The sequence below is a fragment of the Coprobacter tertius genome, assembly GCF_024330105.1.
Taxonomy (GTDB): Bacteria; Bacteroidota; Bacteroidia; order Bacteroidales; family Coprobacteraceae; genus Coprobacter; species Coprobacter tertius.
This window is the reverse complement of sequence record NZ_JANDHW010000006.1, coordinates 173,015-230,685: the sequence shown is the minus strand read 5'-3', so window position 1 is coordinate 230,685 and position 57,671 is coordinate 173,015. Positions and strand designations below refer to the sequence as shown.

Sequence of the window (57,671 nt, the reverse complement as noted above, 5' to 3'; positions counted from 1 at the left end):
CTACCGGAGTATCGGTTTTGACCGAAACCGGATCTTTTTTCATCACGTGTTTAATTTTGGAAACAGAAGGGTTGGTAATCATCTTTTTTAGTGGAAAAACACCCCGCAGGCGTTCGTCGTCATCAACTACATATACATAATATATTTCGTCCATGTCTTCGGCCTGCTGTCGCATTTCTTTCAGGCATTCCGGCATACTCCAGTTTTCGTTTACCACCACCATTTCGGTTCCCATCAGACCTCCGGCCGTATCTTCGTCGTATTTTAAAAGATCGACGATATCTCCGGCTTGTTCTACGTCGTCGATATGCGAAAGGATTTCCTCCTGGGCTTCTTCGTCGAGTTCACGTATAAGGTCTACTGCGTCGTCAGTATCGAGATGGTCGATAAATTGTTTTGCAATGGTCTCGTTAGGAAGATGTTTCAGCATTTTTTTACGATCGTCTTCGTCGAGTTCCATCAGTACGTCGGCAGCCTTTTCGCTGTCGAGCAAAAGGTATATGAACTCTGCTTCGTCGAGATCGAGAGAATGATATAATTCCGCTATATCGGCCGGGTGTAAAGGTTCGAGTAAAACGCGGGCTTTTTCTTCGTCTTTATTTTTTATAATCTGTTGAAAATCTTTAATGTATTCTTCTGTAAATTGTTCCATCAGAAGTGATATTTGAGGGCACCGGATCATTTTATTCCGGTAAATCCATTGTTTTTAAAGCAATAATATTTTTTCTATTTGGTTGGTAAGATCTACAAAGTTTCTTACCGATAGTTGTTCTGGTCGCAGGTCGAACACAGCATCGTTACAGAAATCGCTTTTATTTCCTAATAACGGTTTTAAAGAATTTCGCAATGTTTTTCTTCTTTGGTTGAAAGAAGTTTTTACGACTCGGCGAAACAATGTTTCGTTACATCCCAGATCGGTCGTAGAGTTACGGGTCATTTTAATAACTGCCGATTTTACTTTTGGCGGAGGATTGAACACATGTTCGGGAACGGTAAATAAATATTCTATATGGTACCAAGCCTGTAACAATACGCTAAGTATTCCGTAAGTTTTACTACCCGGAGGAGCTGCCATCCTTTCCGCTACTTCTTTTTGTATCATCCCGCTGCAACAAAGTATTTTATCTTTGTAATCGAGTACTTTAAAGAATATTTGGCTCGAAATATTGTAAGGATAATTACCTATTACACAAAATTCGCCAGAAAATAAAACCTTCAGATCGAGTTTTAGAAAATCTTCTTCGATAATGCGATCTTTTAATTGTGGAAAGTTTTGCTTCAGATAAGAAACCGATTCGTTATCGAGTTCTACGACCGTTAAATCGTGTTCTTCGTCAAGCAGAAATTGGGTAAGTACTCCCATTCCGGGGCCGATTTCAAGAACGGGCATTCCTTTATAACCCGACAATGTCCCGGATATTTTTCGGGCAATGTCGAGGTCTTTCAGGAAATGCTGTCCCAGCGATTTCTTAGGTCTTACGGTGTTCATCATCCTTTAATTTTCCGGTTGTTTTATGTTAATCAATGTGTAAACGTAAATACAAAATTAAATAAACACATTGAGCTATTACAAAGTTGTGGATAAAAATGTATCTTTGTGTGACACAAAGGTACAATAATATTTTTTAAATCGATAAAATTGAAAAAATTACTCCGAAATACACTTAAATTTATAGTGCCCTTATTTATTGGTATAGCTATATTCTGGCTTTTATACAGAAATCTGGATATGAAAAAGATTTGGGGTATATTACAATCGGGAATTAACTACTACTGGATCTTTCTATCGATGGTTATCGGTTTGTTCAGTCATATATTTAGGGCTTTACGGTGGAGGATACAGTTACGAACACTGGGGACCGATCCTTCGATGAGAACATTGACTAACGCTATTTTCGGCACTTATGCCATGAACCTCATTTTCCCTCGTTTGGGAGAGGTCTGGCGTTGCGGATATGTGGCACGTCGTGAAAAGATGTCGTTTACGCAGGCTTTGGGATCTGTTTTTTCCGACCGGCTTTGCGATACTTTGGCAGTTGTATTGCTTACTGTAGGAATTTTCTTTTTACAAATGCCGATTTTTAGGAGTTTTTTACGTAAATTTCCTACTATCGAAGAGGCTGCCTGGCACCTGATTACTTCTCCTTGGCTATATGTAGGATTGATTGTTATCATTATTGCATTAGTATGGTTGTTTTGTCGTAAGACCGAAAATAAATACGTACTTAAAGTAAAGTCGATGGTAAATAACCTTTGGTGCGGATTTAAAACCGTACTCGAAATGAAACAAAAATTCTTGTTTTTATTTTATACGGTAATGATTTGGTTCTGTTACTTTATGCAATTATATGTTTGCTTGTTTGCCTTTCAGGCGACACAGGACTTGGGTGTTTTAGCTGCGCTTACCCTTTTCATTATGGGAAGTATAAGTATGGGTATTCCGGTACAGGGAGGTTTGGGACCATGGCACTTGGCTATAATTGCAACGCTTTCTTTATATGGAGTAGAAGAAAACGCTGCAGGTGCATTTGCTTTGGTTGCTCACGGAGTACAAATGATCCTGATTATCATTTTGGGTATTTATACTGTTTTTTCTATCGCTCTCGAAAAAAAAAGCGATGTATCGGTTCCTTTGGTCGGGAAAACAATTGATGAAATTCCGGTAAGTAATTAACTTGATTTACTTAAATAATATTGCTATGAATAAAGAAATCGCCATGCTCGAACCGCAGGAATTGTGGTTGCGTTTTAGTGAAATTTGTGATATACCGCGTCCTTCAGGGCATCTCGATAAGATTACCGAATATATAATGAATTATGGTAAGAGTCTCGGACTTGATACCTCTATCGATGAAGCCGGGAATGTACTGATTCGTAAACCAGCTACCCCTGGGATGGAAGGTTATAAAACGGTTGTACTGCAAGGGCATCTCGATATGGTTCCGCAAAAAAATCAGTCGGTAACGCATAATTTCGAAAACGATCCTATCGATGTCTACATCGATGGTGATTGGGTTACGGCAAGGGATACGACATTGGGGGCTGATAATGGCATAGGAGTTGCTTCTATTTTAGCGATTTTAGGTTCGAATACTTTGAAACACGGCCCTTTGGAAGCATTATTTACTTATGATGAAGAAACGGGTATGTATGGAGCGATCGGTCTAAAATCCGATTTGTTGAAGGCAGATATTTTATTGAATACCGATTCGGAACAAGAGGGAGAGCTTTATGTAAGTTGTGCAGGAGGCTTGGATATAAATGCCTCATTCCAATATAAAGATATACCGTATGTTTTGTGTGAAGACGAAATAGCTGTGAAGTTGCATATTAAGGGACTGAAGGGAGGTCATTCGGGAGTAGATATCCATTTGGGCAGAGCAAATGCGAATAAATTGCTCTTCCGTTTTTTGAAGTATGCAGTTCAGGAATATGAAGCACGCCTTGCATGGGTAAGCGGAGGAACTTTGAGAAATGCTATTCCGCGTGAAGCGACGGCTGTTGTGATTATTCCTACCGAATGGAAAAATGATTTTTATGAGGAAGTAGCAGTTTTTGAATCGGTATTTAAGCATGAATACGAAACGATAGAAGATTCTATTATGTTTATGGCAGAAGATACTGATACTCCGAAAACACTTATTCCCGAACCGATACAAGATGATCTTATTAATGCAGTTGTCGCTTGTCGAAATGGAGTTTCACGTATGATTCCCGATGTTCCCGGTATTGTGGAGACTTCATCTAACCTTGCTATCGTTGAATCGTCGGAGGAACTGATCGAAATAAAAATATTGGTACGGAGTTCCAGCGAAACAATGAAATCGGAATTGGCATCGAGCCTTGAAAGTACTTTCTTGTTGGCGGGTGCGAAGGTAGAGGAAAGCGGAGGGTATCCGGGTTGGGAACCTAATATGAAATCCCCGATATTGAATATTGCGAAAAAGGTACATAAAGATGTTTTAGGTACAGAACCTGAAATAATGATTATACATGCTGGGCTTGAGTGTGGTATTATAGGATCGAAATATCCTAACCTCGATATGATTTCTTTCGGTCCTACCATTAAATATCCTCATTCTCCAGATGAGAAAGTCGATATTGCTTCGGTTGACCGTTATTGGAAATTTCTAACAAATTTACTTGAAAATATTCCCAGGCGTTAAACCATTGTTATTTTTATTTGTCTAATTACTGTCAGAAATGACAGTTTTTAATAAATCGGAGTGATCAGGAGAAAGGCAATTCTTAGTATGAGTCTGTTCGGATCACCCCGTTTGTTTTGAGAATTGTGCGGAGTTATAGAGAGAAGTGGATAGAGAATAGTTTTATCGAATATGCTTAAAAATAAGATTGCTAAGAGATTGCTTAAGATAGGTGTGCCGTTGCTTTTGGTAGGCGGACTTATATATTATAAAATAATTTATTACCCATCGCCCGATCAATCTGGATCCCCAAAAAAGTCAGGGGAAAAAAGTATACCTGTAAATGCTTATGTTATAAAGCCTCAGAAGCTCAATGACGGAATACAGGCTGTAGGTACCCTTATGCCGGCAGAAGAAGTAGACTTGGTTGCGGAAACATCCGGGAAAGTGACCGGAATTTTTTTTAAGGAAGGAACCCGGGTAGATAAGGGAACATTACTTGTAAAAGTGGATGATTCGGATCTACAGGCTCAGTTATTGAGAGCCCAATATCAGCATAAGCTTTTATCGGAACGGCTCGAACGTCAGCGTATTCTTTTCGAAAAGGATGCGGTGAGTCGCGAAGAATATGATCAAGTGCAGACTGATTATAACATGGTTGAAGCCGATATGGAATTGTTGAAGGTAAAAATTGCGAAAACTGAGTTAAGAGCTCCCTTTTCGGGTATTATAGGTTTTAGAAATGTTAGTTTGGGGGCTTATTTGCAAAACAATATTATCGTAAGTCATTTGGTGGATGACAGTCGTTTGAAAATCGATTTTTCGATTCCTGAAAAATATGCCTCCCGTGATTTGAATGGAGCTATGGTAAAATTCCGGACGGAATCCTCCGACAGAGAATTTTCTGCCCGTATATATGCGATCGATCCCCGGGTAGATACTAAAACAAGAACTATTCTATTGAGGGCTATTTGTGAAAATTTCGACAAAGCGCTATCTCCTGGTATGTTTGCCCGTATAAACCTTATAACGGGACGCACGAACAAAGCGATATTAATCCCTACACAATCGGTGGTTCCCGATATGGATGGAAAAAGTGTTTGGGTATTGCGTAACGGGAAAGCTTATAGTCAAAAAGTAGAAACCGGACAACGTACAGAAGACCGTATAGAAGTAATTTCAGGAGTTATGATGGGAGATACTATTTTGATTTCAGGTTTGATGCAAGTTAGAGAGGGTTCCTCTTTGAAACTGTCGAAAGTAGAATAGTAGAGTATGACAATATTATGAAAACACTAATTTTATGAGTTTATCTTCTGTCAGTATAAAGCGTCCGGTGTTGGCTACGGTCCTGAATGTTTTGTTCATTATTGTAGGGCTTATCGGTGTATCTTTTTTAGGTGTACGTGATTATCCGAGTGTTGATCCCCCTATTATTACAGTAAGTACGACTTTTACAGGTGCCAATGCCGATGTAATAGAGACACAAATAACCGAGCCGTTAGAGTCCGCAATAAATGGAATTCCCGGTATACGTACTTTGAAAAGCCAGAGTAGAGACGGAAGAAGTAATATTACGGTCGAATTCGAACTTGAAGTACCGCTCGAAACGGCAGCGAATGATGTTCGTGATAAAGTCTCGGGAGCCATGAGCAAGTTACCCAAAGATATAGATCCGCCGGTGGTTACAAAAGCCGATGCCGATGCGCAGCCGATTTTCGGAATTTATTTGAGTAGCGACAAGCGTTCGATTATTGATGTAAGTACTTATGCCGACTTACATGTTAAGGAACGGCTACAAACTATTTTTGGGGTGAGTAGCGTAGAAATATGGGGAGAAAAACGGCTGGCGGTACGTATGAAGATGGATCCTATGTTGCTTTCGGCTTACGGACTTACCCCCATGGATGTAAGCGATGCGGTGTCGAGGGAAAATGTAGAATTGCCTTCGGGGCGAGTAGAAGGAGATAATACCGAACTAACGGTACGAACATTAGGTCGCTTAATGTCTGTCGATGATTTTAATAATCTTATTATCAGCAAAAATAACGGACGTGTTGTACGGTTTAAAGATATTGGAAAAGCAACTATAGATGCTGAAAATACTCGTTCGATAATGAAAATGAACGGTAAGCCGATGGTTGGTTGTGTGATTATACCGCAGCCTGGGGCTAATTATGTAGATATTGTCGATCGTGCATATAAAGTACTTGAGGATATAAAAAGTGATTTGCCGGAAGATATTAGCTGTGGAATTTATATGGATGATACTATTTTTATCCGTAATTCGATCAAAGAAGTTGAAAGTACGATAGTCGAGGCATTCGTGCTGGTCGTGCTTATTATATTTCTTTTCCTGCGAAATTGGCGTACGACCCTCATTCCCGTTCTTACCATACCTATATCGCTTATCGGTACGTTTTTCGTTATGTATTTAGCCGGTTTTACGATCAATATACTAACTCTGCTCGCTATAGTTTTGTCGATAGGCCTTGTAGTAGATGATGCGATCGTGGTAATGGAGAATATATATAATAAAGTTGAGAGAGGGATGTCTCCACTCGAAGCCGGATATAAAGGTTCGGAGGAGATATTTTTTGCCGTTATCGCGACAACGATTTCATTAGTAGCTGTTTTTGTTCCTATTGTGTTTTTACAGGGAACCACTGGAAGGCTTTTTCGTGAATTCAGTGTAGTAATAGCTGGAGCTGTACTTATTTCGGCGTTTGTAGCATTGTCTTTTACCCCGATGATTTCTACTAAATTACTTACGAAAAATGCAACCGATAATTGGTTTTATAAAAAGACCGAGCCATTTTTTTCGTGGTTGACACAAGCTTATCGAAATACCCTCGATAGTTTTATGCGTTATCGTTTTTTAGCCGTAGTGATACTTATGCTGGCTGCTGGGGCTATCGGATTTTTCTGGAAGAATTTACCTTCTGAAATGGCTCCTGTAGAGGATCGCTCGCAATTGAGAATAAATTCTACGGCGACTGAAGGAACCAGTTTTTCGTATATGAGCCAATATATCGATGATTTGGTTACTTATCTTGCCGAAGAAGTACCCGAACAGGATCTTACTATGTCTTTGGTAGGAAGAGGAGGGCAGACTAATTCTGCATTTTGTAATTTAATGCTACTTCCTCCCGAAAACCGTTCCCGCACACAACAGGAAATTAATGACGATTTGGCACCTAAAATGAAACAACTTACCGGAGCTCGTTCTATGGTAGCCCAGCGTCAGACGTTTGGAAACCGTCGAGGAGGATTACCTGTCGAATATGTAATACAAGCCAAAAATTTGGACGATTTGAAAACGACTTTACCGGTTTTTATGGAAGAAGTTTCCAAAAGCCCGATGTTTTCGGCGTACGATCTCGATTTGAAGTTTACCAAACCCGAACTTACGATCAGTATCAATCGGGATAAAGCCTCGTTATTGGGAGTATCGGTACAGGATATTTCTCGTACACTACAGCTTACGATGAGTGATCAGCGTATCGGATATTATATTCTGAATGGAAAACAGTATCAGATAATAACCGAATTCGACCGGGAACGTCGCAACAAACCGGGAGATCTTACCAATGTATATGTACGTAATAAAGATAACCAGCTTATTGGTCTCGACAATCTTGTATATATGCAAGAGAGTAGTACGCCGCCACGTTTGTTCCGATACGACAGATTTGTATCGGCCACAGTTTCGGCCTCTCCTGCAAAAGGGAAAACGTTGGGACAGGGAATCGAAGAGATGGATCGTATTGCGGCTAAAGTATTAAATGATGATTTTAAAACGACACTGTCTGGTAATTCCAAAGATTTTGTGGAGAGTTCTTCGAGCCTTTTGTTTGCATTCGTATTGGCATTGGTTTTTATTTATCTGGTTTTATCGGCCCAGTTCGAGAGTTTCCGTGATCCGTTGATTATCATGTTTACCGTTCCGCTTGCCCTCGTGGGAGCAATGTTGTCACTTTGGTATTTTAATCAGACAATGAATATTTTTAGTCAGATTGGTATTATCATGCTTATCGGGCTTGTATCGAAGAATGGAATTTTGATTGTCGAATTTGCAAATCAGCGTAAAGCAGAAGGCTTATCGATGCGGGATGCTATTTCAGAGGCTTCGGCCGCTCGTTTTCGTCCGATTCTCATGACCAGCCTTTCTACGGTTTTGGGAACATTGCCTATGGCATTAGCTACCGGAGCTGGGTCGGAAAGTCGTATTGCAATGGGAATTGCCGTTGTGGGAGGTATGATTTGTGCGACAGGACTCACTCTTTATGTGATACCAGCGATATATACTTATCTGTCGGCATCTAAAATTAAAAATAGAGAAAAGCAAATGCTATCATGAAAAGGAAGTTTTTAGTTTTCATTATTTTTTCTGTTATTATCGATTTACCGGCGCAGAATAAATTATCGCTTCAGGATTGTATCGATCGGGCGCTCGATGCTAATTACGGTATTCGTATTGCCCGTAATGAACAGCAAATAAATCGTAATAATTATAATGTTTCTGATTTTTTACCGGTAGTTTCCGCATCAGGTACACAAAAACAGTCTAATCTTAACAGACAAACAAAAGCAGATGGGGGATCGTCCTCTAAAGGTAAATTATCGGATAGTTTCGGTGCCGGTGTAGGATTGGACTGGACCTTATTTGACGGGCTTGCCATGTTTACCTCTCGAGAAAGAAATAAAGAGCTCATTACCAGTGGCGAATTACGTACCCGACTTGCCATCGAGAATCTGATAGCACAGGTAAGTACCGAATATTATAAAGTTCTTGTACAGCAATATTTGTTGGAAGCAGCCCGCCAATCGCTTAATATTTCGATTCAGCGGTATGAAATCGCTCGACAGAAAAATAATATCGGGAGTATATCGGGCCTTGAATTTAAACAAACTAAAATAGACCTGAATACCGATAGTTCTTCATTTGTAAAACAACAGGAATTGGTTAAGAGTGCTTATATTTCATTGAATACGTTGATGAATGAGAATTTGGGAAATACGGGGTATGTGAAAGATTCCATCGAGTTGTTACCCATGTTATCGGAAGAGGAGATTTATGCACTCATGCTTGAAAATAACACGACATTGTTATTGGCTAAACAAGAAAACCGTTTATCGGAATTAGATGTAAAATTAGCGCGGTCGGCCTATTTCCCCATATTCGATTTTTCGGCAGGATATAGTTTTTCACGAACATCCACTCCCGATTCGTATTCTACTTTTAATCAAACGACAGGGCCTTATTGGGGATTTTCTTTAAACATTCCTATTTTTAATCGGCTCGATACGAAACGTAAAATAAAGAATGCCGAGATTGTTCGTGAAAATACGATGTTGACTTATAAGGATGCCGAATTGCAAATGCGAGGTAATTTAGCTCAATTATATAATACCTATCAGAATAATTTATTGATGGTAAATTTCGAAAATGAGAGTGCATTGGTCGCACTAACGACTATGACTGCCGCTCTCGATCGTTATCGTTTGGGAAACCTGTCGGGAATAGAATTCCGTGAATTTCAGAGGAGTTATCTCGATGCTGTCAGTCGAAAAGTAAATGCTGAATTTCAGGCAAAATCGTCCGAAATATCTTTGTTGCTTATAAGTGGCCGGTTATAGTTTCTTTTTGTATATTTGCTTATAAATCACATTATCATGAAAAAGTATATTTTCACATTTTCCTTATTTTTTTTATGTGCCCTTTCTATTGCACAAACTTATGAGCGTAAAGTGTTTGTATCTCCTCAAACAGGAGATACATTAAAGTATCGGTTATTGACTCCCCAAAGTGAGAAAAAACAGAAGAAGTATCCTTTGGTATTGTTTTTACATGGTGCTGGGGAACGGGGTAGTGATAACGAGGCTCAGTTAAAACATTGTACCGGTGCTTTTTTAAATCCGGTAAATAGAGATAAATTTCCGGCTTATGTTCTCGTACCTCAATGTCCGAAAGGGGTGTGGTGGGCATTTCGTCCGGGAGACCAGGCTCAGGAAACTTTTCCCGCCTCATATGAAATATCACCTTTGTTGAGTGATGTTAAGGCTTTGCTCGACTGTTATATTGCTCGACCTGATATCGACCCTTCACGCGTTTATATCGTAGGAATATCGATGGGAGGGATGGCAACGTTCGATATGGTATGTCGTTTTCCCGAAGTATTTGCGGCCGCTATTCCTATTTGTGGAGGGGTAAATCCGGTACGACTATCGGCTGCGAAAAATGTAAAAATGCGTATTTATCATGGTGACAGTGATACGATTGTCCCTGTAAAATATTCTCGTGAAGCATACCAGGCATTAAAAAAATGTGGAGGTAAGGTCGAGTATATCGAATTTGTCGGTTGCGATCATGATTCTTGGAATCCGGCATTCAACACTCCCGGTTTTATGGATTGGATATTTTCACAGAAAAAGTAGCAGACAAAAAAGGCATGGTGATAAAGAACAGGATAATTATAGTGAAATCTTTTTTCATTATATCAGTTATTTTATTTGCATTTGATGTATTTGCATACGATTTTATTGGAAAAAAAGAGGTTGAATTAGAACGTAAAATCGACGAACTGATTTCCCGAATGACGTTATCGGAAAAAATCGGGCAGCTAAATCAGCTTAATGGTAACGGATTGTCTGATAATCTGAAATCGCAAATTCGAAACGGCTCGGTGGGAACCATGTTAAACGAAGTAAATCCCGAAATCAGTAACGAGTTACAACGTATAGCTGTAGAGGAAAGCCGTTTGGGTATTCCTTTGATTTTTGCAAGAGATGTTATACACGGATTTAAGACTGTTTTTCCGATTCCGTTAGCTCAGGCTGCCAGTTGGGATGAGGAAATTGTTAAAAAAGGTGCACGTATTGCGGCAGAAGAGGCTACCTCGAGAGGTATTCGTTGGACATTTGCGCCCATGCTCGATATATCAAGAGATGCTCGTTGGGGACGTATTATCGAAAGTTTGGGTGAGGACCCGTATTTAGCCTCACGTTTAGGGGTAGCTATGGTGGAAGGATTTCAGGGAAAATCTCTTTCTTCTCCTAATGGAATGGCCGCTTGCTTAAAACATTTTTGCGGTTATGGTGCCGTAGAGGGTGGCCGTGATTATAATACGACACAGATATCGGAAGAACAGTTGAGGAATATCTATTTTGTTCCGTTCAAATCTTGTATAAATGCCGGTGCAGCTACATTAATGGCGGCGTTTAATGATTTGAATGGTGTTCCGTGTACGGCAAACCGGTATTTGTTAAATACGGTTTTGCGTAGCGACTGGAACTTCGACGGTGTAGTCGTGAGTGACTGGAATTCGGTACATGAATTGATAAATCACGGTTATGCCCGGGATGGGAAACAGGCCGCCGAACTGGCTGTAAATGCAGGAGTCGATATCGATATGATGAGCCTCGATTATATTTCTTCATTAGAGGGTTCGGTTAAAGAGAAAGTTGTTAAAGAATCGGTGATTGATAATGCCGTTCGGAATATATTAAGGCTTAAATTCCGATTGGGGTTATTTCATAATCCTTATGTAGAAATCAAGAATGATGTATTTTATACTCCTGAATATTTAGAAGCGGCCAAAGAGTCGGCAATAAAAAGCTGTGTATTGTTGAAGAATACAGATAAAGCGCTTCCTTTGTCAGAGAAGATAAAAAGTATTGCGGTAATAGGACCTATGGCCGATGCTCCGGCTGATCAGTTGGGTGCCTGGACAATGGATGGTGAAAGACAACATACAATTACCCCGTTGCAGGATTTGAAAAAAAGGTACGGAAATACGATTGTTATCAATTATGTAAAAGGGCTTGATTATAGTCGTGACCTCGACCGGAAAAATTTTGAAGCTGCTGTTGCTGCCGTTGAAAAAAGTGATGTCGTTCTGTTTTTTGCAGGAGAAGAGGCCGGTTTGACGGGAGAGGCTCGTTGTCGTGCTGATATCTCGTTACCGGGTGCACAGAAGGATTTATTGTCTGAAATTGCAGCTGCCGGAAAGCCGATTATACTCATAATGTTGGCGGGACGTCCGATCGAAATATATAAGGAATTACCTTTGGTAAAGGCTTTTTTATATGCGTGGCATCCGGGTACGATGGGGGGACCGGCTATTATCGATTTATTGTTCGGGAAGGCTGTTCCATCCGGTCGTTTGCCGATAAGTTATCCTATGGTATCGGCCCAGTTACCTTATTATTATAACCATAAAAATACCGGCAGGCCGGCTGTCGGAGATTTGGTTATGATGGAGAATATGCAACAGAATGAAATACAGACTTCGTTCGGTCATACATGTTATTATCTCGATGCAGGACGCGATCCGTTATATCCTTTCGGTTACGGACTTTCATATACGACTTTCCGGTATGGAGAATTAAATTTAAGTGCGAATGATATGACAGAACAGAGTAAACTGACGGTTTCCGTTCCTGTTACAAATACCGGTAATATTATGGCTACAGAGACGGTACAATTATATATACGAGATGTAATAGCGTCAGTTACTCGTCCGGTAAAGGAACTTAAGGCTTACCGTAAGGTCTGTTTGAAACCGGGTGAAGAAAAAAATATTGTTTTCGAAATAAGTATCGATGATCTGAAATTCTACACTGCGAATGGAGAATATAGGGCAGAACCCGGTGAATTTATTGTGTATGTAGGGGCAAACAGCAGAGATGTAAAAGAGGTTTCCTTTACCTTAAAATAAAAGATTTGAACAAAACACTGCCGGAACTTTACATTTTGAAAGTTCCGGCAGTATTAATGTTTACTATACATGAAATAATTATAGATAACCTCGTATAATACCTCTTTGTGAATTCCGTACGAAAAGAATAATTTCGTCCCGTTCTTTTGTTGCGGGTAATTCTGCTTCGATACGTTCTATAGCGTCTGAATTATTTAATCCAGACAGGTAAAGATAACGATATATTTCCTGAATATCCCGTATTGTTTCGTTCGTAAAGTTGCGGCGCCGTAGTCCTATTGAATTAATTCCTGCATAAGAAATGGGATTACGAGCAGCTTTCACGAAAGGCGGAATATCTTTATTTACTAAAGATCCTCCTTGTATCATTACGTGTGCACCGATATGGGAGAATTGATGTACCAATGTACCTCCTCCGATAATTGCATAATCATCTACTTGAACTTCGCCTGCGATTTGGGTAGCATTAGCCATTATAATGTTATTTCTGATTACGCAATCATGAGCGATATGCACATAGGCCATTAGTAAACAATTATTACCGATTACGGTTTTACCTTTTGCAGCAGTGCCCCGGTTTATTGTTACACATTCTCTGATAGTTGTATTATCACCGATCTCGACAACCGTTTCTTCTCCTTTGAATTTCAGGTCCTGAGGAATCCCAGAAATTACCGATCCTGGGAATATTCGGCAGTTTTTCCCGATACGGGCACCTTCGAGTATGGTTACGTTAGACCCGATGTGAGTCCCTTCTTCGATAACCACGTTCTTGTCGATCGTTACAAAAGGTTCGATTACGACATTCGATGCGATTTTCGCTTCGGGATGTACATAAGCTAATGGTTGTTTCATTTACTATTTATTTTTTATTATTTGAGCCATGAATTCGCATTCGGTAGTAATTTTTTCCCCAACAAACGCATAACCTTTCATATAAGCGCATCCACGACGAAGTTCTGTCATAAAGGATATATGAAATATGACTGTATCGCCGGGAACTACTTTCTGACGGAACTTAACATTATCTATTTTTAGGAAATACGTTGAATATTTTTCGGGGTCTTCCACCGAATTAAGTACAAGCAGTCCTCCCGTTTGGGCCATTGCTTCTATTAGTAAAACGCCTGGAGTAACAGGTTCATTCGGAAAATGTCCCTGAAAGAACGGTTCGTTAGTTGTAAAGTTTTTTACACCTACGATATGATTTTTACCAATCTCAATAATTTTATCTACCAGTAACATGGGATACCGATGCGGAAGTAATTCTTTGATGCGGTTTACATCCATGATCGGCTCAGTATTTGGATTATAGATAGGAGCTTGTATATCTTGTCTTTTTATTTCTTTACGAAGCATCCGTGCCAGTTGATTGTTTATTTTATGGCCGGGGCGGGTAGCGATGATACGGCCTTTAATGGGTTTCCCCACTAATGCGACATCACCCAATATGTCGAGGAGTTTGTGACGGGCAGGTTCGTTGTCGTAAACCAGTGGTTTGTTATTTATATAACCGAGTTGATCGACATGTTTATGAGGTACGCCCATCAGATCTGCTAATCGGTCGAGTTCTTCCTGTGATGTTTTTTGGTCGTAAATGACGATTGCGTTATCGAGGTCGCCACCCTTAATCAGATTATGTTTAACCAGCGGTTCTATTTCACGTACAAAAACGAATGTACGGCTTGCTGCGATCTCCTGAGAAAAATTTTGTAAATTTTCGAGACTTGCGAATTGGTTACTTAATACGGGTGAGTCGAAAGATATAAGAGTGTTTATGCTGAAATCGTCATCGGGTAAAACCAGTAAACGAGCTCCCGTATTTTCATCACAGACTTCGATTTTGTTTTTTATAATGAAGTATTCCCGTTCAGCATTTTGTTCGATAGTTCCCACTCGTTCTATCGCCTCTGCGTAATATCGTGCGCTACCGTCGAGGATCGGAAATTCAGGGGCATTAACCTGTATCAGGCAGTTGTCGATTTCAAAACCGTAAAGGGCCGCCATTGCATGTTCGATGGTACTGACCACTACGTTATTTTTACCGATAACAGTTCCTCGTTGAGTTTCTATTACGTTATCGGCAACAGCTTCTAAAATGGGTTGGTCTTCGAGATCGGTACGTTGTATTTTATAACCATGGTTTTCGTGTGCGGGAATGAATGTAATTGTAATATCCATTCCGGTATGTAATCCTTTTCCGGAAAGAGAAAAACTTTCTTTTAGAGTTTTTTGTTTCATAGTCAATTTTTAATTTCAGAAAGAGAACCGTTTTAATTATTTATCTATCTTTTTTTTCAGGTTCTCTATTTCTTCCTGTAATTCCCTGATTGTTTTGTTCAATTCGGGTAATTTTTTAATCATTACAACCGAACGGGCAAATTCACGAGCGGGCACTGCAGGATATCCTAAAAGCGTAACATCGGACTTTACATGGTTGGGAATACCCGATTGAGCACCTATATTAACTCTGTCTCCAATGGTAATATGCCCAGCAAAACCCACTTGTCCGCCTATCATACAATTATTTCCTATTTTGGTAGAACCGGCAATTCCCGTTTGAGCGGCTATTACCGTATTGCTTCCTACCTCTACATTGTGGGCGACTTGTATCAGATTATCGAGTTTGGCTCCTTCATGTACGATAGTAGAACCCATTGTGGCCCTGTCTATGGTCGTATTAGCACCTATCTCTACATGATCTTCTATAATTACATTACCGATCTGTGCGATTTTTTGATAACTTCCGTTATTCGGTGCGAATCCGAAACCATCGGCTCCGATTACTGTTCCGGCATGTATCATACAATCTTTGCCAATAACGCAGTCGTGGTATATTTTTACGCCTGGATAAAGGGTTGTATTATCTCCGATTGTTACATTATCTCCGATATATACTTGCGGGTATATCTTTATATTTTCCCCGAGTTTTACATTTTCGCCTATAAATGTAAAAGCACCTATATATATAGACTGGGGAACAGACGTATTCGCTGCAATGACTGCTGTACTATCTATGCCTTTTTTTTCGGGACGAGCCTGATTTACCATGTTAAGTAATTGTGCAATACAAGAATACGCGTCATCTACTTTTATGAGAGTCACTGAAACTTTTTCTTCGGGGATAAAATCTCGGTTAACCAGAACGACGCTTGCTCGTGTGGTATACAGATAGTGATTATATTTGGGATTTGCCAAAAAGGTAAGGGTTTCCGGTTGGCCATCATCGATTTTCGACAGGTTATTTACTTTTATCTGTCCGTCCCCGATGACTTCTCCCTGCAGAAAATCTGCAATTTGCTGAGCTGTAAATTCCATTATATGATAATTAGGGTGTTATCTTAAATTTTTGCAAACCGATTATGAAATGCAAATTACGTGTTTTTTTTTCAATATTTAAGAAAGATGGGTTTACTTTTTATATTCTGAGATAGTATTGGGATGAATATAGGTGTTATAAAAATGAAAAGATGTATTTTGGTATTATAGAAAAAGGATTTATCTTTTATAAAATGATTTTACTATTGCTTTAAATGATACGATTTAACGATCAAAATGAAAGATATGATAAATAGAGAGTTGATTTTCTTTATAAAAAAAGTACAGGTATAAATATTTTGGTTATTTTTGCAGTCTGTTTTGCCGGATGGGGGCGATGTATTCGTTTTTTCCGTAAAAAAACAGCTAATTATTTATATGTAATTTCTATATTTATGAAGCTATTACAAGCAAAATTAGTGAAGTATGATGCGCCTCAGAAGGCGAAAGCACTGGGTGTATATCCGTACTTTAGAAAAATCGAGAGCGATCAGGATACCGAAGTTCTGATAAACGGGAAGAAGGTATTGATGTTCGGTTCGAACAGTTATATGGGATTAACCAATCATCCGAAAATTAAAGAAGCGGCTATTGCAGCTACTAAAAAATATGGGACCGGTTGTGCTGGTTCCCGTTTTCTGAATGGAACACTCGATATTCATGTAGAGTTGGAGGACCGTTTGGCCCGATTTGTAGGTAAAGAGGAAGCGATCGTTTATTCTACTGGTTTTCAAGTTAATCTGGGAGTAGTATCATGCCTGACAGGACGTGAGGATTATATTATTTGGGATGAACTCGATCATGCATCGATTATAGAGGGACGTCGTTTGTCGTTTTCCACATCGTTAAAATATAAGCATAACGATATGGAATCTTTAGAGAAAGTGTTGAAATCCTGCAAAGAAGATAAGGTGAAACTTATCGTTACCGACGGGGTTTTCAGTATGGAAGGCGACGTGGCTAAACTTCCCGAGATTGTGGCTCTGGCTAAAAAATACAATGCATCGGTAATGGTAGATGAGGCCCATGGAATAGGTGTTTTTGGGAAACAGGGTAGAGGTACTTGTGATCATTTCGAAGTAACAAAAGATGTTGATCTGATTATGGGTACTTTTAGTAAGTCTTTTGCTTCATTGGGTGGTTTTATAGCTACCGATTCGATTACTGCAAATTTTTTGAGACATAATTCACGTTCCTATATTTTTAGTGCGAGCATTACGCCTGCATCTACAGCAGCCGTATCTGCAGCACTCGATATCATAGAGAACGAACCCGAACGTATGGAAAATTTATGGGCCGTGACTCATTATGCACTTGATGGTTTCAGAAATATGGGTTGTGAAATCGGAAATACTTCGACTCCTATCATTCCTTTATTTATTCGGGATAATGAGAAAACATTCCGGGTAACACGTATGCTTTTCGATGAGGGTGTATTTGTAAATCCGGTTGTTGCTCCGGCGGTTTCTCCTAATGATACGCTAATTCGTTTTTCTCTTATGGCTACCCATACCAAGAAACAGGTAGATTTTGCTCTCGACAAGATAAATAAATGTTTTAAACAACTCGATATTATTTGATAAGAAATAATTTTATTCAAGGTAGGCCGGAACAATTTTTATGTTCCGGCTTATTTTTTAGGAATATGCTGATTTGTCGGCTGGTGCCTTTTGGGGGTGTTGTGTATTAAACTTTTAAGGGCATTATGTGTTTATATACTACACTAAAAAGAATGATATGAGCCGGAGAACCGAATTAGAAAAAGAAATAGAGATTGCTCAAAAGCGACTGGATAATGCCTCCGAAGATACCCCTCGGGATGTTAAAGATGCATGGGAAAAAGAATTGAACAGTCTTTCGGTAGAACTGAATAATTTGTATGATGATGATGAATTGGAAGATTCCTGAGAAATGAGAAGATATTTAATGAGTAAAAGGGTAAAAAGATGAAACTAAATCTGAACTTAATAGAGAGAATTACTATCGGTTATAGATTTATTTTATCGGTTATGTCTTTTGTAAAACTGATAAGAAAGTGCGAATGATTATGAGTGCTCTACGGAGAAACTGTGTATATTAATTAATGAGTCAGGTAAATACTAAAATTAAAAGATAAATACTTAACATCGTAAAAACATCTTAAAAGTAATGTATTTTTTACACTTAAAATCTGTGGCGGTATATTTATTTTATATATTTGAAAAATAATCACAATTTGCTTTGAATTTTCTATAACCGTACCATGAAAAAAATCAACTTTAAAATAAAGTGCTATGAAAAAAATCAACTTATTTTTATTAATGGGTGCTTTGCTTTTTCCCGCCGTTTCCGAGGCTCAGGATTGGCAAATGAAGCAAGGAAAGATTATGACTCCTTGGTCGGAGAATATCGATCCTGAAAATGTCCTGAATGAGTATCCCAGACCGCAGAAAAAACGGGCGGAGTGGATGAATCTTAACGGCATTTGGGATTTGGCTCGAAGAGAAGAAGGAAAATCTGCGATAGGAACTTACCGAAAAGAAGCTTATAATAAAAAAATACTGGTTCCTTTTCCGGTAGAGTCTCCTATATCGGGAATAATGGATACCGATTATTCAAACCAAAATAAATCGTATGTTTATCGTCGGTATTTTGCTCTTCCTGAAAGTATGAAGGGTAAACATATTCTTTTGAATTTCGGTGCTGTCGATTGGTATTGTGCTGTTTTTATTAACGGAACAAAAGTGGGAAGCCACTCGGGAGGATACGATCCTTTTTCATTTGATATTACTAATGCGTTAAAGGAGGATGGCGACCAGGAAATAGTCGTTCAGGTGTATGACCCGACCGATGGAGGAGCTATGCACGGAAAACAGGCCTTAAGTCCTGCGGCTATCGATTATGCGCCTTCGTCCGGAATATGGCAGACAGTATGGCTCGAGCCTGTAGAGGAAACTTATATAACCGATTTTCGTATTATTCCCGATGTCGATAACAGTCAGGTAAAGATAAAGGTTGAAGCAGAAAATGCCGAAGGTTATATTGTGGAAGTGACGGTCATCGATGATGAGACTCCAGTCGCTACTCAAATCATTAATATAAATGAAGAAACTAATATACCTTTAGGCTCTTCCGAGGTTAAACTTTGGTCGCCCGATTCACCTTTTCTTTATGATCTGAGGTTCGAACTGAAAAAAGACGATGTCGTAGCTGATAAGGTTGATAGTTATTTTGGAATGCGGAAGATCGAATTGGGAAAATTACGTGGAAGACCTTATATGTTTTTGAATGATAAACCGCTATTTCAGTATGGCCCGCTCGATCAGGGTTTCTGGCCCGATGGTAATTATACGGCACCTTCGTATGAGGCATGGAAATGGGATATCGAGAAAATGAAAGAATTCGGATTCAATATGATCCGTAAACATATTAAGACCGAACCGGCGCGTTGGTATTACTATTGTGATTCGATAGGTTTAGTAGTATGGCAGGATATGCCGAATTCTTCCAATGAATTTCCCGATCAGACCAAATTATTAGGAAATAACGACTGGGTAAAGAGAAATTTCTTGAAAGAAACCGAAAATATTGTGAAATCCTTGATAAATGTTCCGAGTATTATCGTTTGGGTTCCTTATAATGAAAACTGGGGACAGTTTGGTGCTATTGATCCTTCGCATACGATCAACGGAGTAAATCTTATCCGTAAATTAGATAATACGAGACTTATCAATCCGGCAAGCGGTTGGGTAAATTATGAATTGGGAGACATCGTCGATCGTCATAGTTATCCCAAGCCTGGCATTTACGATAACGCGTACAATAAGAGAGCGACTGTTTGCGGTGAAACCGAAGGTTATGGCTTGAAGATAGATGGTCACATGTATACCGATCAGTATTTTTCATGGACAGAAGTAAATTCGACTCAGGAACTTTCGGAACGGATGAATGAAGTGAATGATTTAGCTTTCGGATTGACGGGAAAAGGATTAAATGCAATCGTTATTACTCAGTTTACCGATGTAGAAAAAGAAATTAACGGATTATATACTTATGACCGTAAAGTTCGTAAACTCGAAGATGATCAGTTTGAAAGTTTTAAGACAGGTGTCATTAAGTTAAAAACAAAAGCTTTGGGTGATTATGTATATCCTTCTGCAGTACAATGTGATACGTTACATTGGTATTATACGATATCGACTTCATCACCGGCTACCGGTTGGAATACCGACTCGGATTTTGATGTAAGTAATTGGAAATACGGATTATCGGGATTTGGACAGGGAGAGATGTCGGGAGCAAGGATAAGGACGGAATGGAATGGAAAAAACTCGATTTATCTCCGTCGAAATTTTGATTTCTCGAAGCTTTCCGATGAGGAGTTTAATGGAATGAAATTGAGTATTTTTAATGATGAGGATTTCGAGGTTTATATTAATGGCGTTTTGGCTGCAAGCGGTACAGGTTATGTTACCGATTATCGTGCTATTGATTTGACCGATGAAGTTAAAAATGCGATACGCCGTACGGGAAATAATCTTATAGCTGTAAAATGTACCCAAGATTGGGGCGGCCAATACATCGACTTAGGTTTTGTAACCGAAATTCCGTTGGATTATGAAAAAAACGAGGGGGAAACACCGGAAGTAATTGTTAAGAAAATAAGTACTCCTGAGGAATTTGATGCCATTCGTAATGATTTAGGCGGTTTTTATGAGCTTACTGCCGATATCGATTTATCTAAGTTTACGAAATTCCTCCCAATCGGGAGTGAAACAGCTCCGTTTACCGGTTTTATCGATGGAAAAGGTTATGCGGTAAAGAATATGAAAATTACAAATTCGGGGGTAAATAATCAAGGTTTGTTCGGTTATACCGAAGGAGCGGTGATACGTAATCTCGAACTTGAGAATTGTAAAGTGATAGGGGCTCAGAATGTAGGGACTTTGTTTGGTAAAGGCCGTGCGACGACGGTTGAAAATGTTGTGGTTACCAAACCTTCGTTATCGGGGACCGACCATGTCGGAGGTATTGGGGGCGCTACGGTAAATGGAGGTCTTATTACTTCGATAAAGAATTGTTATGTTACCGATGGAAATGTATGGTCTTCCGATCTTCAGTTAGGAGGTATAATAGGTTCTGCTAAAAATACCGAAATAGAAAATGTATATTATACAGGGAAGTTGGTAGGATCTACTAACGAAAGTTGTAATGTTGGCGGTATTGTGGGGCTTATAGAATCTGATGAAGTATATATTAATAATGTAGTCTCGTTGGCCTCTTCTTTAAAGGGGGGGATGGTTTCGCCGATATCTCCCAAAACAACCGGAGAGTATAAAAAGAAACTGATTACTTTCGGAACTAATATGTATGCAAGCAATGCAATAGAGGTAGTCGGCGGAACAGTAGATCCAGAATTGGGAGATCTTGCAGCAAGTTATAAGAAACCTCTTTCCGATCTTCAAAAGAGATCTTTCTATGAAGGTATCGGTTGGGATTTTGTAAATGTGTGGTCTTATCCGGAAGGAACCCTTTATCCTGTATTGAAATTTAAAGAAGGAGATGTGTCGGGGCTTGAAACTGTTCAGAAAGTTAATGTAATGAATGTTTCGGCAACTGGTGGTAATATTATTATCGAGACTAAAAAACCGGCTTCTGTTTGGATTTATAATGCTGCAGGTGCTTTAATATCCCGTGTGAATACAAACGGCAACATTATTACTCAAAGTGTGCCTGCCGGTAGTTATATTGTAAAAGCCGTTATTGAAGGTCAAGCTGAAATCGTAAAGATTATAAGCGAATAATTTTATGATAAGAGACGACGGGGAAGGAATAATCTGTCGTTTATAATCCGTAAAGAGGGAGTATAAACATTGCATTACTCCCTCTTTACGGATTATAAAAATACTTAATAGCTTTCAGCAAATATTTTGCGAGCCATTTCTGCATCGACATTTTTATTTTCGCCATAAACTGCTCCGTTTTTTTTCAAACGATTATAGATGATATCTATGGCTTCTGGAGGAATTCCGTATTCCTTCATATGCGTTTTCATTCCCATTTTACGAAAAAAGCCTTCGGTAAGTTGTATGGCTAAGTCTGCTTTTTCGGTGATACTTCCGCTTTGGATACCCCAAACTCTCTCGGCATATTGTGCAAGTTTTTCCATTTTCTGGTTTTTCAAAATCTTTAATAGTGCCGGGTAAACGACAGCCAATGTTTCGGCATGGTCGAGTCCGTAAAGAATGGTGAGCTCGTAACCGATGCGATGAGTTGCCCAATCTTGTGGAACCCCCATCCCGGTAAAACCGTTTAATGCCATTGTTGCACAAAGCATGAAATTTGCCATTGTATCATAATCTGTTTTGTCTGCCAGAACTTTCGGTCCGAGTTCGATCAATGAAAGTAAAACGCCTTCAGCCCAACGATCCATTAAAACACTGTTTCCAGTAGAAGTCATATATTGTTCCATGATATGCATAAAAGAATCTACAACTCCGTTGGTCAGTTGTTTTTCGGGTAAGGTAAAAGTAACGACTGGGTCGAGAATGGCAAATTTCGGGAAAGAGAAAGGAGAAATAAAAGAGACCTTTTCTTTTGTTTTTCTTCGAGACAGTACACCTCGGTGGTTCATTTCTGAACCGGTTGCAGGTAAAGTGAGTATTACACCTAATGGGGTACTTTCTTTTATCAGGTCGTTGTGAATAGCAAGTTGCCAGGCATCTTCCCCTTTATAAGGAATAGCATGGGCGATAAATTTAGTAGCGTCTATCACCGATCCTCCTCCTACTGCGAGTAAAAAATCGATGTTATTTTCCCGTGCCAGAGCAACAGCTTTCATTACTGTATCATAGTCGGGGTTAGGTTCTATTCCCCAAAATTCTACGGTAAAATGTCCCGACAAAGCTTGCTTAACTTGTTCATATACTCCGTTCTTTTTGGCACTTCCCCCTCCGAAACAGACCATAATCCTTTTTTCGGGAGTAATTTCCGAATTTAATTGTTCGATAGAACCTTTACCGAATATAAGCCGGGTCGGATTCTGAAAAGTGAAATTTTCCATAATCAATTATTTATTTCATAAGCATCTTCAACCATTTTAATTTTTGGGCATAAGGTGCGAATTTTATTCCAGGATTAATTTTTGTAGATGTACTTACAACTCCTCGTGCGTGACTAAAAAGTCTGAAACTATGAATTCCGTGATAAGACCCCATTCCGCTGTTGCCTATTCCTCCGAAGGGTAAGTTTGTATTTACCAGATGTGATATTACATCATTAATACATGCTCCACCAGAAGAAGTTTCGGATAATACTTTATCGGCTGTTTTTTTATTACGGGTAAAAACATATAATGCAAGAGGCTTTTCTCCGTTTTGGATAAACTCGATACAATCATTGATATTATTGTATTCGAGAACCGGTAATATAGGACCGAATATCTCCTCATCCATGACACGGCTCTGTGTGCTGATCTCAGAAAGAATCGTGGGGGCTATATATAATTTATCTTCGACGTAATTTCCTCCCCATTCTATTTTCCCTTGCTTGAGCAAGAGTAATAAATGATAAAATCGTTGTATATTGACGATATGAGGATAATCGGAATTCGAAAGAGGATTTTCTCCATATTGTCGTTTAATTTCCGAGATCAGGCAATCTATCAGTTTTTCTTTTACGTTACGATGTACCCAAATATAATCAGGAGCGACACATGTTTGGCCGCAATTTAGGAATTTTCCCCATACGATGCGGCGTGCAGCGACTTCTATATCGACATCCCAATCTACAATGCAAGGAGATTTTCCTCCCAACTCAAGGGTTACAGGTGTCAGGTTTGCCGAGGCTGCTTCTGCAACTTTTTTTCCAAATGAAGGACCACCGGTATAAAAAATATAATCGAACCTGTTCTTTAGTAAAAGATCGGTTTCCCGTTTATCAGCTTCTATACAATCGACATAATCGGGAGAAAAGCATTCTGAAATGATTCTTTTCAGAATAATATTTGTTCGAGGGGAGTCGGGTGAAGGTTTCAGAATGACTGTATTTCCTGCGGCGATTGCACCTACAAGGGGGGTCATCGAGAGTTGGAAGGGATAGTTCCAGGGAGATAATATGAGTACTACCCCGTAAGGAATATATTGTATTTCACTTTTACTTCCAAAAAGGATCAGGGGTGTTTTTACTTTTTGCGGTTTAGCCCATTTTTTCAAATGTTTTAAGGTATGTCGTATTTCCTGTAAAACAAATCCTGTTTCAGAAATATAACTTTCGAACTCCGATTTTCCCAAATCTGTTCGCAATGCATCTCCTATTTCTTTCCGGTATTTTACGATTGTATTGTACAGGATCGATAACGATTCTATCCTGCGAGAAATATTCCGGGTTTTCCCGTTATTGAAAAAAGAACGTTGCCTGTCAATTAAACATTCGTTATCCATCTCTTTCAGAGCGTAATTTTAAAGAGAAAACAGTACGTTTTTCCATGGTGTAAAGGTAATATAAATTTATGTATCCGCTATTTTTATCGTTTTGCTTTTTATCTAAACAAATAATAAAATGGTTTGTTATATTATAAAAACGGAACGAGCAATTATGGGGTTAAAGAGAATAACAGTCGTCCTTACCGGTCTGGTTTTATGTCTGGTTTTTTATTGTGATAAAACTTTTGCACAGCAGAGGGATAACCGATATCTCGAAAACGAGATGCCGGCAAACTGGGATCCCGATTCGTTATTTGTTCAAACCTTACCGATTGAAGACAGTTGGTGGCAAGGTTTTAATGATACATTGCTGGATTCGCTTATTTCTAAGGCAGTGGAAAATAATTATGATCTGTTGATGGCTGCCGATCGTATTAGACAGGCAAAAGCAGTTTTCCGTGAATCCCAGGCTGGATTTTATCCGGGCGTAAGTTTTTCAGGAGGATGGACCCGCCAGCAATCCAGTGAAAATACTACGAGGATGCCGTATCCTATCGATCGTATTACTCAATATGCTTCTGCCGAAGCTTCGGTGAATTGGGAAATTGATGTTTTCGGATCGATACGTAATCGCATGAAGGCCTCGAAAGAAATGTATCGGGCAAGTCGTGAGGATTATAATGCGGTTATGGTATCGCTTTGTGCCCAGGTGGCGTCGGGATATGCACAATTACGTACTTATCAACAACAACGTATTGTTGCAGAACAAAATATCGCGTCTCAGAAGGCAATTTTACATATTACAGAAGTGAGGTATAATACAGGATTAGTTTCACAACTCGATGTTGCTCAGGCTAAAACGGTATATTATAGTACCAAGGCCTCTCTTCCTGCTTTAGAAGCAGCGATAGAACAACAAATTAACGGCCTTTCGATATTGTTGGGGCTTTATCCTTCGGAATTAAAGCCAGTATTGATTACTGCGGCACCTTTACCTGATTATTTAAAACTGGTAAGTGTAGGTATTCCTGCTAATTTATTGCGTCAGCGCCCCGATATAAGGGCCGCTGAACGTACCGTGGCCTCTTATGCTGCATCGGTCGGTGCGGCTAAGTCAGATTATTTACCTAAATTCTATCTTAAAGGGAGTATCGGTTTTGCCTCTCGGGAGATGGATAACTTTTTTAATAATAAAAGTCTTACTTATCAAATTGCGCCTACTTTGAACTGGACTTTATTTCAGGGTACGCAACGTATTCAGGCTTTAAAAGCAGCAAAAGCTCAACTCGATGAAAATATCCGTCAATATAATCAAACGGTTCTTAATGCAGTTCAGGAAGTGGAAAATGCGATGAGCGGATATTCAGGTTCGATAAAACAAGTGGTCGCTCTTCGGGAGGTAATTGTTCAAAGTGAGCTTACTCTAAAGCTCTCACTCGATCTTTACAAACAAGGCTTAGCTCCTTTTCAGAATGTTCTCGATGCTCAACGTTCGTTACTTAGCTATCAAAATTCTTTGGTGTCGGCACAGGGAGGAGCATTGTCGTATCTTATACAGTTATATCGTGCTGTAGGAGGGGGATGGCTCGGTCAATGAAAATATTAAATCAGTATAAAACTATAATTATGACGAAATTTGTTTTCCACCATAGTGTATTATACCTGTTACCGGCGTTGCTTTTATTGGCAGGATGCCGGCAAAAAGAAGCCCAGACGCAGCAACCTATACAAAAGATATCGGTGGCATATCCCGAAGTGAAGCCGATTACTTTACATAAAAAATATCCGGGTTATCTCTCTTCGGAACAAACTGTAAATCTGGTTGCCAGAGTAAACGGGTATTTGCAGAAGATTGCTTATGAACCTGGGAATGTGGTGCCGGCAGGGACTTTATTGTTTGTTATAGAACCGACTTTATATCAGGAATCGGTCAATCAATCCGAAGCAGCAGTAAAGTCGGCAGAGGCGAAACTCGATTATGCTCAGAATAATTATACCCGGATGAAAGAAGCGGCTCAAGAAGATGCGATAAGCGAGATCGATTTGATACAATCCCGCACTAATGTAGAAGCTGCTCAGGCAGCATTAAAAGAGGCTCGGGCACAATTGGCGACAGCTCGTACTAATTTGAGCTACTGTTATGTGAAGGCCCCTTATCGGGGACGTGTTTCCCGGTCCCAATATGATGTGGGTAATTATATCAACGGTTCTTTACAGGCGACTACATTAGCTACCCTATATCAGGATGATAAAATGTATGCTTATTTCAATATCGAAGACAATCAATATTTAAAGATGATGATGGCATCTCCGGAAAAGGTTTCGGAGGGACGTCTTCCTAAAGAAATTACCCTTACCTTCCAACAACCTCTTGCTAAGGAGTATGTGGGAAAATTAGATTATTTATCTCCAAATATCCAGTTATCTACGGGGACTATGACGGTGCGGGCACAAGTTGATAACCCTGAAGGTGAACTTAAGAGCGGGTTGTATGTTACAATCAGTTTGCCTTATGGTAAGAACGATAGTGCGGTTATGGTAAAGGATGCTTCTATCGGAACCGATCAGTTGGGAAAATATCTGTATTTGGTAAACGACTCGAATAAAGTCGTTTATCGGCATATCGAAGTGGGAGAACTGGTTGCCGATACTTTGCGTGAGGTGACCAGCGGATTAACTGGCAACGATCGTTATGTTACGAAAGCCTTGTTGAAAGTAAGAGAAGGTATGACTGTAGATCCTGTCATAGATAAATAGGGAGACGGGGCATATATCATTTATATAAAAGAACTATTAACTCGTTGTAAAAACTGATACGATGTTTTCGAAATTTTTTATCGACAGACCTATATTCGCTACTGTACTGGCTATACTTATGGTGTTAGCTGGTTTGGTAACGCTAAATACGCTTCCCATAGCGCAGTTTCCCGATATTACACCTCCTACTGTACAAGTTACGGCCGTATATCCTGGTGCTAGTGCCGAAACGGTTGCTCGTACTGTAGGGGCCCCTATCGAAGAACAGGTAAACGGGGTAGATGGTATGATTTACATGAGTTCTTCTTCTTCCGGATCGGGGCAATATACCCTTACGGTCACTTTTGAGGTAGGTACTGATGTTGATATGGCAACTGTGCTGGTTCAGAACCGGGTGAATATTGCTCAGGGGAATTTGCCTGAGGCGGTAATACAACAGGGCATTATTACCCGTAAGCAGTCGACTAATATTGTAATGTTTCTTTCTTTGCAGTCGGATAATCCGGTTTATAACGGATTATATCTTTCTAATTATGCGAAACTGAATTTGACCGATGAGTTGTCTCGGTTGCCGGGAGTAGGGTCGGTGAGTGTTTTCGGGGCCGATAATTATAGTATGAGGGTATGGCTCGATCCGGAAATAATGCGTATCAGGCAATTAACACCTTCTGATGTATATGCTGCGATTCAATCTCAGAATATAGAAGTTTCGGCTGGCCAGGTAGGACAACCTCCGGTGTCGGGAAATACCGAATTTCAGTTTACTCTTACAGCTCAGGGGCGATTGGTAACAGCCGATCAATTCGGTGATATCGTTATTAAGGCGCTTTCGGACGGAAGTTATTTGAGATTGAAAGATATTGCTACGATCGACCTCGGGAGCGCTTCGTATAATGTAACCTCTTCACAAAAGGGAAAGCAAACGGCGGCAATCGCTATTTATCAGTTACCTGGTTCCAATTCTTTGCAGGTAGCAAAAGAAGTAAGAAAAAAAATGGAGGAACTGAGTCGTTATCTTCCGGCAGATATTCATTATGATGTAGTATTAGATACTACGGAGTTTGTAACTGCTTCTATCGATGAGGTGTTGGTGACATTTGTTGAAACGACGTTACTGGTTATGTTAGTCATTTTGTTATTCCTGCAAAATTTCAGGGCAGTAATTATTCCGGCACTTACAATTCCGGTATCGTTAATCTGTACGTTTGCCGTGATGCGGTTACTGGATTTTTCTATAAATACACTTACTCTTTTCGGTTTGGTATTGGCTATTGCGATCGTGGTCGATGATGCGATCGTGGTCGTCGAGAATTCTACACGGCTTCTCGATACCGGAAAATATAAACGTAAAGAAGCAGTATCTATCGCAATGCGTGAAATTACAGGGCCTGTAGTAGGTGTGGTTTTGGTATTGCTTGCCGTATTTATTCCTACGGCTTTTATAGGCGGTATAACTGGTCAGCTTTATAAACAGTTTGCATTAACGATTGCTGCCGCTACTTTTTTTAGCGGATTCAATTCTTTGACACTGACACCAGCATTGTGTGCTATTTTTCTGCAACCGACAAAAGAGAAAAAAGCGTGGATATACAGAATGTTCGATAAAGGATATGATGCTACACTGAAAGGATATGTAAAAACTATAACTTTTTTCTTAAAGAAACCTGCAATGACGATGTTGATATTTGCAGCGATTTCGGCTGTTACGATATGGATTTTCTTGAAATGGCCGACCTCATTTATACCACAGGAAGACCAGGGATATTTTGTCGTGTCGGTACAATTACCCAATGCTTCGAGTCTGGATCGTACGCAGGCAGTAACAAAACGGGTAGGAGATATTCTTAATACTTATCCCGAAGTAAAAACATATTTATGTATTAATGGATTTTCGATGTTTCAAGGAGCGAATACTTCGAGTGGAGCGACTTTGTTTGTTATGCTGAAAAATTGGAAAGACCGTAAAGAAAAAGATCAAAGTGTTTTTTCGGTTGTCAATCGTCTGAATGGTCAGGCTGCCAGCATTCAGGAAGCTACGATTTTTGCTGTAAATCCGCCGGCAATTTCCGGTTTGGGAGTAAGTGGAGGTTTACAGTTCGAGTTGGAAGATCGTAATAATCTAGGACCTACCGAGTTGCAAAATGCGGTGAACGCACTTGTAAGCCGGGTAGGAGAGGAACCTTCACTTTTGATGTTGAATTCGATGTATCAAGGAAGTACTCCGCAATATTTTCTCAATATCGACAGGGATAAAGTAAAATTGCAGGGACTTGAACTGAAAGATGTTTTTTCCACTTTGTCGTTTTATATGGGATCGGCCTATGTGAACGATTTTGTAGAGTTCGGTCGCGTGTATCAAGTTAAATTAGGAGCCGAAGCTCGTAATAGGGCGGTTATCGATGATGTGCTTAATTTGAGTGTGCGTAATAGTGATGGCGATATGGTTCCTTTCTCTTCATTTACGACAGTTGAAGAACAATTGGGACTCGATTTGATAAGCCGTTACAATATGTATACTTCAGCTGCAATTACAGCTATTCCGAAACCTGGTTCGAGCAGTAAAGAAGGGATAACCGGTATGGAGGAATTGGCAAATAAGGTATTGGGTAATAATTTCGGATATAGTTGGACTTCAGAGGCTTATCAGGAAACACAATCGTCATCTTCTGTCGCTATTATTTTTGCTTTGGCAATTGTTATCGCTATTTTAGTTTTAGCGGCACAGTACGAGAGCTGGACCAGTCCCATAGCAGTTATTTTAAGTTTGCCTTTCGCATTATTGGGAGCCGTTCTCGGATGTATGGCCCTGAGTTTGCCGATAAGTATATATAGCCAGATCGGTATTGTGTTGCTCATCGCACTTTCGGCAAAGAATGCTATTTTGATTGTCGAGTTTGCTATAGATTACCGTAACGATGGAAAATCGATTACAGAAGCGTCTATTGAGGCGGGGAGGGTACGTTTACGTCCTATACTTATGACTTCATTTGCTTTTATATTGGGAGTAATGCCTTTGATTTTTGCTAGTGGAGCCGGGGCAGAAAGTCGTATTTCATTGGGTACGGCAGTGGTGTTTGGTATGGCATTGAATACTTTACTCGGAACCTTGTTTGTACCTAATTTTTACCATTTGATGCAAACTATCCAAGAAAAATATATCGATAGAGGAAAGCCGGAAGAAGTTCCAGCCTCTGATAAAATTGAAATGGACTGACGTTTCTTGCATTTTATATAGGGTTGGCTGTCGGGGAATGAGATATTTCCCGGCAGCTTTTTTTTAGTTGTGAAAGTTTCTCGGTTTAGTTCGTTTTTATAAGTCTAAAATCTTATCTTTGAAAATCGAAACCCTAATTAACCAAACAAAAAACAATCTTAAAATGAAGAAACTCTTTGCGGGCTTGTTTGTGTGGGCCCTTACATTATCTCTTTATGCTGTAGATGCGCCTAAATGGTTGCGTTATAGTGCGATTTCACCTGATGGTTCTACCATTGCTTTTACATTTAAGGGTGATATTTTTACTGTACCTGTAACCGGGGGAAAAGCGATGCAATTAACTAGTAATCCTGCTTATGATACACGACCGGTATGGAGTCCCGATGGGAGGTCGATTGCTTTTGCATCTGATCGCCGGGGGAGTATGGATGTATATGTTGTCTCTGTTCTCGGAGGTGAGCCTCAACGCGTTACTACTTATTCGGGAGCGGAATATCCGGTTGCGTTTAGAGATAACGAACGCCTACTTTTTACTTCTTATATTATGCCTTCGGCAGAAGATGCCCAATTTCCTTCAGGACAGTTTCCGCAGATTTATGAGGTGAATGTAAAAGGAGGACGTCCTGTTATGTTCTCATCGATGCCTATGGAAAGAATTTCATTCGATAAAGACGGGAAATCTTTTTTATATTATGATAAAAAAGGATATGAAGATGCTTGGAGAAAGCATCATGTTTCTTCGATAACAAGAGATATATGGTTATGTGTTGATAAGGGAGATCGGGCTTATCGTAAACAGACGCAATTCAGAGGAGAAGACCGAGATCCGGTTTGGGCTCCTGATGGAAAATCTTTTTATTATCTAAGTGAAGAAAAAGGATCTTTTAATGTTTTTAAGAGGGATATAGATGCTACGGTTTCCACACAGATAACGTCGTTTGATAAAAATCCGGTACGTTTTCTTACAGTTTCTGATAAAGGTAGATTATGTTTCGGTTATGACGGCGATATATATACGATGATGCCTGGAGAGAAACCGGTAAAAGTTCCGGTTACGATTATAACCGATCGTAATGATGCGGATGTTGTAAAACAAGTCCGGTATAACGGAGCAAGCGATATGGCTGTTTCGCCGGACGGAAAAGAAGTTGCTTTTATCGTACGTGGAGATGTTTTTGTTACTTCGGTCGATTATAATACCACAAAACGTATTACGAATACTCCTTGTCAAGAAAGAAATATCGAGTTTTCTCCTGATGGAAGGAGTTTAGTATATTCCTCTGAAAGAAATGGCTGCTGGCAGGTTTATCAGGCAACAATTGTTAGAGAGAATGAGAAACAGTTTACTTATGCTACCGAAATAAAAGAAGAATGTTTGACAAATTCAAATAAAACTTCATTTGAACCGAAATATAGCCCTGACGGAAAAGAGGTTGCTTTTCTTGAAGATCGTACGGCGATAAAAGTGATAAATTTGAAAACCAAGGCTGTACGTACTGTGATGGACGGTAAATACCAGTATTCTTATTCTGACGGTGATCAAAATTTTACCTGGAGTCCTGATAGCAAATGGATTTTGTCTGATTTTATCGGTACGGGAGGTTGGAATAATAAGGATGTCGTGTTATTGAATGCCGATGGAAAAGGAGAAATGTATAATCTTACTCAAAGCGGGTACAGTGATGGAAATGCCAAATGGGTACTTGGCGGAAAGGCTATGATTTGGAAAAGTGACCGGGCTGGATATCGCAGTCATGGCAGTTGGGGTGCTCAGGCCGATGTATATATTATGTTTTTCGATCTCGATGCTTATGATCGTTTTAATATGAGTAAAGAAGATCTTGCATTGATCGAAGAAGCTGAAAAAGAGAAAAAAGATAAGAAAGAAAGTGACTCTGGAAAAGAAAATAAAGAGAAGAAAACCAAGACCGATAAGGATAAAAAAGAGGAAGTAAAACCTTTGGAACTCGATCTTGAGAATTGTCGTGATCGGGTAAAAAGGCTTACGGTAAATTCTTCGTTTCTTGGTGATGCACTGCTTTCTCCCAAAGGTGATAAACTCTATTATCTGGCGGCTTTTGAAGGAGGTTTTGATTTGTGGGAACATAATCTGAAAGAAAATACGACTCGTATTCTTATAAAAGGAGTAGGGGCCGGATCTTTGCTTACCGATAAAGATCAGAAAAATGTATTTATGTTGTCGGGGGGAAATATGAAGAAAATCGAGATCTCAGGAAATTCTACAAAATCGATTTCTTTTGCGGCAGATTTCGACCAGCGTCCTTATGATGAACGCAAATATATATTCGATCATGCATGGCAACAGGTTACCGACAAGTTTTATGATCCCGATATACATGGTATCGATTGGAAAGGTTATAAAAAAATTTATGAAAGATTTTTACCCTACATAAATAATAACTATGACTTTACCGAAATGTTGAGCGAAATGCTTGGAGAACTCAATGCTTCGCATACCGGTGCCCGTTATAGTGGTAGAGGCGGTGCTTTCCCTACGGCTGCTCTCGGCTTATTCTATGAAGATAAATATGATGGTGACGGGTTGAAAGTTAAGGAAGTGATCGATAAAGGACCTTTCAAACAAAAGAAAAGCAAAATAGAAGCCGGCTGTATTATTGAAAAAATAGATGGAGTAGAGGTGAAAAAAGGGATGGATTATTTCCCTTTACTTGAAGGAAAAGTGGGGCGCAAAGTGTTATTAACGGTGAAATCTCAGGATGGTAAAAAGTTTGAAGAAACGGTAAAAGCGATTAGCTATGGCCAACAAAATCAGCTTTTATATGATCGTTGGGTAGAAGGACGTCGGGATATTGTAGAAAAATTGTCGAACGGCCGTATAGGCTATGTGCATGTAAGAAGTATGGATAGCCAGAGTTTCAGAAAAGTGTATAGCGACTTACTGGGGAGATATCGTAATTGTGATGCAGTGGTCGTTGATACCCGTCATAACGGCGGCGGCTGGTTACATGAAGATCTTGCTCGTTTATTGAGTGGAAAAGAATATCAGCGTTTTGTTCCTCGAGGTCAGTATATCGGAAGTGATCCTTATAACGAATGGACGAAACCTTCATGTGTGTTGGTTTGCGAGGATAATTACAGTAATGCTCATGGTTTCCCGTTTGTATATAAGGAATTGAAAATAGGAAAGCTCGTTGGGGCTCCTGTTCCCGGAACGATGACTGCGGTATGGTGGGAAGGACAGATCGATCCCTCTATCGTTTTCGGTATTCCTCAGGTAGGGTGTCAGGATATGAGAGGAAATTATCTCGAAAATCAGGAACTTATGCCAGATATCGAAGTTTATAACGATCCTTATACACAATTGAAGGGAGAAGATAAGCAACTTGAAAAAGCGGTTGAAACGTTACTGAAAGAAATCCAGGTAAAGAAAAAATAAATAGAGGTTTCTATAAGTTGTAATTTATCTATTGTTGGTGTTTTCTGCATTGAAAGTTAGAATAAACAAATATGCAGATGACGTTTTTAACCAGAGCGTTGCGAATAAGCTGAAATAGTATTCGTTACGCTCTGGTTTTTGCGTATAGGAACCGATATAAAGTTTTTCTGGCTTTATTTTGAAAAATTACAAATTTTTATGAGATAGAACTGTATATACTTCTTTTGCATAGCTTCTTCCTACCGGAATCGGAATCGAGATATTTTTTAGTTTTATTTCTTGTTTAGAAAATTGTTCTACTTTATCGATTGGTATAATATATGAGCGATGTACCCGTAAAAAGCGGTTTTTAGGAAGTATCTCATAGATTGATTTTATATTTATGCGGGAAATAATATTATTTCCGTTGGTTCTGAAAATTTTTATATAGTTTTCTAACGCTTCGATATAAAATATATCGGAAACAGCAATTGAAACACTATTATATTCTTGTTTTACGACAATTGTTTCTTGCGTATTGTCTTTTGAAATTTTATTATGACGAATTTCAATAAAATGCATTGCTTTATTTACCGCATGTTCAAAACGGTCGTACGCTATGGGTTTGTGCAGAAAATCTACTGCATCGAGATCGAATCCGTTGAGCGCGTACTGCGCATGTGCGGTAGTAAAAATAAGACAACATTCTTTCGGAAGAATCTTGGCTACATCAAGTCCGCTGATACTATTCATTTCGATGTCGAGGAATACCAAATCGGGTTTGCGCCGTAAGATTTCTTCTAGTCCTAAACGAGGTTCACTGAAAGTCGTTAAATCCAATCCTCCTTTACGTTCACAGAAACGGCTGATAACAAGCAGAGCTATGGGTTCGTCGTCTATGGCAATGCAACTGATATTTTTCATCGGAGTCGTATGATTAACCGAGTTTTAAATGTATTTTTTTCAGTATCTTTTGTTATATCCAAAGAAAAACGTCCCGGATATAGTAATTCCAGCCGTTTACGGCAGTTTTCGATACCGATGGTGGAGCTTTTACCCTGAATGTTTTTCATAATGGCATTATGAGTTTCAAAATTTAAAATACCTTCTTTTACTATGATACGTATTATGATAGAACAGTCTTCGTCTGATGATGTTCCGTATTTAAAAGCGTTTTCCACGAAAGTTATAAGTATCATCGGAGGAATTTGTATTTGTTCCTCATCGGTTTGACTTTCAAAAATAACTTGTGTATGCCGGTTGAGACGTAATAACTGCAAATCGACGTATTGTCTGATATAATCGATTTCTTTTCCTACATCTATGGTTTCTGAGGAGGAGTTGGTATACATGTATTTTAAAATATTCGAGAATTTTACGAAAGCCGATTCCGTGTGGTCCGACTTGGTTATGGCAAGTCCGTAAAGTGCATTTAGAGTATTGAAAAGGAAATGAGGATTGATTTGAGCTTTATACAGTGCCAGTTCTGCTTTATTTTTTGCAGTTTCTATTTCTTGTTTCGATAATATCTGGCGAAATAGTTCGAATGCTATTTCTATGGCCAAACTAAATCCTGAAATAATCAGGAAAAAGAACCAGATTGTTTGGGCATGAAGATGTTTTCTGAAATTTATAGATAGTTTTGAGTTATGAATATCGGGCAAAGGGAAATGAGTAAGCAGTTCTGTAACGCTTAATAATAGAATGATGATGAGTATGATACGGCCGAACTTGTGCTGTATGAATAATGAAGGCAGATTAACTTTACGGTAAGTAAAATAAAGAGCGTAAAGGTAAATAATGAGAGTTATTACAAATAAATAATTGTTTTTGATCCATTTATCAATCGGTACCAACATAATGATGAGTGGCATTACGATAAGACAGAAAATGAGATCTACATATAAAGCTATTTTGGGGTATTTCATATATTTATTTTAAATTGTCTTTGATTGATGTATTTTATAAGGTATCGATGAGTAATTTTTAGGATTAATTATTGTTTTATATTTTTTAATTATGCTATATGCAAAGATAACCCTTTGCTATTATACAGCAAACAGTAAATAATTGTCATTCGTCAACACATTTCCGTCGTTCGTCAACACATTTACAGTATATATACATAAACGGTTTATTTTTGTTTCCAAGCTTTTATTCCTTTCTCAATATTAGAGAGTTAATAATATCAATGAGTAAATATAATGAGAAAATTCATCGTTTTTTGTGTATCGGGTTTGGTACTATTGTGGTCTTGTGCAAAAAAACAACAGGAGGAAGTAGGTACCAAGTATAAAACATTAAAGGTAGAATTTAGCGACAGGACGTTGAAAACCGATTATTCTGCAGCACTTAAAGGTCGTCAATTTGTAGAAATACGACCGCAGGTAAGTGGTATTATAACCGAAATACGTCTCAATGAAGGGGATGCTGTTCATAAAGGGCAGACTTTGTTTATTATCGATCAGGTCCCTTATAAAGCGGCTTTAGAAACTGCTGTTGCTAATGTTAAAAGTGCAGAGGCCAAGCTGGCTACAGCAAAACTAACTGCTGAAAGTAAAGATGAATTATATAAGGAAAATGTGGTTTCAGAGTTTGATCTACTTACGGCTCGTAATGCTTTAACACAGGCACAGGCTGCTTTAGCGCAAGCAAAGGCCGATGAGACAAATGCCCGTAATAGCCTTTCTTATACAGAAGTAAAAAGTCCGGTAGACGGTGTAGCGAGTATGATCCCTTATCGGGTAGGTGCTCTTGTCGGCAGTAGTATTACCGAGCCATTGGTTACGGTTTCGGATGACGAAGAAATTTATGCTTATTTTTCGATGAATGAGAATCAGATATTAGATCTGATAAGTCAATACGGTTCACTACAGAAAGCTATACAGCAAATGCCTGATGTAGAGCTTCTATTGAGTAATGGTACAGCATATTCTCATCCCGGTAGAATAGATGCGATTAGCGGAACTGTTGACGAAGGTACGGGGGCCGTTAGTTTGAGGGCTAGTTTTAAAAATCCCGATCAGTTATTAAGAAACGGAGGGAGTGCAACTGTGATTGTTCCGACCGTAAGAACGAAATGTTTGGTAATTCCGCAAGCGGCTACTTACGAATTGCAAAACAGAGTATTTGTATATAAAGTGATTGATGGTAAGGCTTGTTCTGCTCCGGTTGAAATATTCCGTTTAAATAACGGCACTGAATATATTGTGGAGTCGGGGCTTGAACCTGGAGATGTAATTATCGCCGAAGGAGCCGGATTGGTGAGAGAAGGAACAGTAATAGAAAATCAGGTTAACCAGGAATAATCAGGATTATGAAGATAAAAACATTTATCGACCGGCCGATATTGGCAGGGGTCATCTCAGTCGTAATTTTGATCGTAGGACTTATTGGTCTTTCGCAACTTCCGGTCGAACAGTTCCCCGAGATTGCTCCTCCCACCGTTAGTGTTTCTGCCAGTTATACCGGAGCTAATGCCGAGACGGTGCAAAAAAGTGTGGTCGTTCCGCTTGAAGAAGCTCTGAATGGGGTAGAGAATATGATGTATATGGTATCATCTGCAACGAATACGGGATCGGCCAGGATTACGATTTATTTCAGGCAGGGGACCGATCCCGATATGGCAACCGTAAATGTGCAGAATCGTATTGCCTCGGCACAAGGGCTTTTGCCTGCAGAGGTGACCCGTAGCGGTATAACAGTACGTAAACGGCAGACTAGTAATATTAAAGCTTTAGCGCTTTATAGTCCGGATAATACATTTGATGAAAATTTTCTTAATAATTATCTGAAAATAAACATAGAGCCTCGTCTGGCACGTATTGCCGGTGTTGGAGAAGTAAACGTAATGGGTTCAGATTACTCGTTGCGAATATGGCTCGATCCGGGTAAAATGTCAAAATACGGATTAGTTCCGGGAGATATCACAACGGTACTCGATGAACAGAATCTGGAGGCACCGACCGGAACGTTGGGTGCCGAATCGGAAAATACGTTTCAGTATGTATTGAAGTATCGAGGGCGTTACGAACAGGAAACCGATTTTGAGAATTTGGTGATACGTTCTTTGCCCGATGGGGAATTGTTAAGATTGAAGGATGTCGCTAAAGTTGAATTAGGGGCCAGAGCTTATACTTATATCGGAGAGGTTAACGGGCATCCCGGATCTAACTGTATGATTGCTCAGACGTCGGGATCAAACGCTAACGAGATTATCGAAGAGATCGATAAAGTGGTAGCAGAAATATCGAAAAGTTTACCGAAAGGAATGGAATTGGTTGACTTGATGAGTTCTAAAGATTTTCTTGATGCTTCCATTAAAAATGTGATAAAAACTTTGGTAGAGGCTATTATACTGGTAATTTTGGTTGTATATGTTTTTTTACAGAGTTTACGTTCAACATTTATTCCGGCTATTTCGATTGTTGTGTCCCTGATAGGAACTTTCGCTTTTTTATATGTCGCCGGGTTCAGTCTTAATATGCTCACTCTGTTCGCCTTGGTTCTTGTGATCGGAACAGTTGTAGATGATGCTATTGTTGTGGTCGAGGCGGTGCAAGCTAAATTCGATGAGGGCTATAAGTCACCTTATTTGGCAACAATCGACGCAATGGGAAATATTACTTCGGCACTCGTTACGACGACTTTTGTTTTTATGGCTGTATTTATTCCTGTTTGTTTTATGGGAGGGACAACCGGTACCTTTTATACGCAGTTCGGTTTGACGATGGCTGTCGCGGTTGCTATATCGTTAGTAAATGCTATGACACTGAGTCCGGCGCTTTGTGCACTTATTATGACGCCCCATGCTGATGCGAAAAAAGGGGAGAAATTAAGTTTTTCGTCTCGTTTTCACATTGCATTCGATACCGCTTTCCACCGAGTGGTTATGAAATATAAATCGGGGGTCTTTTTTATGTTTAAGCGTAAATGGCTGGCAGCGGTATTATTTGTTGTCGCTGCGTCCGGATTATTTATTCTCATGAAAACGACTAAAACAGGTCTTGTCCCACAGGAAGATATGGGTACGATATTCGTAGATGTCCGTACTTCACCGGGAAGCAATTTGGAAGAAACCAAGATCGTAATGGATGAGATAGACAAGCGTATCAGCAATATTCCCCAAATCAGGATGTTCTCTAAAGTAACGGGTAATGGTATGATAAGCGGTCAGGGTGCGGCTAACGGAATGTTTATAATTCGTTTGAAACAGTGGGATGAACGAACCGAAAAAGGAGATGACATAAACTCTGTTATTGATGAAATATACCGGCGTACCGATGATATTGCATCGGCACAGATTATGGCTTTTGCTCAACCGATGATCCCCGGTTACGGCGTAAGTAGCGGTTTCGAAATTTATGTTCAGGATCAGAAAGGCGGTACAATAGAAGACCTTTTAAAATATACCCGTCAGATGATCGATAAACTGAATGCAAGACCTGAAATTGCTCGGGCTACGACTTCTTTCGATACAAAATTTCCACAATATCTGGTAGAGGTCGATGCTGCTCGCTGTAAACGTAACGGAGTATCGCCAAACGATGTGTTGAATGTTTTATCGGGTTATATCGGAGGTAATTATGCCTCGAATATGAATCGTTTTTCGAAGTTATATCGTGTTATGGTGCAGGCATCTCCTGAATATCGGTTAGATACCGAAGCATTAAATAATATGTTTGTGCGTAATTCCGACGGTAAAATGTCTCCGGTAAGTCAATATCTTACACTTACTCGAGTATATGGGGCGGAAACTCTTTCCCGTTTTAACCTTTTTTCAGCCATTACCGTCAATGGAACTCCGGCTTCCGGATACAGTTCGGGACAGGCAATACAGGCTGTTCGTGAAGTGGCTGAGGAAATTTTACCGGCCGGTTATGGGTTCGAGTTTGGTGGAATGTCACGGGAAGAGGCTTCTACCGGAAGCACAACGACTCTTATTTTTATAATTTGCGTGGTGTTCATTTATTTGATATTATGTGCTTTATATGAAAGCCTTTTTATTCCGATTGCGGTTATTCTTTCTGTACCGTTCGGGTTGGCAGGAAGTTTCCTTTTTGCCCGGATGTTTGGTTTGGAAAATAATATTTATTTGCAGATCGGATTAATTATGTTGATCGGTTTATTGGCGAAAACTGCTATTCTGTTGACCGAATATGCATCTGAACGTCGCCGTCAGGGGTTGACAATTACACAAGCAGCAGTATCGGCAGCTCAAGTTAGGTTTCGTCCTATTCTGATGACTTCTCTTACCATGATCTTCGGTATGTTACCTTTAATGTTTGCATCCGGTGTGGGAGCGAATGGTAATATTTCGATTGGTGTGGGTACGGTTGGTGGCATGCTAATCGGTACGATAGCTTTGTTGTTTATCGTTCCTATATTGTTTATCGTATTTCAGTCATTGCAGGAGAAAATTATGCCGGAACGAAAATTACCGAAATCGGAGGAGAAAAAACATTAATCGAAAAATCGTATGAAAAAGATAATAATATGTTTGTTTCTGTCGGCTATATTGGGCGGGTGTTCGATATATCGAACTTATGAACGGCCGGCAATGGAGATGACCGACAGTCTTTATCGTTTACCTATGGAGCCGGCAGATACGGTTTCAATAGCCTTTCTTTCTTGGAGAGAGCTGTTTACCGATCCGAAATTGCAGCAACTTATAGAAACAGGTATAAATAATAATACCGATTTGAATATTGCCCGGTTACGGGTGAAGGAAGCTGAAGCGTTACTTACTTCGGCAAAACTGGCATATTTACCTTCGATTTCACTTACTCCTCAAGGAACATTGAAGAGTGAAAAAGGGAATAAAGCGGTTAAAACTTATAATTTCGCGGTGGCAGCCGACTGGGAGCTTGATATATTCGGCCGAGTTACAAATGCTAAGAGAGAAGCGAAAGCAGTGCTTGAACAGAGCGAAGCTTACCGTCAGGCGGTACAAACTCAGCTTGTTGCGACCATTGCCAATAGTTATTATACATTATTGATGCTCGACGAACAGCTTGAAATTAGTAAACGTACGGCAGAGAACTGGTCAGAGAATTTACGTGCGATGCAGGCTTTGAAAAAAGCCGGACAAACCACCGATATGGCTGTGGCTCAAACCGAAGCCAGTAAATTATCGGTAGATGCGTCTTTACTTTCGATAGAAAGGCAAATTAGTGAAATAGAGAATACGTTATCTGCATTGTTAGGTTTTGTTTCGCAATCAATCGAACGTTCAACTTTGAACTGTCAGTCTTTCCCTGATACGTTAACCGTCGGGGTTCCGTTACAATTATTGCAGCGTAGGCCTGATATAAAGCAAAGTGAAGCGGAGTTAGCTGCTGCTTTTTATATTACCAATCAGGCTCGAGCTTCTTTTTATCCTTCTATAACCCTTAGTGGTTCGGGGGGATGGACAAATGCTGTAGGTACAGCTATAACAAATCCGGGGCAATGGCTTTTTTCCGCGGTCGGTTCATTGGTTCAACCTCTTTTTAATCGGGGGCAGAATATTGCAAATTTAAAAGTAGCTAAAGCTCAACAGGAGGCAGCGTTGCTTTCGTTTCGGCAAAGTCTGCTGGATGCCGGTACTGAAGTAAATAACGCTTTGGCACAGTGGCAAATGGCCCGTGCAAAGCTGAAGATAGATCAGCAACAAGTTTTATCTCTGCAATCGGCCGTCAGAAGTTCAGAACTATTGATGCGTTATAGTTCTCAGAATTATCTGGAGGTAATTACTGCTCGACAAACACTTTTACAAGCTGAATTAGATGTTGTTTCAGATCGTTTTGATGAGATACAAGGTGTAATAAATCTTTATCATGCCTTAGGAGGCGGATATGATAGCGAGTATACAAAATGATTTGTTTAATTACGGTTATCAGGTTAATTATAAAAAAGGAGATTTTCGAATGATCTCCCGTAATCTCCTTTTTTATTTTATTCTAATCGATTTCTTTACTTATTGGGGAAATGTAAGATGAATTAAAAAAGATATCAATCTTAAACAGTAAAATTTTCAGATTAGCTGTTCCGGTATTCTTTCGGAGTCATTCCTACGTGCTGTTTAAAATATTTGTTAAAAAATGCCTGATTTGTAAATCCTAAAGAGTAAGCGATTTTCTTTATCGGAAGATTTGTCGATTTCAATTGGGCTTTTGCATCCATGATAATAATAATCATAATGATTTCCGAAGCCGTTTTACCGGTAACTTTTTTAATCGTTGAACAAAAATGCTGTAAAGTAATTCCTAATTGGGATGCGTAGTAGGATACACTATGTTCTTTCATATAATGCGTCATGGCCATTTGAATGAATTCTTTGTAGATTTCATTCTCCCGAGTTGCTGATGTCTGTTTCCATTCGGTGTGTTTTTTATATATTTCAGTTGTCAATTGAATGATCAGATTCAGTACCGATCGAGTTATTTCCATATTTTTAATGCCTATCGAATCGGAATAGGCATGAGATTTTATCATTAATGAAAAAAAATCTTCACACAGAGAAGCAGCCTCTTTTGTCAGACTCAGTACCGGATTCTCCGTAATTACCGGTAAAAAGTCTGCAGTTGTTTTAATAAAGTTGATTCGGTCGATAAAATGAGAAGAAAATGCAGCGAAATAGAGATGGACATCGCTGCTGGTTTCCCGTATCTGTATAAAACTTTCGGGAGGAAGGGTTACGAAATCGTAAGGTTTTACTTCATATTCCGATAAATTAATCCTCGCCTTTATACTTCCCTGCATACATAGGACAAATATGCCCGATTTGATTTTACAGGGAAACTTTCCATAAAGATTCAGGATATCGCCAGAAATATCGTCTCCAACTATAAAATTTTCGGGAATGTCGAACTTCGGTAGGTTCTCTTCCATATAAACTGAATATTTTGGAGGTAAATATAATATATTTTTTAATCATCCGATTTATAATATTAATAATAGAATATTTATTCCAAAAAATAGAGATTGTTTTGTTGGCTTTTATCCTCATACTTTGACGTCATATATTAAATATGATCAAATATGAAGCGAGGGACTAGGAACTTGTCGTATAGAAAATTCCTGACTGCTCTGGTGCTTCGTACTTATGTAATACAAATGAATATAATATTTTAATGCAATACCCCTTAAAGCAGATCATATGCTTTAAGGGGTATTGTATTATAGAATAAATGGCGTGTTGATTTAATTAATTCTTTATATCGAGTTCTTCCAGCAGATAAGAGGCATTAGCATATTTGTCGATGATAAAGAGTATATAACGGATATCGACACAGATGGTACGTTGGTATTTTTTCTGATATTGTATATCTCCGCTGATGCCTTCCCAGTTACGATCGAATCCTATGCCCACCAGCTCTCCTTTCGAATTCATGACGGGACTGCCCGAATTACCTCCTGTAGTATGGGTATTGGCAATAAAATTTACCGGCATTTTCCCGTCTCTACGAGCGTATTTTCCGAAATCGTGTGCTCTATGTAATGCTTTTAGTTTAGGAGCCAGTATATATTCCCAGTTTGTGGAGTCCTCTTTTTCGATAACTCCTTCGGTAGTCGTATAATATCGGTAGTCGATCGCATCCGATGGAGAGAGGGGCATCACCTGACCATAAGTCAACCGTATCGTAAAATTCGCGTCGGGATAAATCGGTTTATCACCGTTTATTTCCATCAATCCTTTAATATAAGTACGATGGGCCGGTTCTATTTGGTTGTCGAATTTATCTAGTTCTTTCAACAGGCGTGCACGTTCTATATATATCGAATTGGCAAATTGCACCATCCCGTCGTTTTCGAAAGTTTTTATCAACGGATTTTTAATGAAACGATCAAAACGTTTTTTGTCGGTAAATATCGATTGTGTGAATAGATTGTCTATATATCGGTCTATATCGTCTTTATATTTTTTGTGGATAATATTGAAGAAAGACGGCCTGTCTTCCGGTGCTATTTTCGAAGCATATAATTTTAGCAGAGCTTTAGCCGCTTTTTTATCGACTTCGGGGTCGTAATCTTTGTTTTGATATTTATCCCACATTAGCTGGGCTTTAGCGATTCCGTTATCGGTAAGTTTTTTTGATCCGGCATTTTTAGCTTCAATAATACTTTGTCGATTGGCGAGCGGTCTGGTAATTTCTATTCCGAGTATAAGTGCCTCATCGAGATATTGAAGTCTTTTTTTCAGTTCGGATCGAGCTTCGACTACACTATCGATTGTAATTGCAGCGGCAATATATTCGGGATGATTATTATTTTTTGCCCATTCGAATAGATCGGCCTGTTGTTTTTCTTTTAGCGGGATAAGTTGTTGATGGTCGATCATTTTGTTCATACCTTTCGAACTTTTATAACTGTTGGTAGAACTGGCATATTTACTCGAATATTGTATGCGTACTTTATCGCTTGCCAACATTTCATCCAGTAAAACCTTTTGTCTGCAATCTCTGACTTCGACCCGGATGCTGTTTTCGATATCTCTTCTTTCTTTAACTTCTGACGGAGTATAAAAATGATTTGTACGTCCGGGGAATCCCATAAGCATTACAAAATCATTTTCTTTTATGCCTCCGGTTGATAAGCTAAAATATTTTTTAGGTCGCAGGGGTACATTATTTTCTGAGTAGGGAGCCGGATTTCCATCAGAATCGGCATAAATGCGGAAAAGAGAAAAATCTCCCGTATGTCTGGGCCACATCCAGTTATCTGTGTCGGCGCCGTATTTCCCTATCGATGAGGGGGGAGCACCCACCATTCGTATATCCGAATATACTTTTTGGGTAAACATATAATATTTATTACCACCATAAAAAGGCTTGATTTCTACCAGTATTCCAGGATGTGATTTGAGGTATTCTTCTCCGACTCGTTTTTGTGCAAGCCGATTCAAAAAAGAAGAAGAAAGATATTTGAGAATGTAATTCGACGTATCTTTACGAAGTTCGTCATTGACATAATCGGTTACATCCTCTATTTTATCGATAAATTTTACCGTAAGCCCGGGATTCGGCAACTCTTCTTTTTTGTTTTTTGCCCAAAATCCGTTGGTAAGTAAATCGTTTTCTACGGTGCTATGTTGTTGTATATAACTATAACCGCAATGATGGTTGGTCAGTACCAAACCTTCTGGCGAAATTACTTCTCCTGTACAACCACCGCCAAATATTACAACAGCGTCTTTTAAGGATACTGAATCGGGATGGTAAATGTCCTCTGCGCAAAGTTCGAGACCAAGGCCTTTCATTTGGGAAATGTTTTGCTGGTTCAGCAGGGGTAAAAGCCACATTCCTTCGTCGCAATAGGCAGGTGTAATAGTAACGAGAGCTAATGCTCCGGCAAGTAGTTTTCTTAATTTCATAAGGAATATTTATACAAGACGATAAATTATCATTAATATCCTGCACGAAGATAAAAATAAAATCCTCCTGTTCCAAACGAAACAGGAGGATGTACCCATATTTTTAGAGTTGTAATATTTGTGTTTGCATCGAGAGAACATCGATTGTAAACAAACGATTACGTAGTACTTCTCCGCAACCGGTAATGAGTTTAATTACTTCGGCTGCTTCGGTACAACCAATAATACCCGGAACGACTCCCAGTACTCCGGCTGTGGCCTTAGGAATAGATTTTAGTTCGACTTCGTCTGGGTATAGGTCACGGTAAGTCATTCCATTTTGGTAGTTAAATACCGAAACTTGCCCTTGAAATTCACCGATGGTACCATATACATAAGGTTTTCCGGTCTTTATGCAGGTATCGTTAATGAGATAACGTGTCGTATAATTATCACATCCATCGACGATAATATCATATTGTTTAATTATATTTTCTGCGTTTTCGGGGGCAAGGAAATCGGGATAAATTTCTATTTCTGTTCCGGACGACAAAGCTTGTAAGCGCTGTTTAGCACATCTGACTTTGAGCAGACCGATTTCTTTTTCAGTGTACAAAACTTGTCGTTGCAAATTACTTTCTGATACGACATCGCCATCAATTAGTCCGATACGTCCTATACCGGCAGCTGTTAAATATAAAGCGATAGGGGAGCCTAATCCTCCGACACCTACTAATAATACGGAAGCCTCTTGCAACTTCCGCTGTCCTTCTTCACCGATTTCCTTCAGTAGGAGATGGCGTTCATATCGCTTGTTTTCCATATCGATTTTTTATTGTACTGAGATCGAAAACTTCATCCCAATCTTTCCAGACCGGTTCTCTTCCCAATGCTTTCAGATCTTTCTCAACTTGTACTGCAGTACGTTCGTCACTGACATGGAATTGTTCGAGTGCTTGTGGATAAGTAAAATATCCTCCGGGTTCTGTTTTACTTTCGGCGCTCATAGTAGTGACTCCCAGCGTTGCCATATGATTTCTGAATTCAGCATTTTCGCGAGTAGAGTATGAAATATCTACATCATGATCGAAGATCCGCATTGCGAAAGTAACTTGAGCGAGTTCTTTGTCGCTCATGATGACATTCGGTTTAAAGTGTCCTTCACTGGGGCGCATACGTGGGAAATTTACGCTGTATTTTGTTTTCCAGTAATGTTTTTGAAGATATCTCAGATGATATGCCATCATTGTGATATCGGTACGCCAGTCTTCGAGGCCTATAAGCACTCCCATGCCTATTTTGTGAACACCGGCTTGTCCCATCCGGTCGAACCCGTTTACTCTCCATTCGAATTTCGATTTCATCCCTTTAGGATGATAGATATTATAATTAGATTTATTATAGGTCTCCTGAAAGCAGATAACTCCGTTGAGTCCCGAGTGGGTAAGTTCTTCGTACTCTTCAGCTTTTAACGGCATGACTTCGATTTGGAGATTAGAAAAATAGGGTTTTGCAAGTTCGAGAGCTCGTTTTATATAGGGGACACCGGCTTTAGCTGGGTTCTCTCCGGTTACAATCAGCAGATTTTCGAATGGAGCCAGTTTTTTAATGGCCTTGTATTCATTTACAATCTCTTCTTCATTAAGGATAACCCGTTGCATCGGATTGTTATGGTTAAATCCGCAATAAATGCAAAAGTTGGTACACGAATTGGTAATGTATAAGGGTACGAACATCGAAATAGTTTTCCCGAAGCGCTCGAGTGTATATTTTCGACTTAATTGTGCCATCGTTTCCAGATAAGGAATGGCAGCGGGAGAAATAAGAGCCTTAAAATCTTCGATATCGAGTAACCGTTGTTTGCTCAACGCGAATTCGACGTCAGAGGCTGTTTTTGCGTAAATATCGCGAGTTGTTTCTTCCCACGATATTTTTTCTAATTCTTCTGAGAACATATTCGGTCTTTTTTTTCTGATTTCATTTGTGAAATCTTTTTTAATATAATTCTTACCGTACTTTTTACGGCAGTTGAATAATACTCTGTATTGGTATTTTCCAGATATAGTTTTAACTCGTACAATAAATCGGGCTGCTGACAGGCGATCTCGAATGCGATTTTAATGCAAAGAGATTGCACGGCGATACTTTCTTCTGGATCGAGCATTTTTTCGATACAGAAATCAAGAAGGCATATCGGTAGCTTTTCGGGGATCGGCAAATGGTAAATGATGGAAAGAAGTAATCGTTTAGTTCCCTCATGTTGGCAGCTTTGTGCCGATTCCGATAGCTCATTGTATAATGGAATGAACCATTCGGGCCGTTCTTTGCATAATTTTTCACATGCCCATGCGGCTCTCCAAGATATTTTTGTTTCACTGGTTGTAATCAGGGAATATAACATTTTAAAATCGTCCGGATGATTGAGTACAGACCGAACAATCTTATCAACGAAATTTCGAGATATAGATCCTGATAGACAGTGATGGAAATCTGTTATTCTTTCCATTTTACGGTTTTATAATATGCAGTCTTTTAAATCTCTGCTTAATTTCATTGCACAAAAGTTAGGACCGCACATCGTACAATATTCACCGTCGGTATGATGCCCCGCTTTATAATATTCGAGGGCTCGTTCGGGATCTAACGAGAGGTTGAACTGATCTTTCCATCGGAATTCATATCGGGCCTTAGATAGGGCATTATCTCGTATTTGTGCTCCCGGATGGCCTTTTGCCAGGTCGGCAGCATGAGCTGCGATTTTGTATGAAATAACTCCTGTGCGCACATCTTCTTTATCAGGAAGTCCGAGGTGTTCTTTAGGAGTTACATAACAGAGCATGGCAGTTCCTAACCATCCGATTTGTGCCGCTCCTATAGCCGATGTAATGTGATCGTATCCCGGAGCGATATCAGTCGTTAACGGGCCTAAAGTGTAAAAAGGAGCATCGTGGCAGGCCGAAATCTGGCGGTCCATATTTTCTTTTATTTTATGCATCGGTACGTGTCCGGGGCCTTCGATAAAAGCTTGTACATTTTTTTTCCATGCTTTTTGAACTAATTCTCCTAAGGTATCGAGTTCTGCAAATTGAGCTTCGTCGTTTGCATCGTAAATACTTCCGGGACGTAATCCGTCTCCGAGCGATATAGCCACATCGTATCGTGATAAAATATCGCATATATCGCCGAAATGTTCGTACAAAAAGCTTTCCCGATTGTATAGAGTACACCATTTGCTCATAATACTGCCGCCTCTCGAGACGATTCCGGTAAGTCGCTTTTGAGAAAGGGATATATTTTTTAACCGTATTCCTGCATGAATGGTGAAATAGTCGACTCCTTGTTCACACTGTTCGATCAGTGTATCTTTAAAAATTTCCCAGTTGAGGTCTTCGACTTTTCCATTTACTTTTTCCAGAGTCTGATAAATAGGTACGGTGCCGACTGGTACCGGGCAATTGCGAATGATCCATTCCCGGGTTTCATGTATATTTTCACCTGTAGAAAGGTCCATTAATGTATCTCCACCCCATCGGCACGACCAAACTGCTTTATCTACTTCTTCCTCGATTCCGGAGGTGGTAGCCGAGTTTCCGAGATTTGTATTTATTTTTACCAGAAAGTTACGTCCGATGATCATAGGCTCCGATTCGGGATGGTTTATATTAGCGGGTAAGACTGCCCGTCCTGCAGCAATTTCATCCCGAACGAATTCGGGAGTAATGTATGATTTTATCCCCAGTTTCTCGTTTTGCATATTCTCTCTGATCGAAACGTATTCCATTTCAGGGGTAATAATGCCTTGGCGGGCATAATACATTTGAGTGATATTTTTACCTGCTTTGGCCCGATAAGGACGTTGGATATGTTCGAACCGAAGATGATCGAGCGTTTTATCAGCTAAACGGGAACGACCGTATTCCGACGTGATTTCAGGAAGTTGTTCTACGTCGTTTCTTTCGGTAATCCATTTTTCCCTCAGTCTCGGCAATCCTTTTTCGAGATCTATTTTGATCGAGGGATCGGTATAGGGACCACTTGTATCATATATATATACGTCGTCATTATGGCTAATAACACGCTCTCCGTTTACGATATTTACGGTATCGGTGAGTTTTACTTTCCGCATAGCGACTTTTATGTCATGCAATTTTCCGTCGATATATACTTTCTCTGAGTTAGGATAGGGAGTACGTATGATTTTATCGGTTTTCATTGTTGTGTAAATATTGAAGTATTTAATCTAAAAAGGAGGTTAACGGACTGCTGGCTGCGGCATGTTTTACTTGTGATCCTAGTCCTGATTCGTATGCTTGTCTTCCGGCAACAACCGCTTTTTTGAAAGCTTCAGCCATTTTTTCGGGATTACCGGCAATTGCTATGGCTGTATTTACCAAAACAGCATCGGCTCCCAATTCCATCGCTGCTGCTGCGTGAGAAGGTGCTCCAATTCCTGCGTCGATAACGACAGGGATATTGCTTTGTTCGATGATAATTTCGAGCATATCTTTAGTACAGAGCCCTTTATTCGTCCCGATAGGGGCTCCTAAAGGCATAACAGTTGCTGCACCGACTTCTTCAAGGCGTTTACAGAGTACGGGGTCGGCCTGAATATAAGGTAAAACGACAAATCCCATTTTAACGAGTGCTTCGGTTGCTTTTAATGTTTCGATAGGATCGGGTAACAGATATTTAGGATCGGGATGTATTTCGAGTTTCAGAAAATTGGTGTCGAAGGCTTCTCTGGATAATTGGGCTGCGAGAATTGCTTCTTCAGCATTTCTTACTCCTGATGTATTGGGCAATAGCTGTATTTTGTTACAATCGATGTGTTTTAGCATATCATCTTGCGGATTGTCCATATCGATACGTTTCATAGCTACAGTGACCATTTCACTGCCCGAAGCAATAATGGCTTTTTCCATTTGCTCGTTAGAACTGAATTTTCCTGTTCCGATAAAGAGTCGGGAATCGAACTCCCGTCCTCCGATGATTAATTTCTCCATTTTCTTTTCTTTTATATCGTTTTTATTTTTATGTTCGGTTTATTTTATTTAGCCTCCACAGGTTGCTCTTATGACGGTTAATTTATCATTTTCTTTCAGAATTAGTTGTTCCCAGTTCTGTTTACCGATTACTTTATTATTTACGGCAACGGCAATACCCGATTGTGGAAAATTTTGCTGTTGCAGTAATTTCAGTAAAGAGAGGTTTTTATCAACAAGGATTTCTTTATTATTCAATGTTATTTTAATCATGATAATTGCGGTTTATAAGATGTATGATTTTTTCAGTTTCAGATACCGGATTTTTTGCATTGAGTATAGTACCCGATAATGCGATACCTTCTATTCCGGTAGCCATTAGAGGTGCTATATCTTTATCTGTGATACCTCCGATTGCAACAATAGGTATGTTTATACCGCATTCTTTTCGTAAAGTGCAAATTCGATGGTATCCTTCGATTCCGAGTATGGGACTCAGATTTTTTTTTGTTTCGGTAAATCGAAATGGCCCTAATCCGATATAATCTGCTTTTTGTTCTTTCAGGTAGAGGATGTCATCGAAAGAATTAGCTGTTCCACCTATTATGAATCCATTCCCAAGTATTTTTCTTGCTTCTTGAGGAGGCATATCTAATTTCCCGAGATGTACACCGTCTGCTTTTATTTCTTTGGCAATGTGTACTTGATCGTCGATTATAAAAGTGGCTTGAAAATGACGACATCTTTCTTTCAATTTTAAAGCAACTGTAAATATTTCTTCTTCATTTTTATCTTTCATACGCAATTGAATCCACTTGCAACCCCCTTTCAGAGCTTCCTCGGCAGAATCTAAATAGTTGTATTTAGAATTGGCATGGGTAATGAATTGTAGCATCGGTATTTTCATCTGTTGTAATATTTTATTTCATCGAGTCTTTTGATTAGTTCGCCTTTCTCGGTTACATTCCATAAATAACCTAAAAATGCAGCACCTCCAAATTTATATTTTTTTAATATGGGAAGACGGTCGGGGGTAATTCCGCCTAAAGCGACAACAGAGTTATCGATCGTTCCTGAACGGGAAGCTTCTGTAAGTTCTTTTTCAGAAAAACCGGCCCGGTATCCTTTTTTGGAAATACTGTCGAAAATGGGGCTAAGAAAACAATAATCGGTTTTTGGGGATGATTTAAGTTCTTCTATCGAATGGCATGAACGTCCTGTATATCCTTGATAACCAATAGGCGAATGGGGATTTCGACGATTGAGATGAATCCCTTTAAGAGGAAATTTATGTATCAGTTCGAAGTGTTCGTGAAGAATGATATGGCGATAATATTGTGAGGGAATGTGTTGTAATAAACTTTGTAAATTGTCGGATGTAGCTGCAGGTTTTCTCAAGTGCAGTGTATCTATACCCCTTTTATCGAGTAGAAAACAGATTGTTTCAGCTTCTTCGTCAAAAAAATCTTCCTGTGTTATAGCTATTATTTTCATCTTGGATTATATTTTTAAATAATGGATCCGGTTTTTCCGGATACCATTATTTAATTTTGTTTTTTAATATCTGTGTCATGTAAAACGAGGAAAAATTCCTTAGTAAGTCGTTTTTATAACTGTTACTTTATCGCCGTTAGACAAGAATGTTTCACGCCACTCTTCTTTAGTAATCACCCGGTTGTTAACCGCTACGGTACTACCGTCTGCTGTTAAACTTTGACCGGCCAATAAATCTCTCAACGTCACTCTACTACCCACACAGATTTCTTGGTGATTCAAAAAAACTTTCATACAATCTCAATTTTAATTCAAGTTTAGGCATATATTTTCAGGAATTTATAACTTTTAAAGGATGTGGAGCAAAAAAATGGTTCAGGGGACCGTGACCGGTTCCTGTTTTTATATTGGCTCCTTTTTTAAGAGCTGTTGTGATGAATTTTTTAGCCAGTTTAGTCGACTCGTTTAATGTATAGCCTAATGCCAGATATGAAGCAATGGCAGATGACAGTGTACATCCCGTACCATGAGAATTTACGGTATCGATAGGATCGGACCGTAAAATTAACGGATCATTTTGTCGGGTAAAAAGAATATCTGTCATTTGAGCGTTTTTCAAATGGCCTCCTTTCATCAAAACAGCATTACATCCGTTCTTAATTAAAATATCGGCTGCTGCATACATCTCGTTCTCTGTCGTTATATTTTTACCCGAAAGCAGAATAGCTTCATCTATATTGGGCGTAATTAGGGTCGATCTGCAAAATAATTTACTTTTGATGATCCCTATGGTTTCATCTTCTATTAACTTATGCCCGCTGGTAGAAATCATGACAGGATCGAGAATGATATACGGAGGGGTATATTTATCCAACATTTCAATGACCGTTTCAACAATACCGGGCGAATGAAGCATGCCTATTTTTACAGCATCTGCTCCTATATCGGAGAAGACCGCTTCGAGCTGTGCTTTTACTATTTCCCTCTCTATCGGTTGAATAGCAGTTACACCACAAGTATTTTGTGCAGTTACAGCAGTAATAGCCGACATTCCGTACACACCAATAGCCGACATTGTTTTAAGATCGGCTTGTATTCCGGCTCCCCCGCTACAGTCAGAGCCCGCAATAGTTAAACATTTCGGATAACGATTCATTGTTTACTTATTGTTGAGTATTTGGCACACTCAAAAGGGGAAGAACACTGTTAAATACAGGTCAGAACACAGAATTAAGGCTTTACTATGAACAAAATTCCTACGCCGGCATTATCCGTCAGGTTCATAGGGTATAATCTCAGCCATTAAACGGCACCCCTCTTGTTTCGATACAAATGTAATGAAAAAGAGTTTGCTAACGTATCGAATAATATAAAAAAATATCCAATTATGTAAAAATAAATTTTATGATGCATTTTTTCTTTCTTAGAGAAGAATGAGGTACGATATGATATCGGTTTATAGACAGGTTTAGTCAGAATTAATTTTATTTTTCAGAATATCTCTTCAGGAAAATAACTGATTCTTTATTTATATTTTGAAAATTATACAGGAAGTATTATTTTTGTTTAAAAGTTATCTAAAAAGTTAAATGTTTACCGTCATTATTCACATGATGTTTGTTATCTATTAAAAATACGTTGCATAATATTAATAATTTAGTGAATAGAATATGAAAAGTAAATTTTTGCAAGATTTTAAGCAGTTTGCCATGCGCGGAAATGTAGTGGATATGGCTGTAGGTATCATTATCGGTGGTGCCTTCGGTAAGATTGTGTCGTCAGCTGTATCCGATCTTATTATGCCTGTTGTAGGGATATTGTTGGGTGGCGTTAATTTTACTAATTTGAAAATTACATTGCATGAGGCGGTAAGAAATTCTGCAGGAGAGGTTGTGACGCCTGCTGTAACGCTTAATTACGGTAATTTTATACAAGTTAGTGTCGATTTTATTATAATTGCTTTTTCTATATTCTTAATGATAAAATTGATGGCTAAATTAATGAATCAGAAGAAGAAAGAGGAAGAGGCTCCAGCTCCGACACCAGAACCTTCTGCTGAGGTAAAATTGCTTACTGAGATTCGTGATTTAATGGAAAAGCAAAAAGATTGATAAATAAAACGGCCGCTCCCGGAAGTTCAAGCGGCCGTTTTGCTACTGAAAGTTTTGTGGCATCAAAAAATATAGGGTTTTAGTTATTGTTTTCATCTGAAGGAACCGTATATCCTGTTTTAAACGCATAATATCCTTCTTTTTTATTTACATCAGAAGGCATAAACGAGTTATTTTTTACTTTGAATCTTACGATTAAATTTATATTTTCAGGGTAATCAGGTAAAGTAAAAGAGTACCAAGGCGTAATATAATTAGTGGGCATACCGGTTCCCGAACGTTGATATACGAGTAATAGTGTATCTGATTTAGTTCCTATTACATATTCTTTTAACTGAGCAAGATTTAAAGAATACGTTTCCCCTGAGTTCGGGAACTGCATCTGAGTTTGTATTGTTAATAGTGCCGGCCCGTTTTTAGGATAGGTAATTACGGGTTTTGTCATATTTACCAATGAATCGCTGGTTTGAAATTTTTGTTCCCATATTCCGTTCGGGTTTGTATCAAAAGCTTTCGGTAAACCAAAATAGTCGGGGGTTCCATTAAGATTAGCTTCATATATATTGTCTGTATCAGTAGATGAAGGTTGTTCGTCCCAGTTTATAGTAAAACCCGTAAATATGCGACCTCCAGCTTCCCATTCCTCTTTTATCTGATTACTTTTGATTTTTAGGTTGTTTTGATCGAAAAGGATATATTTCGTGCCGTTTTCAAGGACATGAATCGTACCCACACCATATGATGTCAATATATTTCCGTTATTTTTTAAGCAACCGGTTAATGTCCATATCATTACAGTAAATAATAATAAGATGTTAACCATTTTGATCGTTTTCATCATTTGTTTTTAAATTATATAGTTTATTAATTCAGTAGTATGCATATAAAGGGTTAAAAATTGGTACGAAGTCCTAGTTGGACAGTAAAGTTCAGGGGACGGTCATGCCATAAATTAGGTATACTGCTGTTGTCTAAATAATATGCCATTCCTGGTTCGAGATAAAGATCGATATGATCATGCAATGCATAGGCGGCACCTGCTTTGAGGTTGAAAGACCACTGTATGCGTTTGTCTCTGATATCTTCCGATAATTTATTTTTCAGATTCTTGTTTTCGACGTCTTCGGTTCGTTTACCACTGACATTGAAATCTGCCTGTACTCCGGCTGAAGCATAAAATGAGGCATTGCCCAAACGGGCGAAACGGTATATCGCATTTACAGGAATCCCGATATAATGCAATTCTTGTTTTCCTTTACGACTCAGGCTTTTGGTTTTATAATCTGAACGTAAAAGGGTATAAACAATTCCGCTTTCTATACTCCAATTGCGAGGGAGCTGTTTTTCAACGGTTAAACCGAAAGACAATGGAACTTTATGAATAAATCGGAGTTGTTCTTCATCTGAATAAAGGCTAAGGCCATCGTTTATTTCTGCTGCATTTTGCGTAAAAGGTCGATTTGCCATATTTTTACTTCCGGGTAATGAATTGGAAGCCATCAACTTTAGCGATATTCCGTTATTATTTATATTTTTAGCTGCATTGAATCCGGCAAAATCTGAATTATTATTTTGTATGATTTTTTCGAACTCTTTCATTTTCTGGTTGTATTCTTCTTTTGTCATATCAGCCGGATAACCGTATTTTTCATTGTCGGTAATTTCCTTTTTTGGGGTAATCGGTTGATTTTGATCTTTATTTTTTTCTTGAACCTTATTTGTAGCTAATAATTCTTTGTTTCCTTGGTGGCGACTTTCTTTTGTTGTGGTCGTCGGTAAAATTTTTTTCTGTATAGAAGTCGGTGCAGTATATGATTCTTCTTTTATATTTTGTTGTTTTTCTATTACTTTATTCTCTTCTATTTCGGGAGAAATGTAATTATCTTCTGTTTTTACGGGCTCGAATATTTGTATTTCTCTTTTTATTTCATCTTGTCTGACTTCGGCAATTCGGTGTTCGATGTTTTCAGGCACGAAGAAAAGAGTATAAGTCGCAATACCTCCGATTAGAATAGCGGCACATGCTGCTGCATAGCGGAAAACCGGTCTCATCCACACATGTTTTTTCTCGGGCAATCTGTTCTCGATATTCAGCCACAGGCTATCGGGAACATCGGCCTCGAAATCTTTCAGTTTCGTGCGTATGAGGTTTTCAAATCTGTTATTTTTGGTATGCATCTTATTATAATTCTTCTAATTTTTTCTGTAATAATCTTTTTGCCCTTGTAAACTGAGAGCGGGAAGTACTTTCGTTAATTCCGAGTGCCTCAGCAATTTCTTTATGTGTATAACCTTCTATGGCAAACATATTAAAAACAGTTCTGAAACCTGGTGGGAGCTCGGCTATGAGTTCTATAAGTTCGTTTGCCGAAATTTTTTCCAATGCCGAGTAATCAGGTTCCTTTAAAATATCCGGGTTATCTAATTCGACGGTTTCTTTCAGAATATCGTTTTTTCGTAAATATTCGAGTGCTGTATTTACAAAAATTCGTCTTATCCATCCTTCGAACGAGCCGTTTCCAGTGTATGACCCGATAGCCGAAAATACTTTTATAAATCCATCTTGCAGCAAATCTTCGGCTGTTTCCCTGTCGTTACTATAACGAAGACATACTGCCATCATTTTGCGCGCATAGGTATTATAAAGTTCTCTCTGCGCTCTGGAGTCATTATTTTTACAACCTTTTATCAGTTGTATTTCATCCATCGGAAACTATTCTTTTTCCGGCCGCTATTAGATTAGACGCACTTTTTGTTGCGATAGCTGCACCGTTCTATTATTTATTTTATTAAAAGATGCGAAAAACAGCTTCGGCCTTATCTAAGAAAAAGTAAGGCCGAATGTTATTTCCCGGATATTTTTTCAATTTCAATCCAGTTTGTGTATTACGAGTCCCGAACGCAGTTTGGGTTCGAACCACGTTGTTTTCGGTGGCATGATATTCCCTGTATCGGCAATATCCATAAGTTGTTTCATCGATACAGGATACAATGCTAAAGCTATTTTCATTTCACCGCTGTCTACTCGTTTTTGTAGTTCTTCCAGTCCTCGTATTCCTCCCACAAAATCGATTCTTTTATCGGATCTCAGATCGGTAATTCCTAAAATATCTCGTAAAATAAGATCTGATGAAATAGTGACATCGAGAACTCCGATGGGATCGTTTTCTTTATACGTTCCCGGTTTTGCGGTTAATGAATACCAATGTTTTCCCAAATATAGGGCAAAATTGTGTAAAGTCGCTGGTTTATAAATTTTTTCACCTTTATCTTCTATATCGAAATGTTTCGATAGTTTTTTTAAGAATTCGTCTTCAGTTAGTCCGTTTAGGTCTTTCACAACCCGATTGTAATCGATAATGTTTAACTGGGATCCCGGAAAACATACCGCAAGAAAATAGTTGTATTCTTCGTCACCTCGATGTGTCGGATTTTGTTTGGCTTTTTCGGCTCCGACCAAAGCTGCTGCTGCAGTACGATGATGCCCGTCGGCAATATACAGGTAAGGAATTTTAGCGAATATTTCGGTAATACGTTCTATATCTTGCCTGTTGTCGATAACCCAAAAATGATGACCGAAACCATCCGATGCTGTAAAATCATATTCTGCAGGTCCCGATACCGTGCGGGAGACGATTTGGTCGAGTTCTTCGTTGTCGGGGTAGGCAAAGAAAACCGGTTCGATGTTAGCATTGTTTATGCGTACGTGTTTCATACGGTCTTCTTCTTTGTCTCGGCGGGTAAGTTCATGTTTTTTTATCACACCGTTCATATAGTCCTCGACGTTGGCGCAAACTAC

General features: G+C 39.2%; 43 protein-coding genes and 1 riboswitch (2 of these 44 running past the window's edge). Of the genes, 18 read left to right on the top strand and 25 right to left on the bottom strand.

Annotated elements, in window-relative coordinates:
- On the bottom strand, positions 1–652 hold the 5' end (the start) of the coding sequence (mgtE, locus tag NMU02_RS08120; RefSeq protein WP_255027277.1) for a magnesium transporter. 695 nt of this gene lie to the left of the window's left edge; 652 of the gene's 1,347 nt are visible here — the first part of the coding sequence; the start codon lies at positions 650–652; its stop codon lies beyond the left edge, outside the window.
- Positions 653–706: 54 nt separating this feature from the next.
- A complete protein-coding gene (rsmA, locus tag NMU02_RS08115; RefSeq protein ID WP_255027306.1) occupies positions 707–1,489 on the bottom strand; it encodes a 16S rRNA (adenine(1518)-N(6)/adenine(1519)-N(6))-dimethyltransferase RsmA in 783 nt (260 codons plus the stop codon).
- 240 nt (positions 1,490–1,729) lie between these two features.
- Here rsmA and NMU02_RS08110 point away from each other — a divergent pair, with 240 nt between their 5' ends.
- The 7 genes from NMU02_RS08110 to bglX all read left to right on the top strand — a co-directional run bounded on the left by NMU02_RS08110 (position 1,730) and on the right by bglX (position 12,865).
- Positions 1,730–2,674: a lysylphosphatidylglycerol synthase transmembrane domain-containing protein gene (locus NMU02_RS08110; RefSeq protein ID WP_435522027.1), complete on the top strand. Its 945-nt coding sequence runs from the start codon at positions 1,730–1,732 to the stop codon at positions 2,672–2,674.
- A gap of 25 nt (positions 2,675–2,699) precedes the next feature.
- A complete protein-coding gene (locus tag NMU02_RS08105; protein ID WP_255027276.1) occupies positions 2,700–4,166 on the top strand; it encodes an aminoacyl-histidine dipeptidase in 1,467 nt (488 codons plus the stop codon).
- A gap of 171 nt (positions 4,167–4,337) precedes the next feature.
- A complete protein-coding gene (locus NMU02_RS08100; protein ID WP_255027275.1) occupies positions 4,338–5,414 on the top strand; it encodes an efflux RND transporter periplasmic adaptor subunit in 1,077 nt (358 codons plus the stop codon).
- Positions 5,415–5,448: 34 nt separating this feature from the next.
- On the top strand, positions 5,449–8,505 hold the full coding sequence (locus NMU02_RS08095; protein WP_255027274.1) for an efflux RND transporter permease subunit: 3,057 nt from the start codon (positions 5,449–5,451) through the stop codon (positions 8,503–8,505).
- Positions 8,502–9,785, top strand: coding sequence for a TolC family protein (locus NMU02_RS08090; protein WP_255027273.1), 1,284 nt, complete (start codon positions 8,502–8,504; stop codon positions 9,783–9,785). The genes NMU02_RS08095 and NMU02_RS08090 overlap by 4 nt, the downstream gene beginning before the upstream one ends.
- A 36-nt stretch (positions 9,786–9,821) precedes the next feature.
- Positions 9,822–10,583: a carboxylesterase family protein gene (locus NMU02_RS08085; protein ID WP_255027272.1), complete on the top strand. Its 762-nt coding sequence runs from the start codon at positions 9,822–9,824 to the stop codon at positions 10,581–10,583.
- A gap of 14 nt (positions 10,584–10,597) precedes the next feature.
- Positions 10,598–12,865 carry a beta-glucosidase BglX gene (gene bglX, locus NMU02_RS08080; RefSeq protein ID WP_255027271.1) on the top strand — a complete coding sequence of 756 codons (2,268 nt, stop codon included), beginning with the start codon at positions 10,598–10,600 and terminating at the stop codon, positions 12,863–12,865.
- A gap of 78 nt (positions 12,866–12,943) precedes the next feature.
- On the opposite strand, the gene lpxA is transcribed toward bglX, so the two are convergent.
- From lpxA to lpxD, 3 genes are read right to left on the bottom strand one after another with little or no spacing between them, the layout of a single operon-like run.
- On the bottom strand, positions 12,944–13,720 hold the full coding sequence (lpxA, locus tag NMU02_RS08075) for an acyl-ACP--UDP-N-acetylglucosamine O-acyltransferase (protein ID WP_255027270.1): 777 nt from the start codon (positions 13,718–13,720) through the stop codon (positions 12,944–12,946).
- A gap of 3 nt (positions 13,721–13,723) precedes the next feature.
- Positions 13,724–15,106 (bottom strand): bifunctional UDP-3-O-[3-hydroxymyristoyl] N-acetylglucosamine deacetylase/3-hydroxyacyl-ACP dehydratase, encoded by a 1,383-nt coding sequence (locus NMU02_RS08070; RefSeq protein WP_255027268.1) that lies wholly within the window; start codon positions 15,104–15,106, stop codon positions 13,724–13,726.
- Between the two features lie 36 nt (positions 15,107–15,142).
- Positions 15,143–16,183, bottom strand: coding sequence for a UDP-3-O-(3-hydroxymyristoyl)glucosamine N-acyltransferase (lpxD, locus tag NMU02_RS08065; protein WP_255027267.1), 1,041 nt, complete (start codon positions 16,181–16,183; stop codon positions 15,143–15,145).
- A gap of 395 nt (positions 16,184–16,578) precedes the next feature.
- On the opposite strand from lpxD, the gene spt reads away from it, so the two are divergent.
- From spt to NMU02_RS08050, 3 genes are all read left to right on the top strand, one after another.
- Complete coding sequence (gene spt / locus NMU02_RS08060) at positions 16,579–17,763, top strand: serine palmitoyltransferase (protein WP_255027265.1); 1,185 nt, start codon at positions 16,579–16,581, stop codon at positions 17,761–17,763.
- Positions 17,764–17,920: 157 nt separating this feature from the next.
- Positions 17,921–18,091: a hypothetical protein gene (locus tag NMU02_RS08055; RefSeq protein ID WP_255027264.1), complete on the top strand. Its 171-nt coding sequence runs from the start codon at positions 17,921–17,923 to the stop codon at positions 18,089–18,091.
- Positions 18,092–18,456: 365 nt separating this feature from the next.
- Positions 18,457–21,966 (top strand): sugar-binding domain-containing protein, encoded by a 3,510-nt coding sequence (locus NMU02_RS08050; protein WP_255027262.1) that lies wholly within the window; start codon positions 18,457–18,459, stop codon positions 21,964–21,966.
- Positions 21,967–22,070: 104 nt separating this feature from the next.
- On the opposite strand, the gene NMU02_RS08045 is transcribed toward NMU02_RS08050, so the two are convergent.
- The gene (locus NMU02_RS08045; RefSeq protein ID WP_255027260.1) at positions 22,071–23,225 is read right to left on the bottom strand and encodes an iron-containing alcohol dehydrogenase; all 1,155 of its coding nucleotides are present in this window, start codon (positions 23,223–23,225) and stop codon (positions 22,071–22,073) included.
- A gap of 10 nt (positions 23,226–23,235) precedes the next feature.
- The gene (locus NMU02_RS08040; protein ID WP_255027259.1) at positions 23,236–24,603 is read right to left on the bottom strand and encodes an aldehyde dehydrogenase; all 1,368 of its coding nucleotides are present in this window, start codon (positions 24,601–24,603) and stop codon (positions 23,236–23,238) included.
- Positions 24,604–24,757: 154 nt separating this feature from the next.
- Here NMU02_RS08040 and NMU02_RS08035 point away from each other — a divergent pair, with 154 nt between their 5' ends.
- From NMU02_RS08035 to NMU02_RS08020, 4 genes are all read left to right on the top strand, one after another.
- Positions 24,758–26,182: an efflux transporter outer membrane subunit gene (locus NMU02_RS08035; RefSeq protein WP_255027257.1), complete on the top strand. Its 1,425-nt coding sequence runs from the start codon at positions 24,758–24,760 to the stop codon at positions 26,180–26,182.
- Positions 26,183–26,211: 29 nt separating this feature from the next.
- Entirely contained in the window at positions 26,212–27,342 is a 1,131-nt protein-coding gene (locus NMU02_RS08030) for an efflux RND transporter periplasmic adaptor subunit (RefSeq protein WP_255027256.1), read from the top strand.
- Positions 27,343–27,403: 61 nt separating this feature from the next.
- Positions 27,404–30,556, top strand: a complete 3,153-nt coding sequence (locus NMU02_RS08025) for an efflux RND transporter permease subunit (RefSeq protein WP_255027255.1) — start codon at positions 27,404–27,406, stop codon at positions 30,554–30,556.
- A gap of 163 nt (positions 30,557–30,719) precedes the next feature.
- Positions 30,720–33,974: a S41 family peptidase gene (locus tag NMU02_RS08020; protein ID WP_255027254.1), complete on the top strand. Its 3,255-nt coding sequence runs from the start codon at positions 30,720–30,722 to the stop codon at positions 33,972–33,974.
- A gap of 186 nt (positions 33,975–34,160) precedes the next feature.
- Here NMU02_RS08020 and NMU02_RS08015 read toward each other — a convergent pair whose 3' ends face one another.
- Complete coding sequence (locus NMU02_RS08015; protein WP_255027252.1) at positions 34,161–34,877, bottom strand: LytR/AlgR family response regulator transcription factor; 717 nt, start codon at positions 34,875–34,877, stop codon at positions 34,161–34,163.
- Positions 34,874–35,881, bottom strand: coding sequence for a sensor histidine kinase (locus NMU02_RS08010; RefSeq protein ID WP_255027251.1), 1,008 nt, complete (start codon positions 35,879–35,881; stop codon positions 34,874–34,876). The genes NMU02_RS08015 and NMU02_RS08010 overlap by 4 nt, the downstream gene beginning before the upstream one ends.
- Before the next feature lie 276 nt (positions 35,882–36,157).
- On the opposite strand from NMU02_RS08010, the gene NMU02_RS08005 reads away from it, so the two are divergent.
- Genes NMU02_RS08005 through NMU02_RS07995 form a run of 3 tightly spaced genes read left to right on the top strand, consistent with a single transcriptional unit; the run spans position 36,158 to position 41,811 of the window.
- Entirely contained in the window at positions 36,158–37,261 is a 1,104-nt protein-coding gene (locus NMU02_RS08005; RefSeq protein ID WP_255027250.1) for an efflux RND transporter periplasmic adaptor subunit, read from the top strand.
- 8 nt (positions 37,262–37,269) lie between these two features.
- The gene (locus NMU02_RS08000; RefSeq protein WP_255027249.1) at positions 37,270–40,419 is read left to right on the top strand and encodes an efflux RND transporter permease subunit; all 3,150 of its coding nucleotides are present in this window, start codon (positions 37,270–37,272) and stop codon (positions 40,417–40,419) included.
- Positions 40,420–40,431: 12 nt separating this feature from the next.
- Positions 40,432–41,811, top strand: coding sequence for a TolC family protein (locus NMU02_RS07995; RefSeq protein ID WP_255027248.1), 1,380 nt, complete (start codon positions 40,432–40,434; stop codon positions 41,809–41,811).
- A gap of 161 nt (positions 41,812–41,972) precedes the next feature.
- Here NMU02_RS07995 and NMU02_RS07990 read toward each other — a convergent pair whose 3' ends face one another.
- The 12 genes from NMU02_RS07990 to thiD all read right to left on the bottom strand — a co-directional run bounded on the left by NMU02_RS07990 (position 41,973) and on the right by thiD (position 52,917).
- Entirely contained in the window at positions 41,973–42,824 is an 852-nt protein-coding gene (locus NMU02_RS07990) for a helix-turn-helix domain-containing protein (RefSeq protein ID WP_255027246.1), read from the bottom strand.
- 316 nt (positions 42,825–43,140) lie between these two features.
- The gene (locus NMU02_RS07985; RefSeq protein WP_354003111.1) at positions 43,141–45,306 is read right to left on the bottom strand and encodes a S46 family peptidase; all 2,166 of its coding nucleotides are present in this window, start codon (positions 45,304–45,306) and stop codon (positions 43,141–43,143) included.
- A 103-nt stretch (positions 45,307–45,409) separates the two neighbouring features.
- Positions 45,410–46,108, bottom strand: a complete 699-nt coding sequence (locus NMU02_RS07980) for a HesA/MoeB/ThiF family protein (RefSeq protein ID WP_255027245.1) — start codon at positions 46,106–46,108, stop codon at positions 45,410–45,412.
- A complete protein-coding gene (gene thiH, locus NMU02_RS07975) occupies positions 46,089–47,240 on the bottom strand; it encodes a 2-iminoacetate synthase ThiH (protein WP_255027243.1) in 1,152 nt (383 codons plus the stop codon). The genes NMU02_RS07980 and thiH overlap by 20 nt, the downstream gene beginning before the upstream one ends.
- Positions 47,222–47,791: a HEAT-like fold family protein gene (locus tag NMU02_RS07970; RefSeq protein ID WP_255027241.1), complete on the bottom strand. Its 570-nt coding sequence runs from the start codon at positions 47,789–47,791 to the stop codon at positions 47,222–47,224. Before NMU02_RS07970 ends, thiH begins: the two co-directional genes overlap by 19 nt.
- Before the next feature lie 9 nt (positions 47,792–47,800).
- Positions 47,801–49,498 carry a phosphomethylpyrimidine synthase ThiC gene (gene thiC, locus NMU02_RS07965; RefSeq protein WP_255027239.1) on the bottom strand — a complete coding sequence of 566 codons (1,698 nt, stop codon included), beginning with the start codon at positions 49,496–49,498 and terminating at the stop codon, positions 47,801–47,803.
- A 22-nt stretch (positions 49,499–49,520) separates the two neighbouring features.
- Positions 49,521–50,288: a thiazole synthase gene (locus NMU02_RS07960; protein ID WP_255027237.1), complete on the bottom strand. Its 768-nt coding sequence runs from the start codon at positions 50,286–50,288 to the stop codon at positions 49,521–49,523.
- Positions 50,289–50,336: 48 nt separating this feature from the next.
- Positions 50,337–50,540 carry a sulfur carrier protein ThiS gene (gene thiS / locus NMU02_RS07955; RefSeq protein ID WP_255027236.1) on the bottom strand — a complete coding sequence of 68 codons (204 nt, stop codon included), beginning with the start codon at positions 50,538–50,540 and terminating at the stop codon, positions 50,337–50,339.
- On the bottom strand, positions 50,533–51,168 hold the full coding sequence (locus tag NMU02_RS07950; protein ID WP_255027303.1) for a thiamine phosphate synthase: 636 nt from the start codon (positions 51,166–51,168) through the stop codon (positions 50,533–50,535). The genes thiS (NMU02_RS07955) and NMU02_RS07950 overlap by 8 nt, the downstream gene beginning before the upstream one ends.
- 2 nt (positions 51,169–51,170) lie before the next feature.
- Positions 51,171–51,761, bottom strand: a complete 591-nt coding sequence (locus tag NMU02_RS07945) for a thiamine phosphate synthase (protein WP_255027231.1) — start codon at positions 51,759–51,761, stop codon at positions 51,171–51,173.
- 99 nt (positions 51,762–51,860) lie between these two features.
- Entirely contained in the window at positions 51,861–52,055 is a 195-nt protein-coding gene (gene thiS / locus NMU02_RS07940; RefSeq protein WP_255027227.1) for a sulfur carrier protein ThiS, read from the bottom strand.
- Between the two features lie 37 nt (positions 52,056–52,092).
- Positions 52,093–52,917 carry a bifunctional hydroxymethylpyrimidine kinase/phosphomethylpyrimidine kinase gene (gene thiD, locus NMU02_RS07935; RefSeq protein WP_255027226.1) on the bottom strand — a complete coding sequence of 275 codons (825 nt, stop codon included), beginning with the start codon at positions 52,915–52,917 and terminating at the stop codon, positions 52,093–52,095.
- 79 nt (positions 52,918–52,996) lie between these two features.
- Positions 52,997–53,088, bottom strand: a riboswitch (TPP riboswitch).
- 343 nt (positions 53,089–53,431) lie between these two features.
- On the opposite strand from thiD, the gene mscL reads away from it, so the two are divergent.
- Entirely contained in the window at positions 53,432–53,872 is a 441-nt protein-coding gene (gene mscL / locus NMU02_RS07930; protein ID WP_255027225.1) for a large-conductance mechanosensitive channel protein MscL, read from the top strand.
- Positions 53,873–53,951: 79 nt separating this feature from the next.
- On the opposite strand, the gene NMU02_RS07925 is transcribed toward mscL, so the two are convergent.
- From NMU02_RS07925 to NMU02_RS07910, 4 genes are all read right to left on the bottom strand, one after another.
- Positions 53,952–54,713 (bottom strand): hypothetical protein, encoded by a 762-nt coding sequence (locus NMU02_RS07925; protein WP_255027224.1) that lies wholly within the window; start codon positions 54,711–54,713, stop codon positions 53,952–53,954.
- 50 nt (positions 54,714–54,763) lie between these two features.
- On the bottom strand, positions 54,764–56,050 hold the full coding sequence (locus tag NMU02_RS07920) for a porin family protein (RefSeq protein WP_255027223.1): 1,287 nt from the start codon (positions 56,048–56,050) through the stop codon (positions 54,764–54,766).
- A 4-nt stretch (positions 56,051–56,054) separates the two neighbouring features.
- Positions 56,055–56,579: an RNA polymerase sigma factor gene (locus NMU02_RS07915; RefSeq protein WP_255027222.1), complete on the bottom strand. Its 525-nt coding sequence runs from the start codon at positions 56,577–56,579 to the stop codon at positions 56,055–56,057.
- A 162-nt stretch (positions 56,580–56,741) separates the two neighbouring features.
- A protein-coding gene (locus NMU02_RS07910) for a DUF1015 domain-containing protein (protein ID WP_255027221.1) crosses the window boundary here: on the bottom strand, positions 56,742–57,671 show its 3' portion. It continues 315 nt past the right edge of the window; the window shows 930 of its 1,245 coding nt (coding positions 316–1,245); its start codon lies off the right edge, out of view; the stop codon is at positions 56,742–56,744.

What these genes read in the sequence shown, in the direction of transcription:
- rsmA (WP_255027306.1), bottom strand. Translation starts at nt 1,489, where the DNA reads ATGAACACCGTAAGACCTAAGAAATCGCTGGGACAGCATTTCCTGAAA.
- NMU02_RS08110 (WP_435522027.1), top strand. Translation starts at nt 1,730, where the DNA reads ATGAAAAAGATTTGGGGTATATTACAATCGGGAATTAACTACTACTGG.
- NMU02_RS08105 (WP_255027276.1), top strand. Translation starts at nt 2,700, where the DNA reads ATGAATAAAGAAATCGCCATGCTCGAACCGCAGGAATTGTGGTTGCGT.
- NMU02_RS08100 (WP_255027275.1), top strand. Translation starts at nt 4,338, where the DNA reads ATGCTTAAAAATAAGATTGCTAAGAGATTGCTTAAGATAGGTGTGCCG.
- NMU02_RS08095 (WP_255027274.1), top strand. Translation starts at nt 5,449, where the DNA reads ATGAGTTTATCTTCTGTCAGTATAAAGCGTCCGGTGTTGGCTACGGTC.
- NMU02_RS08090 (WP_255027273.1), top strand. Translation starts at nt 8,502, where the DNA reads ATGAAAAGGAAGTTTTTAGTTTTCATTATTTTTTCTGTTATTATCGAT.
- NMU02_RS08085 (WP_255027272.1), top strand. Translation starts at nt 9,822, where the DNA reads ATGAAAAAGTATATTTTCACATTTTCCTTATTTTTTTTATGTGCCCTT.
- bglX (WP_255027271.1), top strand. Translation starts at nt 10,598, where the DNA reads ATGGTGATAAAGAACAGGATAATTATAGTGAAATCTTTTTTCATTATA.
- lpxA (WP_255027270.1), bottom strand. Translation starts at nt 13,720, where the DNA reads ATGAAACAACCATTAGCTTATGTACATCCCGAAGCGAAAATCGCATCG.
- NMU02_RS08070 (WP_255027268.1), bottom strand. Translation starts at nt 15,106, where the DNA reads ATGAAACAAAAAACTCTAAAAGAAAGTTTTTCTCTTTCCGGAAAAGGA.
- lpxD (WP_255027267.1), bottom strand. Translation starts at nt 16,183, where the DNA reads ATGGAATTTACAGCTCAGCAAATTGCAGATTTTCTGCAGGGAGAAGTC.
- spt (WP_255027265.1), top strand. Translation starts at nt 16,579, where the DNA reads ATGAAGCTATTACAAGCAAAATTAGTGAAGTATGATGCGCCTCAGAAG.
- NMU02_RS08055 (WP_255027264.1), top strand. Translation starts at nt 17,921, where the DNA reads ATGAGCCGGAGAACCGAATTAGAAAAAGAAATAGAGATTGCTCAAAAG.
- NMU02_RS08050 (WP_255027262.1), top strand. Translation starts at nt 18,457, where the DNA reads ATGAAAAAAATCAACTTATTTTTATTAATGGGTGCTTTGCTTTTTCCC.
- NMU02_RS08045 (WP_255027260.1), bottom strand. Translation starts at nt 23,225, where the DNA reads ATGGAAAATTTCACTTTTCAGAATCCGACCCGGCTTATATTCGGTAAA.
- NMU02_RS08040 (WP_255027259.1), bottom strand. Translation starts at nt 24,603, where the DNA reads ATGGATAACGAATGTTTAATTGACAGGCAACGTTCTTTTTTCAATAAC.
- NMU02_RS08035 (WP_255027257.1), top strand. Translation starts at nt 24,758, where the DNA reads ATGGGGTTAAAGAGAATAACAGTCGTCCTTACCGGTCTGGTTTTATGT.
- NMU02_RS08030 (WP_255027256.1), top strand. Translation starts at nt 26,212, where the DNA reads ATGACGAAATTTGTTTTCCACCATAGTGTATTATACCTGTTACCGGCG.
- NMU02_RS08025 (WP_255027255.1), top strand. Translation starts at nt 27,404, where the DNA reads ATGTTTTCGAAATTTTTTATCGACAGACCTATATTCGCTACTGTACTG.
- NMU02_RS08020 (WP_255027254.1), top strand. Translation starts at nt 30,720, where the DNA reads ATGAAGAAACTCTTTGCGGGCTTGTTTGTGTGGGCCCTTACATTATCT.
- NMU02_RS08015 (WP_255027252.1), bottom strand. Translation starts at nt 34,877, where the DNA reads ATGAAAAATATCAGTTGCATTGCCATAGACGACGAACCCATAGCTCTG.
- NMU02_RS08010 (WP_255027251.1), bottom strand. Translation starts at nt 35,881, where the DNA reads ATGAAATACCCCAAAATAGCTTTATATGTAGATCTCATTTTCTGTCTT.
- NMU02_RS08005 (WP_255027250.1), top strand. Translation starts at nt 36,158, where the DNA reads ATGAGAAAATTCATCGTTTTTTGTGTATCGGGTTTGGTACTATTGTGG.
- NMU02_RS08000 (WP_255027249.1), top strand. Translation starts at nt 37,270, where the DNA reads ATGAAGATAAAAACATTTATCGACCGGCCGATATTGGCAGGGGTCATC.
- NMU02_RS07995 (WP_255027248.1), top strand. Translation starts at nt 40,432, where the DNA reads ATGAAAAAGATAATAATATGTTTGTTTCTGTCGGCTATATTGGGCGGG.
- NMU02_RS07990 (WP_255027246.1), bottom strand. Translation starts at nt 42,824, where the DNA reads ATGGAAGAGAACCTACCGAAGTTCGACATTCCCGAAAATTTTATAGTT.
- NMU02_RS07985 (WP_354003111.1), bottom strand. Translation starts at nt 45,306, where the DNA reads ATGAAATTAAGAAAACTACTTGCCGGAGCATTAGCTCTCGTTACTATT.
- NMU02_RS07980 (WP_255027245.1), bottom strand. Translation starts at nt 46,108, where the DNA reads ATGGAAAACAAGCGATATGAACGCCATCTCCTACTGAAGGAAATCGGT.
- thiH (WP_255027243.1), bottom strand. Translation starts at nt 47,240, where the DNA reads ATGTTCTCAGAAGAATTAGAAAAAATATCGTGGGAAGAAACAACTCGC.
- NMU02_RS07970 (WP_255027241.1), bottom strand. Translation starts at nt 47,791, where the DNA reads ATGGAAAGAATAACAGATTTCCATCACTGTCTATCAGGATCTATATCT.
- thiC (WP_255027239.1), bottom strand. Translation starts at nt 49,498, where the DNA reads ATGAAAACCGATAAAATCATACGTACTCCCTATCCTAACTCAGAGAAA.
- NMU02_RS07960 (WP_255027237.1), bottom strand. Translation starts at nt 50,288, where the DNA reads ATGGAGAAATTAATCATCGGAGGACGGGAGTTCGATTCCCGACTCTTT.
- thiS (WP_255027236.1), bottom strand. Translation starts at nt 50,540, where the DNA reads ATGATTAAAATAACATTGAATAATAAAGAAATCCTTGTTGATAAAAAC.
- NMU02_RS07945 (WP_255027231.1), bottom strand. Translation starts at nt 51,761, where the DNA reads ATGAAAATAATAGCTATAACACAGGAAGATTTTTTTGACGAAGAAGCT.
- thiS (WP_255027227.1), bottom strand. Translation starts at nt 52,055, where the DNA reads ATGAAAGTTTTTTTGAATCACCAAGAAATCTGTGTGGGTAGTAGAGTG.
- thiD (WP_255027226.1), bottom strand. Translation starts at nt 52,917, where the DNA reads ATGAATCGTTATCCGAAATGTTTAACTATTGCGGGCTCTGACTGTAGC.
- mscL (WP_255027225.1), top strand. Translation starts at nt 53,432, where the DNA reads ATGAAAAGTAAATTTTTGCAAGATTTTAAGCAGTTTGCCATGCGCGGA.
- NMU02_RS07925 (WP_255027224.1), bottom strand. Translation starts at nt 54,713, where the DNA reads ATGATGAAAACGATCAAAATGGTTAACATCTTATTATTATTTACTGTA.
- NMU02_RS07920 (WP_255027223.1), bottom strand. Translation starts at nt 56,050, where the DNA reads ATGCATACCAAAAATAACAGATTTGAAAACCTCATACGCACGAAACTG.
- NMU02_RS07915 (WP_255027222.1), bottom strand. Translation starts at nt 56,579, where the DNA reads ATGGATGAAATACAACTGATAAAAGGTTGTAAAAATAATGACTCCAGA.